Annotated in this window: 42 protein-coding genes and 1 pseudogene; 34 read left to right on the forward strand and 9 right to left on the reverse strand. The window is 42.2% G+C overall.

The genetic code is table 11. From position 1 onward, the window contains the following. Positions 1-572 (forward strand): LPXTG cell wall anchor domain-containing protein (locus WJ238_RS05360; protein WP_337606349.1); only part of this gene is annotated, 572 nt, incomplete at its 5' end. 514 nt (positions 573-1086) lie between these two features. Here WJ238_RS05360 and WJ238_RS05365 read toward each other — a convergent pair. From WJ238_RS05365 to WJ238_RS05395, 7 genes are all read right to left on the reverse strand, one after another. Next, positions 1087-1386 carry a DUF6262 family protein gene (locus tag WJ238_RS05365; protein WP_311136023.1) on the reverse strand — a complete coding sequence of 100 codons (300 nt, stop codon included), beginning with the start codon at positions 1384-1386 and terminating at the stop codon, positions 1087-1089. Further along, complete coding sequence (locus tag WJ238_RS05370; protein WP_337606350.1) at positions 1349-1999, reverse strand: site-specific integrase; 651 nt, start codon at positions 1997-1999, stop codon at positions 1349-1351. Before WJ238_RS05370 ends, WJ238_RS05365 begins: the two co-directional genes overlap by 38 nt. A 1045-nt stretch (positions 2000-3044) precedes the next feature. Then, on the reverse strand, positions 3045-3458 hold the full coding sequence (locus tag WJ238_RS05375) for a dUTP diphosphatase (RefSeq protein ID WP_089705374.1): 414 nt from the start codon (positions 3456-3458) through the stop codon (positions 3045-3047). After that, complete coding sequence (locus WJ238_RS05380) at positions 3455-4222, reverse strand: FAD-dependent thymidylate synthase (RefSeq protein WP_337606351.1); 768 nt, start codon at positions 4220-4222, stop codon at positions 3455-3457. The genes WJ238_RS05375 and WJ238_RS05380 overlap by 4 nt, the downstream gene beginning before the upstream one ends. Next, positions 4209-4535, reverse strand: a complete 327-nt coding sequence (locus WJ238_RS05385) for a hypothetical protein (RefSeq protein WP_089705367.1) — start codon at positions 4533-4535, stop codon at positions 4209-4211. The genes WJ238_RS05380 and WJ238_RS05385 overlap by 14 nt, the downstream gene beginning before the upstream one ends. Continuing rightward, entirely contained in the window at positions 4532-6187 is a 1656-nt protein-coding gene (locus tag WJ238_RS05390; protein WP_226395540.1) for a relaxase/mobilization nuclease domain-containing protein, read from the reverse strand. The genes WJ238_RS05385 and WJ238_RS05390 overlap by 4 nt, the downstream gene beginning before the upstream one ends. Further along, entirely contained in the window at positions 6165-6551 is a 387-nt protein-coding gene (locus WJ238_RS05395) for a plasmid mobilization protein (RefSeq protein ID WP_204713203.1), read from the reverse strand. The genes WJ238_RS05390 and WJ238_RS05395 overlap by 23 nt, the downstream gene beginning before the upstream one ends. Positions 6552-6704: 153 nt before the next feature. On the opposite strand from WJ238_RS05395, the gene WJ238_RS05400 reads away from it, so the two are divergent. From WJ238_RS05400 to WJ238_RS05470, 15 genes are all read left to right on the forward strand, one after another. After that, the gene (locus tag WJ238_RS05400; RefSeq protein WP_337606353.1) at positions 6705-6836 is read left to right on the forward strand and encodes a hypothetical protein; all 132 of its coding nucleotides are present in this window, start codon (positions 6705-6707) and stop codon (positions 6834-6836) included. A gap of 228 nt (positions 6837-7064) precedes the next feature. Continuing rightward, a complete protein-coding gene (locus WJ238_RS05405; RefSeq protein ID WP_204713204.1) occupies positions 7065-7247 on the forward strand; it encodes a helix-turn-helix domain-containing protein in 183 nt (60 codons plus the stop codon). Between the two features lie 72 nt (positions 7248-7319). After that, the gene (locus tag WJ238_RS05410) at positions 7320-8309 is read left to right on the forward strand and encodes a helix-turn-helix domain-containing protein (protein ID WP_204713205.1); all 990 of its coding nucleotides are present in this window, start codon (positions 7320-7322) and stop codon (positions 8307-8309) included. Next, positions 8281-9672 carry a tyrosine-type recombinase/integrase gene (locus tag WJ238_RS05415; protein ID WP_256195523.1) on the forward strand — a complete coding sequence of 464 codons (1392 nt, stop codon included), beginning with the start codon at positions 8281-8283 and terminating at the stop codon, positions 9670-9672. The genes WJ238_RS05410 and WJ238_RS05415 overlap by 29 nt, the downstream gene beginning before the upstream one ends. 104 nt (positions 9673-9776) lie before the next feature. Next, positions 9777-10370, forward strand: a complete 594-nt coding sequence (locus WJ238_RS05420) for a type IV toxin-antitoxin system AbiEi family antitoxin domain-containing protein (RefSeq protein WP_191432671.1) — start codon at positions 9777-9779, stop codon at positions 10368-10370. Between the two features lie 690 nt (positions 10371-11060). Further along, complete coding sequence (locus tag WJ238_RS05425; protein WP_337606354.1) at positions 11061-12077, forward strand: LacI family DNA-binding transcriptional regulator; 1017 nt, start codon at positions 11061-11063, stop codon at positions 12075-12077. 113 nt (positions 12078-12190) lie between these two features. Further along, complete coding sequence (locus WJ238_RS05430; protein ID WP_337606355.1) at positions 12191-13588, forward strand: ABC transporter substrate-binding protein; 1398 nt, start codon at positions 12191-12193, stop codon at positions 13586-13588. Between the two features lie 66 nt (positions 13589-13654). Further along, positions 13655-14530 (forward strand): carbohydrate ABC transporter permease, encoded by an 876-nt coding sequence (locus WJ238_RS05435; RefSeq protein WP_256196158.1) that lies wholly within the window; start codon positions 13655-13657, stop codon positions 14528-14530. 12 nt (positions 14531-14542) lie between these two features. Then, a complete protein-coding gene (locus WJ238_RS05440; protein WP_337606356.1) occupies positions 14543-15409 on the forward strand; it encodes a carbohydrate ABC transporter permease in 867 nt (288 codons plus the stop codon). A gap of 19 nt (positions 15410-15428) precedes the next feature. After that, positions 15429-16496 carry a Gfo/Idh/MocA family protein gene (locus tag WJ238_RS05445; protein ID WP_337606357.1) on the forward strand — a complete coding sequence of 356 codons (1068 nt, stop codon included), beginning with the start codon at positions 15429-15431 and terminating at the stop codon, positions 16494-16496. Next, positions 16490-17377 (forward strand): amidohydrolase family protein, encoded by an 888-nt coding sequence (locus WJ238_RS05450; RefSeq protein ID WP_337606358.1) that lies wholly within the window; start codon positions 16490-16492, stop codon positions 17375-17377. Before WJ238_RS05445 ends, WJ238_RS05450 begins: the two co-directional genes overlap by 7 nt. Beyond that, positions 17368-18723: a hypothetical protein gene (locus WJ238_RS05455; protein ID WP_337606359.1), complete on the forward strand. Its 1356-nt coding sequence runs from the start codon at positions 17368-17370 to the stop codon at positions 18721-18723. The genes WJ238_RS05450 and WJ238_RS05455 overlap by 10 nt, the downstream gene beginning before the upstream one ends. Before the next feature lie 54 nt (positions 18724-18777). Beyond that, positions 18778-19740 (forward strand): sugar kinase, encoded by a 963-nt coding sequence (locus WJ238_RS05460; RefSeq protein ID WP_337606360.1) that lies wholly within the window; start codon positions 18778-18780, stop codon positions 19738-19740. A gap of 46 nt (positions 19741-19786) precedes the next feature. Continuing rightward, a complete protein-coding gene (locus WJ238_RS05465; RefSeq protein WP_256196170.1) occupies positions 19787-20518 on the forward strand; it encodes an RraA family protein in 732 nt (243 codons plus the stop codon). A 2-nt stretch (positions 20519-20520) separates the two neighbouring features. Beyond that, positions 20521-21168 carry a bifunctional 4-hydroxy-2-oxoglutarate aldolase/2-dehydro-3-deoxy-phosphogluconate aldolase gene (locus WJ238_RS05470; protein ID WP_256196172.1) on the forward strand — a complete coding sequence of 216 codons (648 nt, stop codon included), beginning with the start codon at positions 20521-20523 and terminating at the stop codon, positions 21166-21168. A 73-nt stretch (positions 21169-21241) separates the two neighbouring features. Here WJ238_RS05470 and WJ238_RS05475 read toward each other — a convergent pair whose 3' ends face one another. Next, on the reverse strand, positions 21242-21886 hold the full coding sequence (locus WJ238_RS05475; RefSeq protein WP_337606361.1) for a GntR family transcriptional regulator: 645 nt from the start codon (positions 21884-21886) through the stop codon (positions 21242-21244). Positions 21887-21973: 87 nt separating this feature from the next. On the opposite strand from WJ238_RS05475, the gene WJ238_RS05480 reads away from it, so the two are divergent. The 10 genes and pseudogenes from WJ238_RS05480 (at position 21974) to WJ238_RS05530 (ending at position 33274) form a co-directional block, all read left to right on the forward strand. Then, the gene (locus tag WJ238_RS05480) at positions 21974-22996 is read left to right on the forward strand and encodes an NAD(P)-binding domain-containing protein (protein WP_337606362.1); all 1023 of its coding nucleotides are present in this window, start codon (positions 21974-21976) and stop codon (positions 22994-22996) included. A 34-nt stretch (positions 22997-23030) separates the two neighbouring features. Next, on the forward strand, positions 23031-24455 hold the full coding sequence (locus tag WJ238_RS05485) for a four-carbon acid sugar kinase family protein (RefSeq protein ID WP_337606363.1): 1425 nt from the start codon (positions 23031-23033) through the stop codon (positions 24453-24455). A 307-nt stretch (positions 24456-24762) separates the two neighbouring features. Continuing rightward, a pseudogene (locus tag WJ238_RS05495) lies at positions 24763-26068 on the forward strand (four-carbon acid sugar kinase family protein). Between the two features lie 18 nt (positions 26069-26086). After that, on the forward strand, positions 26087-27085 hold the full coding sequence (gene pdxA / locus WJ238_RS05500; protein WP_230107437.1) for a 4-hydroxythreonine-4-phosphate dehydrogenase PdxA: 999 nt from the start codon (positions 26087-26089) through the stop codon (positions 27083-27085). Positions 27086-27131: 46 nt separating this feature from the next. Next, complete coding sequence (locus WJ238_RS05505) at positions 27132-28535, forward strand: GntP family permease (protein WP_230107436.1); 1404 nt, start codon at positions 27132-27134, stop codon at positions 28533-28535. A gap of 32 nt (positions 28536-28567) precedes the next feature. Then, the gene (locus WJ238_RS05510) at positions 28568-29314 is read left to right on the forward strand and encodes a DeoR/GlpR family DNA-binding transcription regulator (RefSeq protein ID WP_316267877.1); all 747 of its coding nucleotides are present in this window, start codon (positions 28568-28570) and stop codon (positions 29312-29314) included. Positions 29315-29445: 131 nt separating this feature from the next. Then, complete coding sequence (locus tag WJ238_RS05515) at positions 29446-30099, forward strand: TetR/AcrR family transcriptional regulator (protein WP_337606368.1); 654 nt, start codon at positions 29446-29448, stop codon at positions 30097-30099. A 117-nt stretch (positions 30100-30216) separates the two neighbouring features. After that, the gene (locus WJ238_RS05520) at positions 30217-31455 is read left to right on the forward strand and encodes an MFS transporter (protein WP_337606369.1); all 1239 of its coding nucleotides are present in this window, start codon (positions 30217-30219) and stop codon (positions 31453-31455) included. A 339-nt stretch (positions 31456-31794) separates the two neighbouring features. Beyond that, positions 31795-32784, forward strand: coding sequence for a helix-turn-helix transcriptional regulator (locus WJ238_RS05525; RefSeq protein ID WP_337606370.1), 990 nt, complete (start codon positions 31795-31797; stop codon positions 32782-32784). A gap of 25 nt (positions 32785-32809) precedes the next feature. Beyond that, the gene (locus tag WJ238_RS05530) at positions 32810-33274 is read left to right on the forward strand and encodes a GNAT family N-acetyltransferase (RefSeq protein ID WP_337606372.1); all 465 of its coding nucleotides are present in this window, start codon (positions 32810-32812) and stop codon (positions 33272-33274) included. Here the strand turns inward: WJ238_RS05530 and WJ238_RS05535 are convergent. Then, positions 33259-33939 carry a Crp/Fnr family transcriptional regulator gene (locus WJ238_RS05535; protein WP_337606373.1) on the reverse strand — a complete coding sequence of 227 codons (681 nt, stop codon included), beginning with the start codon at positions 33937-33939 and terminating at the stop codon, positions 33259-33261. The genes WJ238_RS05530 and WJ238_RS05535 overlap by 16 nt on opposite strands. A gap of 202 nt (positions 33940-34141) precedes the next feature. On the opposite strand from WJ238_RS05535, the gene WJ238_RS05540 reads away from it, so the two are divergent. The 8 genes from WJ238_RS05540 to WJ238_RS05575 form a co-directional block, all read left to right on the forward strand. Then, the gene (locus WJ238_RS05540) at positions 34142-35032 is read left to right on the forward strand and encodes a DUF3100 domain-containing protein (protein ID WP_337606374.1); all 891 of its coding nucleotides are present in this window, start codon (positions 34142-34144) and stop codon (positions 35030-35032) included. Continuing rightward, positions 35033-35479: a hypothetical protein gene (locus WJ238_RS05545; protein ID WP_230107428.1), complete on the forward strand. Its 447-nt coding sequence runs from the start codon at positions 35033-35035 to the stop codon at positions 35477-35479. Positions 35480-35495: 16 nt separating this feature from the next. Beyond that, positions 35496-36821, forward strand: a complete 1326-nt coding sequence (locus WJ238_RS05550; RefSeq protein WP_337606375.1) for an amidohydrolase family protein — start codon at positions 35496-35498, stop codon at positions 36819-36821. After that, positions 36818-37564 carry a sulfite exporter TauE/SafE family protein gene (locus WJ238_RS05555; RefSeq protein WP_316265991.1) on the forward strand — a complete coding sequence of 249 codons (747 nt, stop codon included), beginning with the start codon at positions 36818-36820 and terminating at the stop codon, positions 37562-37564. The genes WJ238_RS05550 and WJ238_RS05555 overlap by 4 nt, the downstream gene beginning before the upstream one ends. Positions 37565-37703: 139 nt before the next feature. Further along, on the forward strand, positions 37704-39083 hold the full coding sequence (locus WJ238_RS05560; protein ID WP_316267883.1) for a D-alanyl-D-alanine carboxypeptidase family protein: 1380 nt from the start codon (positions 37704-37706) through the stop codon (positions 39081-39083). A 463-nt stretch (positions 39084-39546) separates the two neighbouring features. After that, the gene (gene ileS / locus WJ238_RS05565; RefSeq protein WP_230107425.1) at positions 39547-42693 is read left to right on the forward strand and encodes an isoleucine--tRNA ligase; all 3147 of its coding nucleotides are present in this window, start codon (positions 39547-39549) and stop codon (positions 42691-42693) included. Positions 42694-42716: 23 nt separating this feature from the next. Beyond that, positions 42717-45182, forward strand: a complete 2466-nt coding sequence (locus WJ238_RS05570) for a glycogen/starch/alpha-glucan phosphorylase (RefSeq protein ID WP_337606376.1) — start codon at positions 42717-42719, stop codon at positions 45180-45182. Positions 45183-45253: 71 nt separating this feature from the next. Then, on the forward strand, positions 45254-46058 hold an 805-nt coding region (locus WJ238_RS05575), incomplete at its 3' end, for a SpoIID/LytB domain-containing protein (protein ID WP_337606377.1).

Below are 46058 nucleotides of genomic sequence, written 5' to 3' on the forward strand. Positions count from 1 at the left end.
TGGGAAACCGTCCGGAACTGAAAGAGGAGCTGCCGGGCCTGCTGTCCATTTACGACATCAGCGTCCGCCAGAATGGGGAAACCCTTGAAATCAAGGACAATCCCATGACGGTGAAAATCCCGCTGAACGACCACCTGAAAGGCTACAAATACTATCAGGCGGTGTATCTGGGCGACCCATTGGAACGCTTTGACGCGGTGGTGGAAGGAGACTTCCTCGTGTTTGAAACCGACCATTTGAGCCAGTACGCAATCCTTGGTTCTAACACGCCGTTTGAAACCAGCGAAAAGCCGACCGACCCCACCGACCCAACTGACCCCACTACTCCAACAGATCCCACCGATCCGGCTGGGCCGACTGACCCGACCACCCCGACAGACCCCGCTGACCCGGCTGACCCAACCGACCCAGCCAAACCCGAACAGCAGGGCAAGCCTTCTGAGCAAATAGAAAGCCCCCAGACCGGGGACAGCAGCAATATGATGCTGTGGATTGGTCTAATGTTGGCCTCCTGCGGCGGTGTTATAGGTATGGCGGTTTACAGCAAAAGAAAAAAACTGCATGCTAAATAACAGATGATTGAGATTTCATCTCATTGACAACATCAGTTACAGGCGGTGACGGCTTAAAAACCGCCACCGTCTTTTTTGTGCTAATTTAAGCGATGGAACTATTAACAATGAAAAAAATTATAATTGTGGCGGTATGCCTGATAATTGCGGCTTTATCTATTTATAAAATTTCAGGGTATTTGCTGGAAATGCTGGAAAGCCAAAATTTGAACGATTCACTTACGAAGGAAGTAGTAATGAAACTTCCACAGGACGCTGAAAGCAACCAGTCGGAACAAGAATCTGTACAGGAAACTGCGCCGATCATAGTAGATTTTGAGGTTTTACAGACAGAAAACAAGGACATCATCGCATGGCTGCACTGCCCCGATACCAAGATAAACTATCCGGTGGCGCAGAGCGAGGATAACAGCTACTACCTTCGTCGCCTGCTGGACGGCTCTTGGAACACGGCAGGGACCATTTTTATGGACTACCGCAACAGCGCAGATTTTTCAGACCGGCATACTGTGATTTACGGACATAATATGAAGAATGATACAACGATTTCGTTGTCCATCGCCATATCGAGAATGTTCTTTCGGGGATCAGTCATTCCGACCTGCTGTTCAAGTGCCTTGTCCAGTGTGCTTCGTACAATGGGGTTCTTGTAAAAAAATCCTCTCGACAATCCTGTCTTAGCAATCAGCTTCGGAATCGTTATTTTCTCTCCCTCATCCAGCATTTTAAAGATTGTCTTTTTAGCAAGTTCAATCTTGTCCGCACTGCTCTTTCGGTTACAGGCGACCATCTTTTCGTATTTGCTCATATTCATCCTCCCATCCGTCTAAGTTGTTTAATATTATCGCCGAGAGCTTGCCCTGTATGTAGTAGGCGTTGCCCTTTAAGGTGCATACCTCGCTGATGCGCAGGCCGACTCCCCAAAGGTGCAGGTACATGATCCTTATCGTTTCGGGGAAACAGCAGAGCTTTTCGAGAATTTCATCCGCGGCCTCTTGAGCTACACTCCGGTCAAGATGCCGTGGGATTATTTTCTTCAGACAGCATTCTGCATCGAAGGGTATCCGTTCAATGTACTGCCGAACCTTGAGAAAATTGAAGAAGTGCTGTATGCACATGACATTCTTATTGTAGGTTTCAGCTTGTACCGACCGCTGTCGCTGTTTTTTGAAGTAGTCATCCATCTGTGCCGGAGTCACCGAGCATACATCCTCATTTTCATCTTGGCATATATCGTTCAGAAAATTTCGGATAGCAGAATGTTCTCCGCGAATCACACTCACCGACAGGTTGGTGATGCCAAGTCCGTATCGGATGTATTTTTTCAGTAATTCCCGGTTTTTCTTATGCGTAACTTCTGTGAAGGAGATTGAGGATACCGGACTTGCCGCATCCAGCCTTTCTGGCTGTATCTGAAAACGTTCCATGTACCAGACATGGGCATTCCAGTTAATCTTTTCGGTCTGCATGAACAGTGCTTTTCGGCAAATCCTGACTTGGCAAAACAACGCCAACAATATGTTATTCAACAGATGGTGAGATATGGTTACATAAGCGAGGACGAGGGAAAAGAACTGTCGCAGTAAGGAGGATGAAATAAGAATGAAAAAATACTTGTTGTAGATGATGACTTAGATTACTTAGCGTTTTTAGTTACTGTTTTGGGAAAAGAATTTGAAATTTATGTAGCATCTGGTGTTAAAGAAGCCTTACAGGTGTTGGGAAATATCGAAATTGATGAAATTTGCTCCGATTATAGCGAAGGATGGCACCGGCTTAGACTTGCTTAGAGAAATACGTCAAAAGGATTTGACAACACCATTCCTGCTTATGTCTGGTGGTGATGATAAGAGGCTCGAAAAAGAGGCTAAGCAGTATAGCGGGGGATTTTGTTGTAAAACCGATTATGACTTCTTGTCGAAGGTGCGGGAATTAGTAAATATTGAAACATGATATTTCTATCATCTGCCAAGCGACAGTAAAAGAAAACCCCATCATGCATAGAGAAAAAATGAGAAAGTGTCTGCGGGAGTTCGTATTATTATGGTGAATAGCAAGTTTAGGGGAAACGAATGAAAATCATTATCGAAAAACTGAAAATTGCTACTAAAATTCTAATCATGTGTATTTTTTTCATTACTGCATGTATTTTTTTCATATTCTTAAGTGTATGTGAAATATTGACAAGCGCTTTTATAGAATGGACAGACGGAGACTCAAATCTTTAGCTGGAGGAGGAATGAATTGAAAGACGAATTTGTAGAATCTTTTTTTGCAGAAAGTAATACGAATATCAGCACAGCTTTCAGAAAAGCCTATTAATATACCAAGTTGTTTCTGTGTAAGATGATTTTTCTTTCTTAAATGCTTTAGTTTTTCTCCGAATGTAATCATAGTGATGTTTTCCCTTTGTCTACTGATTTTAATGATCTGGGTGCCGGTAATAAGCCGGCACCTGTTATAAATCTTTTTCTATTCTCCTGTACTTCCAAAAGCATGGGTTCCCCGCTTGTTACCGAGATTAAATACAAAGTCTGCAATGATCACGGGTGTGATGACAAGCTGCCCGATCCGCATGTCCTTTGAGATTGACTGTCTGAAATTACTGATATTGCTGATGATCGCATGGATCTCTCCGCGATATCCGGAGTCTATAGGAGGCAGCTCACAGACCAGTCCTTTTACTGCCATGCTGCTTCTCGGAAATACAAAGCCGGCATATCCGTCAGGAAGTTCCAAACCAAATCCAAGAGGCACTTTTATAATCTCCCCGGGTTTTAAAGTACAGTCAAAGGGAATATATACATCTGCACCTGCATCATTTGCGTGCAGCCTGAGGGGAGAATGTTCCGGAACCAATCCGAAGTCAATCAGCTTTATTTTCATTCTGTTTCACCTCCGGTCAGATATGGATAATCCTGATGAAGGATCTCATGAGGAAGGAGAAGTCTGCTGATCGGATGACCGCAGGATATTTTTCCTTCCAGGCATTTATCCCGCTGACAGTATGGACCTGTCAGAGCCGGGGCAAACAGAGGATTGCTGTATTCATAAAGCTCCTTCCAGACACGGAGCATGACAATCCGCGTTTCGTCTGTGTTTCTTCTGCATGAGCGCTGACCGATCATGTGCTTCCACTGATAAGGTGTGGCGCTGATGATCAGGATATTTCTTAATCCCTGAGGCGTGGCATAGCCTGCGGCGTCGTGCCCGATCCCTGCTCTGCACAGCCGGCCATAGCAGTCGAGGTCTGACCGGCAGCTGTCTTCATAAAGCATCTGTATCTCTGGGGAAGCTGTCAGTATTTCATAAGGAACTGCAAATTCTGCTTCGCCGGAATAATTGCTGTACTGCAGGGAGGCACTCATAAATTTTACTTCATTCTGATGCCGGGTGATCTGTGAGAGAAATCTCCGGCTGGCGCCGACCACAGCGACAGTAATGACAGTAAATTTCTGGATTGCAGGATGAGGAAGCTGACCGAGAGTTTTAACAGTTTCGTCCAAAAAGGATTTTTCGTACAGCTTCACTAAATCATCCATCGAATGGATCATATGTCCCCGCTGTGTAAGCCTTGCTGCAAAGACCATGTTTTTTTCCGCTTCCCTGACAGCGGAGCAGTTCAGGATTTTAGTTTCAATTTTGTTCATAGGGTGCCTCCTCTCTGATAATTGCTGCTAATAAGAAAAGATAATTCAGGCTGTCGGTAATCTTTTCTTCCCACATTTCTTTTTTAAATGATTCGTTTTTGGCATAACACATATCATACAGAGATACGATATGTTTTGCCATCATTCCCACCAGAGCGCGCTGGGGCGTGCAGCCCTGTAAGGAGGCGGCAATTTTAAATGCGGAGAGCCTGTCCAGGTTATCGCCGGTATACTCTTTTCTTTTGTTATTTAAAGTGGTCTCACATTTCATTACCTGATTGGCAAAGATCAGCTTAAATTCTGATTGTGTCATAATGCTTCTTCTTTCCTTTCTTTCTGTGATTTTTGATGTTCTGTTGTTCTTGGATGAATTATTTCTGTTTCCATAGCCTGGCGCCTGAGGATAGCGTCCACGTTGGCAGAAACGGTTTCTAATTCTTTACAATGGTTCTTATAGTTATGAATAACTGTTTTCTGGCTGTCGATGGTTTCCTGCAGTTTCTGCTTCCTCTTTTTTAGTGATTTCAGTGAAAGCATTTTCCCGTCAGGATAGAAATCTTTCAGCCAGTCCCGGGCTTCTTCATAAGCCGTGATCTCAGATACATGCTCGTTTCTGAAATTCTTCTTGTTTCCGGATTTTAAAAATTCTGCATAGATGCTTTTGGAAGCGAAGTATTGTCCGGTGTAGTGGATCTGCGAGTTGAGCACTTTCATTTTTTCAGTGAGCTCCCGCTTTTTGTCGTAAGCCTCTGTCAGCCTTTCCTGCGCCTTCGAAGTGACTGCACTCAGATCTTTTCTGGTATTGTAGCCATGCTCCTGTATGTAGATCAGGGTGTTTGCCATTTGCTGGAGATTGGTGATCTTTACTCTCTGCGCATATGCTTCGCTTTGCATAGCTTTTACATTTGTCTGCAGATCAACTACCAGACGAAGCTGTGTGCGATAATAGAAGATTGCAAGCGGATCTCTCCGATAATCAGTTTCCGGAGAATGATATGCTGTTGCTTTTTTCTCTGCACGTATCCCTTTTACATTCCGGGAGAAAAGTTCTTCCAGATGATCCCGTCCATAGTCCGTACCCAGAGCTTTTTCAGTGATACGCTGGCTGCGGTCCGGATGAAGATAGCGGTACCTGCCTCTCTGTGAGATCACCGAGATATTGTAATTCTCCAAAAGAAGGGATTGGAATTCTTCAAAATTTTTTGCTTCCCGGGAGCAATCTTTTATTGCCTTCCGCAGGAAATCTTTTTGCGTCTGGAATGTCGTTGCAGATGGCTTGAGCCCCTCAGCAGTAATCTTTTTATTGATCTTTTCCATCTTTTCCTGACCGCGTGACTTCGCACGGAACTCAGCCTCCGTTACTTTTTCGGGAGCGGGCGAGAGCAGATCGATCTGATGTAACCCTTCCCGTTCACACATAGCCATGACCTCTTTTTTGAAGTGTTCCATAAATTTGTTCGTAGATCTGTGCTTTCCTCCCGCTTTATAGTCACTTGCCTGAGTCATATAATCTTCTTTTTCCGTTTCGTTTGCTCTTACGCTGTTGATCACGATATGTGTATGTATGTTTCCGGAATGATTTTCGCCGTCAGTATGTGTAACCACAAGAGCCTGATGTCCCGGAAACATTTTTTGAGCTACCTCTAAAGATAACTCCTGAGCCTTTTCCCCGGTAAGACCGCAATCTGATGCATCCCTGGGATCGTAACTGATGATATAATGATGGCTTTTGATTTCGCCTGGCCGTCTGTTCTTATTGAATGTTCTATTAGTCCCGGAACAGTCAAGATCAAAAGTTTCAGGAGTACAGTTTAATCCATCTGCATAGAATTCTTCTCTGAGCATAGGCTGTCCATATTCGTTAAGGAGCAGTGTTTTTGTTTTTTCATCGTGCTGATAGAAGAGATAATTTATGGCATCTGTGTAGTTGGCATTTTTGCTTTTAATATGCTTTACGATTGCCATTCAGATCACCTGCCAATTTCAAAATTTCTTTTTTCAGAGAAAAAAGATCTGCCAGGCAGTGATGAATTTCTTCTTCCATCGCCATAGACCTTTCACCACCTGTATTAAAATATTTTGCAATCTGATTGAGGTTAGAACCGATTTTCCCGTACTGCATCAGAAGTTCACGAATGTCGTCACTGTTGATTACAATCTGATATTTTGCTGTCATTTTTTTATTCAGAATGAGACCGCGGATATATTCAGAACGAGATAAGCGTACTCCGTCAGCATGTTGATCGAGAATTGAAAGTTCGATATCGGTAAGTTTTACACACACAATATTTTTTCGTTTTTCGCTTTCTTTTTTTTCTCTGGGTGCCATTCTTCCTCCTTCCTTCTAAAGTCACAGGCTTCCGCAAAACTGAACCTCCACTACATCTGGCTGTCCCTTCCAGATATAGTGATGCGTACAACTTATGTTGGAAGCCAATTTGAATTTCATAGCAACTATCAATGAGAAGTCACAGGAGTTGCTGTGAAATTTCCGAGGGTATGGGGAAACGGAATCCCCATCAAGATCGCTACTAAGAGCAATACAGAGAAGTCAAGAATGACGATACTGTATTACTTAGTGGATCTTGCTCTTGTTATCCCGAATTCGGGATAACGCTATAAAAATCTAAAAACCCTCTCACTTAAACAAATGGAAAAACAGGAATATACAATCGTCCTTCAAAAATTCTTTAAAAAAATGTAAAAGAAATGGTGAAGGCAATCTCTGTCAAAAGAAAATAAAAAAAGTAAAATCGGGAGTTGTAAAGCCCCCTTTGAGCATTTGTTTAATATGAAGAGATTTTTTTCATTCAAAATAATTTACAGAAAGAGGTTGTGCGTTATGGCAGAGAAAAGATGTTACACGGTGCGCGAATTACAGGAAATACTGGGGATCAGCCGTCCGACAGTTTATAACCTTTTGAAAAAAAATGAGTTTCGCTGGATCCGGCTGGATGGCGGAAAGTACCGTATCTCCAAAAAAAGTTTTGACGACTGGCTTGATAATCAGCCGCCGGAACAGTAAAAATAATCCGTCGATATAGTAACGGTTTATGAAAATATCCGTTATCCTTTCTGTAAGAAGGGAGAGATTCTGATGAATAGAAAAACAGACATGACAGAAGAAGAATATCAGGAACTGGTCAGAAATATTGAAGAACACAGCCAGTACCAAATGAAACCTTCTTTGCCAAAGAAATGGATGACTGTTACCGAAATGGGAGATCTGTTGGGATTAAAGAAAACGGATCGTTACTGGCTTGTCCATAAAAATGTATTTGAATCAAAGAAGATTGCCGGAAAGATGCGGGTTAATATCGGCAGCTTTGAAAAATGGTACGCCAATCAGGTGAAGTACAGGAAAATTACCGGAGAGGAGCCGGGGCAGGAATTAAATGAATGGTCTTTTTCTGCCCGTGATATTGCTCATCTGTTGGGAATTACTGAAGCTGTGGCATATGACCTGATCAAGCGTGAGAAAATCGATACGGTTAAGGTCGATTATTGGAACAGGATACCTAAGGAAGTTTTCTGGAACTGGTACAATAATCAGTCGAGATATCAGACCGTTGAAGACCGAAAAGCGAAGAAAGACTTGTATGCGGCTACCATCAGTATGCCGGAAATAGCAAAGTTGCTGGGAATTAGCAGAAAAGCTGTTTATACGATCCTTAAAAGCAGGAAATACGGGAAATTATTTGAAACTGTGGTGATTGCTGATCAGAAGCGGATCACAAAAGAGAGTTTTCAGAAATTCCTAAATGAGCAGGATGAGTATCAGCTGGATCCTTCCAATGATTATGAGGAACTTTCCAAGGAAGAAAATATTGCTCTGGCAACTTTCCGCAGAAAGAAGCTTCTTGAAACAGGGAACCGCAGGAGCAATGGCAATCTAAATTATCTGACACCGGAGGAAGCGGCGATGATGGCGAAGGTTTCAAGATCGACAGTTGTAAACTGGTACCAACAGGAAGAGTTTCCGATCATATATGTTGGTAATCGAATACGTATCAGGCGACGGGAGTTTGAAAAATGGCTGAAAGAAAGGAACAGGGTAAATGGCATCCATAGTAGAAAGAAATCATAAGTTTAAGGTAGTTTATTATTATAAGAATGATGCGGGAAAAAGAATACAAAAATGGGAAACCTATGACACAAAAGCAGAAGCCCGCAAACGGAAAAAGGAAATTGAATATAAGCAGGAGCTGGGAACTTTTGTGGCCCCTAAATGTACTTATCTGTCTGAACTTCTTGATGAATATGTAATAATATACGGAACAAAGGCATGGGTAATGTCTACATATCAGGGGAAAGTCGGCCTGATAAAAAACTATATCAAGCCGATGATCGGTAAAGCGAAGCTTTCCGACCTGAATACGCATTTCATTGAGAAATATTATCAGACTCTTTTGAATACACCTGCTGTAGTCAATCCGATGACCGGGAAGGCAAAGAATGAATTCGTAGGGACGGGTACTATCAGGGAAATCCATAAATTGCTGAGAAATTGTTTTGAGCAGGCGATCAAATGGGAGCTGATGGAAAAAAATCCATGTCAGCGGGCGACTGTTCCAAAACATACGCCGATGAAACGAGAGATCTGGGGAGCGGATACCATGATGCATGCAATGGATGTATGTAAGGATGAGAAAGTTGTGATCGCATGCAATCTCATTTTTGCCTGTACATTGCGCCCCGGTGAGGTTACAGGGCTCACATGGGACTGCATGGACATATCGCCTGAAGCGATTGAAGAAGACAGAGCTTATATCATTATAAATAAAGAATTGCAGAGAGTGACAAAGGAGGCTCTAAAAGCATTGGATGGAAAAGATGTTCTTCTGGTGTTTCCGGAAACAAAGAAATCAAATAAAACGGTACGTATACTGAAAAAGCCCAAGACAGAGGATAGCGAAAGGAAAATCTTCCTCCCGAAGACAGTCGCTCTTATGCTCGTGGAATGGAAGAAAAAGCAGGAGCAGGAAAAGGAAGTACTGGGAGAAGAATACATGGACTTTAATCTTGTCCTCGCAACGGCTTACGGACTTCCGGTCGGAGAGGCGGTCATATTGAAGGGCTTGAAAAAACTGATCGCGGATAATAATCTTCCATCTGTTGTCACACACAGCCTCCGGCATACCAGCGTTACTTATAAGCTGAAGCTGAACGGCGGCGATATCAAAGCTACCCAGGGAGATTCCGGGCATTCTCAGGCGAATATGATACTGAATGTTTATTCTCATATCCTGGATGATGACAGAAGAAAAAATGCAGAACTGTTTGAAAAAGCATTCTATGAAAAGAAAGAACTCAATCCGGATATCCATCGGCAAATGCCGGAGAATATGTTACAGGTACCTGAAGGAGTGAATGCGGAACTGCTGGAGAAAGTACTGGCTAATCCGGAGATGGCGGCGCTGCTGGCGTCTATGGCGAAAACGTTGGAATAAGCAAGAAAGACAGTAGTGTCATTACAAGAAAAATGGCATACAATACTTTACATTTATGCTTAAAAATAATAAAATATAAGAAAAACTGTAAAGAAGAGATATGTATGACTAAAAGAATGATTTTAGAACAATTAGTTAAAAAAAACCATGGGTATCTCCTTACTTCTCTGGCAGAAAAAAACCAGATTTCCAGGACATATGTAATGGAATATGTGAAGGAGCATGCTATGGAGAAAGTTGCCCGGGGGATTTATATCACTGATGATGTTTGGCCGGATGAATTATTTATCCTTCAGACCAAAAATCCTACTGTTATTTTTTCCGGTGAAACTGCCCTTTATCTGCATGGATTGATTGACAGAGAATATACAGAAGTCTGTATTACAGTACCGAATGGATATAACGCTACTCGTTTGAAAAGTGCTAATGTCAGGGTGAAATATGTGACAAAAGAAATTCACGGTATGGGAGTCTGCAGCGTGCCTTCCATCAGTGGAAATACCGTAAGAGCTTACGATCAAGAAAGATGTATCTGTGAATTGATCAAAGACAGAAAAAAATATGAAGTACAGAATTTTCAGACAGCAGTAAAAGAGTATATGGCAGGGAAAGGGAAAAATTTATCCAGATTGGTGGAATATGCAGAAAAACTGAAAATCAGGGACGAAGTAATGAAATATGTGGAGGTACTGGTATGATTCATACATCAAAACAGTTGAAAGATAAAGTCCGTAACCTTTCAAATCTGGAAAGGTTATACAAAATATACACGAGCTCGTAGTCGAAAAATCGTAGACAAACCGGCCATTACACGGTATAGTATAGATAGTAAATCTGGTCAATTGAATATTGTTATCATTCCTGCAGGGACAGGTATGGTAGCCGATCCTATGTGCAGATGCTGACAGTAATACAAACACCTTTTATTAGCTGCAGCCAATATCCGGCTAATATTCACAGGTTATTTGGGTTTTACAGAGGCTGACAGCAATTGACCGGAAACGATTTGAACAATTGGAGAATAGTGATAAATTCTTATCTTGCGGGTTCTGAACTTGTCAGTGATTGACAGTGGGGAGCAGACCTCCTAAGCTCTAGATGTGGGTTCGATTCCCGCAGGAAACGGTATATAAAGAGTAAAGAGCGGGAATTGTTAGCAGAAATGCATGAACAGTTCCTGCTTTTTCTCTTATTTTTTGTCAGCAGGAAGAGTGTCGATTATAATCTGGAGCAAAACGTGGTCAAACAGAAAGCTTCTTAATATGCATTTTATATAAAAATGTGCGGTGAATTGTGGTAAGAATGCTTAAAATGATATTTGAGATTGACAAATAAAATGTAGAATGGTATTTTATATATATAGAACCGGTCCCATAATGGAGAGAAAGATGTTAAATATAAGAGAAATTGCGAAACTTGCTGGAGTCGGAAAATCAACAGTTTCAAGAGTAATTAATAATACTGGATATGTAAGTGAAGATACAAGAAAAAGAATTGAAAAGGTTATGAAGGAAAATGGATATCATCCTTCGGCAGTTGCTCGGAGTCTGTCAAGGCAACAGACGAATTCTATTGGCATTATTATTCCACAGGCCAATAATCTGTTTTTTAATGAGATTATTACAGGTGTTGAAAATGTTGTAGATGAAAATGGATATGTATTAAGTTTCAGCAATACAAACAATGATCCGGATAAAGAAAATAACGCAGTTTTAGCTTTTATTGAACAAAGAGTAAGCGGTATTATTTTACAGCCGACATTTTCATATGAAGACGCAATATATCAGGAACACTTGTGTAAAACCTTATCACGGTTACAGGCGCCAATTGTCCTTGTAGACCGTCCGCTAAAGCATTCCGTGTGGGACGGGGTATTTTTTGATGGATATCTCGCATCATATCAGGCAACAGCTGCCCTCATTGAGAGCGGAAACAGAACAATAGGAATCATTACAGGAAATCTTGATATGCAATTAGCGAGAGAACGCTTTGAGGGATATATACAGGCAATGAAAGAGCATAATATTCCTGTTCAGGAAAAATATGTTCTCAGAGGCGATTTTACGATGGAAACAGCATATAAATTGGTGAAAGAATGCCTGAAGGAAGGGACTGTTCCGGATGCCTTCTTTACAACAAACAATTTTGCTACCATCGGATTTTTAAAAGCAATTATTGAAAATAATATGACTATAGGAAGGGATATTGCATGTATTTCTTTTGACTATATAGACTTTGCAGATGTTTTAGGAATGAATCTTAGCTATGTGGGAAGGCATAATAACATGGGCGAACTGGCAGGCAAACTGCTTATAGATAGAATTTCCAATAATGAACTTCCGCAAAGGATAGAAAACGTTCAACCGCGTTTAGTGCTCAATGGATCTGAAAAAAAAGTCAGATAATATATTTTTACCAAAAAAGGGACCGGTCCCACAAACGGATGGGAGGTGAATTTTATCAAAAGTGGGAATAATGGAAAATAAAAATTTGGAAAAAGAAAGATTGAGGTGAATGTATGAAAAAGAAAAATTTGGTATTTGGATTGGTTTTATGTATGGCCGTATTGGTATCTGGATGTGGCAGCGAAAGTACAAATTCCGAAGAGGACATGCCAGAAGATGAAAAGGTCGAGTTAACGATATGGCAGCATGAACCTACAGAGCAGAGGGTGACAGCGTGGAATACGGTAATTGAAAAATTTCAGGAGGAGAATCCTAATATTACTGTCAATATGGAAGTTGTACTCTGGGACGATGCCCAAGCAAAGATGTTGAACGCGATTCAAAGTAATACGATGCCGGATATGAACGTTGTATCGGATACAAGCTGGTCATCTGCATATCTTGCAGGAGGGATTGTTGAAGTTGATGACATAGTCGAGGCTATAGATGATGAATACGGCTTTATTGACTCAACGTTATCGAGTTATACAGCAGACGGGCACTATTGGGCTGTACCGATTGACAGTATTTGTTACTCATTAATGTATCGTCCCAGTGCTTTGGAAGCGGCCGGATTTACAGAACCGCCGAAGACATGGTCTGAATTGAAAGAATATGCAGAAAAACTGACGATAGATGAAAACGGGGACGGAGAAATCGACCAGTATGGAATAGGAATTACCTGTTCCAGAGACGCCTTGGCGACAGATACATTTGCGGCATTTATGGCATCGGCCGGAACAGATATATTTAATGAAGACGGAACCATCGGTTTTGATAATGATGCAACTGTCAATGCTCTCGAATTTTATGATGAACTATATCAATATGCGCCACCGGCGGCTTCAGGGTGGTCCTGGGGAGAGATTGAATCTAACTGGGCGGCGAAAACTTTTGCTATGATGCCATATCATTCTCCAAATCTGGCAGCATTTTTTGAAAATGATGATCTTGATATTGCCTGCGCGCCATTCCCCACGCCAGAGGGTGCGGAAGAAAGCTATAAATCAAGTTTTAATCATGCGGTTACAGTGACAAAAGGCGCACAGGAAAATGGACATTATGAAGCATGTAAAAAATTTATAGAATTTCTTGAAAAGCCAGAAATCAGTTGGATAATTACGGTTTGCCAAGAACCGGGATTTTATATTCCGACAACAGAAGCTGGTGCAGAACTCGTTTCTTCAGACTATTTTGACGAAGAAAATTTCCCGATTAAAGATAACTTTGATACGGAAAAAGGTTCTGAAAGCAGACAAATTTTGGACAATTTTTTGAACGTAGCGCTGGAATCCTCCAAGGAGGCATATGCTTTGGGAAATAAATATGGGGCAGTGAATTTGAATACTGCAGAAATTTATAATTCATATATTATATCCGATATGATTCAGAAAGTTTTGCTGACTGGCGAGGATGTTGAGGAAGCCGTAAATTGGGCAACAACCGAAATGAATAAAGTTAATGACCAGTAAGCGAAATAGAAAAGAGCAGGCATATCTGAATTTTTTTCAGATATGCCTGCGGAAAGGGACGCTGCTATGAAGAAGACAAATCAAAAAATCGGATATCTTTTTTTAGCTCCGTTAGCATTGATAGTTATTGTTTTTTTGCTGTACCCGTTTATAAAAGGATTTATATTATCGTTTTTTGAAACGAAATATGGCTTTGGCAATATGCAGTTTGTTGCTTTTGAAAATTATTTTTCTGTTATCAAAGATAAAAGTTTTTTATTAGCAATTAAAAATTCATTGATTTGGGTGCTTGCGGGTCTTGTGTTGAATACAGTTTTTCCCATGTTGATAGCAATATTGATCAACCGTAACTTTATAGGGAAGCAGTTAACTATGGGAATTATGTTGATTTCATGGATGACGCCGGTGGTAGGTTTTTCCATGATGTGGAAATGGCTTTTGGAGCCGCAGCTTGGTATTGTAAATGAGTTTTTGAAATATACCGGAGTTATTGATACGAGCATTAATTTTTTAGGCGATAGCAATTGGGCATTTGGAATTTGTATTTTTTTAAATTTTTTACAGTTTTTCCCGTTTGGAGTTTTGCTGATGCTGTCTGCGCTTAGTGTCATTCCTAATGAGTTATATGATGCAATGAGGATAGATGGGGCAACTCAAATTAAAATTTTTACGAACCTTATCCTTCCGGTAGCAGGTTCTATGATAAGTTTTCTGGCCTTTTTAGGGATTGTATGGACGTTCAGCAATTATTCATTGATTTATGTTTTGACAAAAGGCGGGCCTAATTATTCTACTTATACAGTTCCTATTATGATTTATGAGAAGGCTTTTTCTGAATTTCAAGTAGGACAATCCCTTGCACTGGCAAGTATAGTGGCGGTAGTTTTAATTTTGATAGGCATACTATTTGGAAAAAGCTTTTTTAAGAAAGTGGAAATATAGGAGGGACGTAATATGAAACTGAGTAGATATCGTATACAGCCTTTCCCAAAAAAGAGCCATACAATTTTATTTTATATTGGAATATTTTTGTTTGTATTGGCTCTTGCTTTGCCCTTTATTTATGTGATAGACGCTTCTTTTCAAAACGAGTGGGCAATAAAAACCGGTGATGTTAAATTATTTCCGTCTTCGGTAACCTTACAAAATTATAAAGATTTATTGCTTGAATCGGTGGGCGTAACTGCATTTCGTCAAAACCTGCTTAACAGTCTTAAGATCAGTACCGGAGTTACGTTTTTGTCAATTATTTTAGGAGTGCTTGGCGCATACGGATTATCGAGATACAAATTCAAAGGACGTGATGTTATTGCGAAATGTATGCTTTTTATGTATGTATTTCCAACGATTTTAGCGATATATCCCATATATGATGTACTTGCTAAAATGAATGCCATTGATACACATTTAGGTGTAATACTCGTTCATACAGCATTAGTTGCACCGTTTTGCGCATGGCTTATGAGATCGTTTTTCGATGCAATTCCAAAAGAATTGGAAGAGGCAGCCAAAGTAGACGGGGCAAACAGATTTCAAATTATTACAAAAATTATTCCTTTGGCGGCGGCAGGGATTTTGGCAGCGGGTATGTATGCATTTATATATTCGTGGGGGGAATACATGTTTTCCTCTATTTTAATTACCAGCGGTACAAAAAAGACAATTCCGCTTGCACTGCAGGCATACATGTCGCATACAGATCAGAAATGGGGTAGATTGTTGGCAGGCTGTTCCTTAAATTTTGTTCCGCTGCTGATATTATTTATCCCACTGATGAAAACATTTTTAAAAGGATTTATAGAAGGCGGAGTAAAGCAGTAACACGACATAAGGAGAAAAAATGCAAAAATTAAAAGTTGGAGTAATTGGATGCGGTCAGGTCGCACAGATTATATGGCTTCCATATGTACATGAATTGGATGAATATGAGATAGTAGCGCTGTCAGACATTTCCCAAAAGCTTCTGAATTATTACGGGAACTTATATGGGGTGAAAAAGCTCTATACAGATTGGCATGAGCTTTTGCAGGACAGTGAGATTGAAGCAGTTATTGTTCTGAATAGTAATCACACTGAAGTGTGCATAGAAGCAGCAAAAGCGAAAAAACATATTCTTGTAGAAAAGCCGTTATGTGAGAATGTAGAACAGGCAGAACGGATTGAAAAAGCCGTTACAGAAAATAATGTAATTCTTATGGTAGGAGAAATGAAGCGATATGATTCCGGATACAGGTATGCAAGAAAATTGATTGGAAATATGAAAGGATTAAGGATGATCCGAGCAAGGGATGTATGCGATGGATTATCGGCATCACAACCTGAAATCTATGAGTCAAGAAGAAGAACAGATGTCGAACAAAGAGTAAAAGAAGAATTAAATCAGGCGTTTGAACATGAACTGCGAAAAGTAACAGGAGATATGTCTTCAGATTTATATTATCGTCTTTTGCTTGCGGGAGTACATGATATAGATATCATGCGGGCGGCGTTTGGAGAGCCACAGAAGGTGAATTATTGCGATATCTGGGATGATGGAAATATGCTGATGGCTGAACTGGATTATGGAAAACAGGTGAAAGCCATTCTCGAAGTAGGCTATACAAATCAAAAATGGTTTGACGAAGAGCTGACGGCATATGGAATAGATCAGACAATCACAGTCAAATTTCCGCATCCATATATTCGCAATTGTCCTACTTTAATTAGAATTACAGAAAACAATAATGGAATGATAGTAGACAAAGAAATAAAGGTATCATATGATGAAGCATTTCGAAATGAACTCCGCCATTTTTATGAATGTGTGATAGAAGAAAAAGTACCTGAAACTAGTATTAGCGAAGGTAAAAAGGATATGCAGCTACTGAATGATATTTTTCAATGTTATGTAAGGAGTAAGAAATGTTAGTAATAGATTCACATGCACATCCACCAAGAAAAGGAGTACCGGGAATAGATAACAGAAAAAGGAAAATCCCTAAAAATGAAGAGGATATTGAATCAATTTTTTTGGAAGATATAGATGAAATAATAGCAGAAATGGATGAGCTTCATATCGATAAAAAAGTGTTGATTGCTATGCCTCCAGATATCGAAAGGGAGTTCCATTACGGTGAATATATTCCGGAATATAATATTAGAACACTGACGTCACATGAATGGATCAGTAAAGCTGTAGCTTTATATCCGAGCCGATTCGCAGCATGCGCCTGCTTAAATCCTATAGAGAAGAGTTCAATACAGGCTATTGAAGATCTGGTAAAAAACAAAGGATTTAAAGAGGTCAAGATACATCAAGCACACTACAATTTTGAAGTCAATGACAAACGGGCATATCCATTTTATGAAAAATGTATTGAACTGGATATTCCAGTGGCTTTCCATACAGGATTTTCTCCGGTTCCTTTGATAGATAGGTATATTCCGACAATGCCGCACAATCTTGATGAATTAGCATATGAGTTGCCAGAATTGAAGATTAATATGTGCCACGGGGGCGGAAACTGGTATCAGGATGGTATTATGATAGCACTTCGTAATCGAAATATTGTAATAGATATTGCAGGAATTACAGATCTTTGTGCAAAGCTGGTATATCCGCGGGTGGAAGCAAAGGACCTTATTAAGAGATTCGTTGAAATATTGGGAGCAGACAGAATCCTGTACGGTACAGATAATATGGATAGAGAATTAAATTTAGATATGATGTCAGAGATAGGTCTTACAGACAATGAACTCGAAAAAATCATGGGGAAAAATGCGCAAAGATATTTAAAATTATGGGAATAATATTATTTTTTGATGATTGGAAGATATTAAGTCGTACTGGAATGGAACGAAAGCAGGGAAATCCTTGTATGGAGGAAGATTCTGTTTTTGAGGATGAAAAAACAGAAGGAGCCTGGAATTATCCTGTGGTCTGGAAAGATACTGAAAAAAATAAGTGGCTGGCTATTTATGGGCAAGCGCTTCCCTTTGCTTACGATGAAAAGGCAGGATTTTACATAAAAACAGTGGAATTTTACAGACTCGTCAGTAGTGATGGAATACATTGGAAAAGAAGCAGCCGAACCCCGGTATTTTCAAGAGAGGATGGAGATATTGAAGCCGCTCGAATTGATGGAGGTCCGATATATTATGACTTACAAGAAAGCGATGAAAGCAAAAAGTTGAAACTATTATATCGCCTTTTTGATGCAAACGGAACTCCACAAGAAAGAATAGCATATTCCCAAGATGGGAAGGTATGGACGACTGAAATACTAAAAGGTAAGAACATATTTCATTCGCCGGCATCTATTTTCTACAATAGAGAAGAAAAAAAGTATTACATATCAAATTGGTTTCATGTTCATGACAGGCGTATTGCATTTTATGCAACAAAGGATTTTAAAAAGGTAGAAGATCCGATATACGTTTTACAGGCAGATGGTGAAGATGATTGTGCAGCAGAAACATATGCTTTGCTCGTCTTTCCATATGAAAATATTTATATAGGATTGTTGTGGATGTTTCATGGCGATACTAAAGAAATTAAAGTGAACAGACTGAAAGGGTATATGGACTGTCAGTTAGTATACAGCTACAATGGTAAGAATTTCCAAAGAGTATTTCATAAACCGTTCATTGCGAGAAACAGCAGGGGCAAACATGCAGGAGGCAGCGTATTTCCCACATCTATAGTGGTCAACGACGATGAAATATTTATATATGCCAGCGGCTCCAAGGGTGAGATGTTTAAATATCAAGAGGAGTGTGATGCTGCTTTATTCAGATATAACATGCGAAAGGATGGTTTTGCTTACTTGACTTCTTATACAACAGGGGAGGTGTGCACAAAAGCAGTTAAATTTTACGGTGATAAATTTGATTTGAACATATGTGCACCTTATGGAGTTGTAAAAGTGCAGATTTTAAATGAAGACGGCAAAATAATCGAAGGGATGTCTTATGAAGAGTGTACATGTAAATCGATAGATAGCGTCGAATGGAGTCCGACTTGGAATGGAGGGAAAACGATAGCGGATATTAAAAACCAGGTTGTATTTATTGAAATAGAAATCAGCAATGGAGAAATATACGCTATACGAGGAGATTTTGATGTCCTTGGAGCAAATTATATTAAACTGGAGTGACAAAAACTAAGAGGCTGAAGTATCAGATTATATTTTGAAGAAAGGGGGAGAGTAATGAACGAAGATAAAAAGTGGGATGTTTTGACATATGGAGAAACTATGGCTGTTTTTCTCCCAGAGCAAAAACAACGTCTTCGTTATGTAGATACATTCAAAAAAGGAGTAGCAGGAGCGGAAAGTAACGTAGCTATAGGAGTAGCTAAGCTTGGGCATTCAAGCTGCTGGATCAGCAAAGTGGGTGATGATGAATTAGGAGAATACATTTTGAAAGAAATCAGAGGAGAGGGAGTAGATGTTACTGCTGTTACGAAAGAAGACAAAGCGCCTACAGGCTTAATGATAAAGCAATTTGGTCCAATGAATGAAACAAGTGTTTTCTATTACCGTAAAAATTCAGCGGCCAGCACTCTTTCTTCAAAAGATGTCAGAAGCGATCATATTAGAGCAGCCCGAATTGTTCATATTACAGGAGTAACCTCTGCATTAAGCGATAGCTGTGCAGAAATGAACTACGAAATCGCAAGTATAGCGAAAAAAGCAGGAGTTTCTTTGAGCTTTGATCCCAATATCCGATTAAAACTGTGGGATAAAGAAAAAGCAAACAGAGCGTTAATACCGTTACTGGAGTTATGCGACATCGTAGAAATGGGAATTGACGAGGCAGAAATTCTATTGGGGACTGATAGAACAGATGAAATAATCCGGATATTACGGGAAATGAATATAAAAAAAATAGCAATAAAGATGGGAAGCGCAGGAGCAATTGTAGCTGATACAAATTGTGTATATAAAATACCTGCATATAAAGTTTCGGCAGTAGACAATATAGGAGCCGGAGATGCATTTGTAGCAGGATTTCTGTGCGGAATAATTGAAAGAAAAGAGTTAGATATTTGTGGGAAAATGGGAGCATTGATGGGAGCGCAGGCGGTTACCGCTGCGGGAGATATAGAAGGCCTTCCAGATAGGCGAAAGTTGAATATGCTCATGGATGGAATTCAAAGTATACATAGGTAAAAACTGTATTGACAGTTTTTTATATTATTTTAAGGAGGTATTATTAATGGCTGTTGAATGGACAAAAGAGCAAATGAAGTATTTTATTCAGGAGTATAAAAAATTAAATACTCCATTGGTGTGGGATGCGTTATTCGTTCAATATGGATATCGCAATCAAGTGTTAAGAAAAGAAGTAAGACCAATTTTAAGAGATATGAAACTGGCAGGTCCCGCGGTGACTATTAAAGGGACTACTAACGTGACACCATTTGAAGAAGAGTTTGATCATTCGGGATCAGGACCACTTGGCGGCATGTGGATCCGGGTAGGAGAGGTGATTACTGAGGACTGTGTAGTGATTATTGATCCAGGATATACAGAAGTAGCAGTTTTAGGAGATATTTTTGGACAAACATGGCATCATATGGGTATGCAAGGGCTTGTTTGTGATGGTCCCATTCGTGATTCGTTTGGCTTTTTGGAAGATAATATTCCTACTTTTTGTACCGATACTATGTGTATTTGTGCGGAAGGACACTGGAGAATGACAGATAGAAATGTACCGTTATGGTTACATGGTCAATTGGGCGAAGTATTAGTAAATCCTGGTGATTTTATTTTTGCGGATGCGGATGGTGTTCTTGTTATTCCTAATGACATGATAGAAAAAGTTTTGATCAATGCAAAGGAACGAGCTGAGAATGAAATTAAAACAAAAGCTGATATAAAAGCGGGAAAGAAGCCAGAAGAAATGTGGTATGAAAATGGACATAGTGGAGTAATAGAAGGTAATTAAATATGGCAGAGAAGGTATTGCGAACTATTCTGGATGAAAAAATTATAGCAATAATCAGGAATGTGAATTCTAAACAAATTGATCGCGTTGTTGAAGCTCTTTTGGATGGGCATATTAGGTGTATGGAATTTGCCTTTTCAGGGGGGAAAGACTACAATGAAGATGAAATTTTATATTTGATCAACCGAATCAGAGATAAATATGCTGATGAAGTTATTGTAGGTGCGGGTACGGTAATGACAATAGATCAGGTAGAGCGTGCATGCAATATGGGGGCACAGTATATGATATCGCCCAATGTAAATAAAGAAGTAATTAGTAAGACGAAAGAAATGGGATGTGTATCTATACCGGGAGCTTTTACTCCAACTGAGATAACAAAAGCATATGAATATGGAGCAGATATCGTTAAGATTTTTCCATGCAATATAGGAAAGAATTATCTTCGAGATGTTTCTGTACCATTATATATGATTCCGATGATGGCGGTTGGCGGAATCAATCAAAATAATATATACGATATTTTACATTCTGGTGCAGTTGCTGTAGGGGTAGGTGGAAATCTTGTGAGTATTGATTTGATACAAGAGGGAAAGTATTCTGAGTTAACCGCTAGAGCAAGAGAACTATATAATGAAGCAAACCGATAATATAGTCATACTTTTCCATATCGGATGACACTGGGAATTTCTTTTATTGAGCCGGATGGGGCTGTCCTGCACCCTAGAGATCTTCCAGATTAATACCTCTTGGTACATCCATATGCCGCAGAGTAATGTCATAGATATGTGTAATATCTCCCTGCTCCATGGCATTCAGGATAGCAAGATGCTCATCATATGTATCTTTCATTCTTCCCGGATGGGAAAGGGACATTTGGGCCAGCCGCTGCATCCGGTACATAAAGGTATCGAAAATAGCAGAGAATTGCTGGTTCTCAAGGTAGTGAACGATGGAAATATGAAATTGAAAATCGTAAGTACAGAAATCCTGGATGGACTGAGAAACCTCCAGGATTTCTTTCATTTCATCCATAATAAAGTGAAGCTCGCTAAAGAGGCGCTTTGCCTTTTTAGAAGCGAAAGTGCGCGTAATCTCCATGGTACAGTAAGTTTCCAGAGCTGAGCGGACCTGGAATGTTTCTGTCACATCCTGCCGGGTAAGCTGATGAAGGCGAAATCCCTTGCTTGGAATAATATCAATATAGCCTTCCTGCACCAGCCTGTGGATGGCATCGCGGAAAGGAGTGCGGGAAATGCCAAGTTCTCTGGAAAGCTTTGTCTCAGAATAGATTTCGTGATAGGAAAGCTCTCCTTCGGAAATCATTTTCTTTAAATGTTCATAGGCCTGTTCGTTGAGTGTCATCATTGGTAGATGCTCCTTTACTGTGTTTGTCTATATTTTATCAAAAACTATGAGAAAATCCAACAATTTTCTGTGGATTTTGCTCAAAAAATGAGGGGTAAAATTAGCGAAAACGGAGAAAGAGAATTTGAGGGATTGACCGGTATACCGGTATGTAGTAGAGTGAAGACAGGAACAAAAAAGAACACTTTAGAAAGAAAAAAAACAAAAAGGAGAGAAGAAAGTATGAAAACAGGATTTATCGGACTGGGAATCATGGGAAGACCAATGGCAAAAAATCTGCTCAAAGCAGGAGTGGATCTGATCGTAACAGATCTGAACAAAGAGGCGGTAAAAGATGTAGTGGCAGCCGGAGCACAGGAGGGTACATACGAGGAAATCGGAAAGGAATGTGGTGTTGTATTTATTATGGTGCCAAGCGGTGATATTACAAAATCCATCCTTTTCGGAGAAGGCGGAGTGGCATCTTTTATAAAAGAAGGAAGCATTGTATGTGATATGAGCTCTGTTACGCCTGTTGAGTCCAAAGAGTGCTATGAAAGGCTGAAAGAGATCGGCGTTGGTTTTGTAGACGCCCCTGTATCAGGAGGAGAAACAGGAGGCATCAACGGAACACTGGCTATTATGGCGGGAGGAGATCAAAAGGACTTTGATGCCCTGAAAACATATTTTGACATCTTGGGATCTTCCGCTTTGCTGATCGGCGGTCCGGGAAGCGGAAGCGTGACAAAGCTGGCAAATCAGATCATTGTCAATAATACGATCGCTGTTGTATCCGAAGCGTTTGTTATGGCGGCAAAAGCCGGAGCTGACCCGGTTAAGGTATATGAAGCGATCCGGGGCGGACTGGCAGGAAGCGCTGTTCTTGATTCTAAAATCCCTATGATCGTGGAGCGGAATTTCAAACCGGGCGGACCGATCCGCATCAATCATAAAGACATTAAAAATGTGGTAAATACAGCGCATGCGATCGATGTTCCGATTCCATACACGGCACAGCTCTATGAAATTCTCCAGACTCTGAAAATTCATGGACATATGGAGGATGACCACGGCGGAATCGTACAGTATTTTGAAAAGCTGGCAGACGTGGAAGTGAAAAAAGTGGATTAGGGCAGAGAGAGCAGAGGAGAAGGAGGAAACAAAAATGGCGATCAGTACAGATATTTTGACTTCCTATAAAAAAATAGACGAGGCATATATCGATAGTCTCTTAGAAAAAGAGATTAAAAAGAACCATAAAAAAATTGTTGTGCTGGACGATGATCCTACAGGAGTACAGACGGTTCATGATATTTCTGTATATACAGGATGGGATAAAGACAGCATCCGCCAGGGATTTGAAGAAGAAAACAGCCTTTTCTATGTACTGACTAATTCCAGGGGATTCACGGAAGAACAGACAATAAAAGCTCACCATGAGATTTCCGCAGTGACAGACGAGGCGGCCAAAGTAACAGGAAAAGAGTACATTTACATCAGCAGAAGCGACAGTACGCTTCGGGGACATTATCCTTTAGAGACAGAGCTTTTGAAAGCAGATTATGAAAAATATACAGGGAAAACCGTAGACGGCGAGATCCTTTGCCCTTTCTTTAAAGAAGGCGGAAGATTTACCATTAACAACGTACATTATGTGAAATACGGCGATACTCTTGTACCTGCCAATGAGACAGAATTTTCCAAAGACAAGACATTTGGCTATACAGCTGCTGATCTGCCATCCTATGTAGAGGAGAAAACAAAAGGAGCTTATAAGAAAGAGGATGTCACCTGTATTTCTCTGGAAGATATCCATGATATGGCTGTAGATAGGATAGAGGAGCAGCTTCTGGCAGTAAAAGATTTTAATAAGATTATTGTCAATGCTGTGGATTATGCGGATATCAAAGTATTCTGCGTGGCTTTGTACCGGGCAATGGAAAAGGGAAAGACCTTTATGATGCGTACGGCGGCCGCTATTGTAAAAGTTATGGGCGGTGTGACGAGTCAGCCGCTTCTTACAAGAGAAAAGATGGTCGTAAAAGAGACAGACAACGGCGGTATCATTGTGGTAGGGTCTCACACTGACAAGACAACCCGCCAGCTGGAGGCACTGAAAGAGCTGGATGATATCGAATTTATTGAGTTGAATGCAGCTCTTGTGAAGGATGACGCGGCGTTTGAGGAAGAAGTAAAACGCTGTCTGGAAAAAGAGGAAGAATGTATCCGCGCCGGAAAGACCGTATGCTGCAGTACGACCCGCACACTTATTACAGCAGATACAGGAGATAAGGAAGATGAACTTCGCCTTTCTGTAAAAATCTCAGATGCAGTGCAGTCCCTGGTGGGGCGTCTTACCGTTACGCCTGCCTTTGTGATTGCAAAAGGCGGCATTACATCCAGTGATGTGGGAACAAAGGCGCTGGCAGTAAAAAAGGCAAATGTGCTTGGGCAGATCAAACCGGGTATTCCGGTGTGGCAGACAGGGGAGGAAAGTAGGTTTCCTTCTGTTCCATACGTAATCTTTCCCGGCAATGTAGGCGATGACAGCACGCTGAAAGAAGCGGTAGAAATCTTATTGAAGAAATAGATGGATCATTTAACATTTACAGGCAGACAGGGGCTGACTTTTACAGCCCCGACGGCCGTACTATTCTAATCATGTCTTTAAAATAAAGTTGGTTCTTAATATCTTCTTTGCCAAATTCTTACAGTTTAAATCAAATGTTTTGAAACAAAAAGTAAACAAAATTAAAGATGAAAAATGACAAAAACAAACATAATAATTGTAAAAAACTTCTAAAAACATTGATAAAAAATAGATTAAATTGACAAAAATAAACATTAGGAGTAATATATAAACATAAAAGAACATTGAGGCGAAGGAGGAATGAGAAATGCCACAGTGTGTAGTGATTGCGGATGATCTGACAGGAGCAAATGCCACAGGTGTGCTCCTGAAAAAGATGAACTACACTGCCTATACGGTCATGAACACAGAGCGGATTGAACTAAGTACGCTGAAGGACTGCGATTGTGTATTGTATCCTACAGACAGCCGGGGGGGTAGATCCCGGGATTGCTTACAATCGGGTATATAATGTCTGTGATCTGTTAAAGAATGATGAGGTTAAGGTATATTCTAAAAGGATTGACAGTACATTGAGAGGAAATCTCGGCAGTGAGACAGATGCCATGCTGGATTGTCTTGGAGAAGATTATGTGGCTGTTGTTGCACCGTGCTTTCCCTCTTCGGGACGTATCGTGATCGGAGGTTACATGCTGGTAAACGGGCTGCCTTTACATAAAACAGATATCGCCATTGATCCGAAAACACCTGTTAAGATCTCGGAAGACGCCGTTCTTTTTGCAGAGCAGAGCAAATACAAAGTAGCGTCTATCCTTATGAAAGATCTGATGCACGGAAAGCATTATCTGGCGGATCTGATGAAGAAACATGTGGAAGAAGGCTGCAGGATCCTGGTCGTTGATTGCGTGACTCAGGAAGATCTGGACCTGATCGCGGACGCAGTGATCACCAGCAAATTGAAGATAGTTGCAGTAGATCCGGGCGTATTTACGGCAACTCTTTCAAGAAAGCTGATCACACCTTCCGAGAAGAAGGAGAAGAGCCGCATTCTGGCGGTAGTAGGAAGCGTCCATCCTAATACAAGGAAGCAGATGGAGGAATTGTGGCTGTCCCAGAGAACTCACAACGTGTTTGTCAATACAAAGGAACTTCTGGAGGATGAAACAAGAAGGGAAAAGGAAATTTCCAGAGTGACAGAGGAAATCCTAAGGGAGTGCAAGTTGAATATGGTATCCACTGTGACCGGGGACGGTATTTATCCGGAAAACCGTATAGATTTTAAACCCTACATGGAGAAATATCATTGCTCCATGGATGAAGTGACAGAGCGGATCAATTCGGGATTTGCAGAGATCACCTACCGCATTTTCAAGGCTGAGCCGGAGTTTAAGGGGCTTTACACAAGCGGCGGGGATATTACGGTATCAGTGTGCGCCAGATTTAATACCGCAGGATTAAGCCTTATGGATGAAGTGCTTCCGCTGGCAGCTTACGGACAGTTCTTAAAGGGAGAATTTGAAGGTGTACACATCATTACAAAGGGCGGAAGCCAGGGACAAAATGATGCGATCAACCGCTGTATTACTTATCTGAAAGAGAAACTTTATATTTAAGACAGGGAGGAATGAAAGATGAAAAAACCATTGATTGCAGTAACGATGGGAGATCCGGCCGGTGTAGGTCCGGAGATCGTGGCAATGTCGCTTGCATCTGCAGAGGTCACAGATGTGGCGGACTGCATTATTGTAGGAGACAAAAAATGCATGGAAAACGCAATTGACATCACAGGTGTGAAGCTGGAAGTCAATGTAGTGGAAAAGCCGGCGGATGGAAGATACGAAAAAGGCGTACTCAATCTGATCGATCTTGACAATATCAATATGGATGAGTTTGCTTTTGGAAAAGTCAGCGGCATGTGCGGAAAAGCGGCATATGAGTATATTGCAAAAAGCATTGAGCTGGCAAATGCAGGAGAAGTAGACGCAGTATCTACAACGCCGATCAACAAGGAAGCCCTGAAGGCAGGAAATGTAAACTTTATCGGCCATACCGAGATTTTCGGCGCTTTAACCGGGACGGAAGATCCTCTGACTATGTTCGAGACAAATGGTATGAGAGTATTTTTCCTGACAAGGCATGTTTCCCTGCGGCAGATGCTTGATATGATCAAGAAAGACCGGATCATCGACTATGTAGTGCGGTGCACGGAGGCTTTAAAAAGGCTGGGAGTCAATGAAGGAACAATGGCGATCGCAGGACTTAATCCGCACAGTGGAGAGCATGGACTCTTTGGCTGGGAAGAAGTGGAAGAGATTATTCCGGCTATCGAAGAACTGAAGAAAATGGGCTATGATGTGGCGGGGCCTGTAGGAGCGGATTCTGTATTCCATCAGGCAGCCATTGGAAAATACAACAGCGTTCTTTCCCTGTATCATGACCAGGGACATATCGCGACAAAGACGCTGGATTTTGAAAAAACAATCGCAATAACAAATGGAATGCCGATTCTTAGAACTTCTGTAGATCACGGCACTGCATTTGATATAGCGGGCACCGGAAAGGTAAGTGCCGTGAGCATGATCGAAGCCATCCGGCTGGCCGCAAAATACGCACCTCATTTTGTAAAGTAAAAGAGAAAAGTAAAGAGAGAAAACTTATCTAAAGGAGGGTTCTATTATGGTAGGAGGACTTGACGGCAACAGAATGCTGCTGGGTCTTGCAGTAGGCATCATTATTCTTATTGTCCTGGTATTAAAAACAAAGGTGCAGGCGTTTCTTGCCCTTATCATATGTACCGTTATCGTGGGAGTTGTAGGCGGTATGCCTCTGGCAAACACCACATTGGAGGACGGTACTACACTTGGAATTATTAACTCTATCACCGGAGGATTTGGAAGCACACTTGGAAGTATCGGTATCATCATCGGATTTGGTGTTATGATGGGACAGATCTTTGAAGTGACGGGAGCTGCAAAGAGGATGGCGCATACATTCTTAAAGCTCTTTGGGAAGAAAAGAGAAGAGGAGGCTCTTTGCCTGACAGGTTTCCTTGTATCTATTCCGATCTTCTGTGACTCTGGTTTTGTGGTTCTTTCACCTATCGCAAAGGCGATCTCAAGAGCAACGAAGAAGTCCGTCATCGGTCTTGGCGTTGCGCTGGCAGCAGGGCTTGTTATCACACACTCCCTCGTCCCGCCAACTCCGGGCCCCTTAGGCGTATGCGGTATCTTTGGAATTGATGTAGGTACATTTATTTTAATGACACTGGTTCTTGCTATCCCAATGGCAATTGCCTGTATCGTTTATGCAAAGAAGATTCTGCCGAAGAAATTTTACCGTATTCCAAACGATGACGGTGAAATCGTAGAGATGCCTTACCGTGAACCGGATTATGAGAATGCGTTCCATATGGGTGATGAGAACATGCCGGGCACATTTGAATCTTTTGCACCGCTGTTTCTCCCTATTATTCTTATCCTGATCAATACAGTAGCCACTGCTATGGGAGCGACAACAGGAGTATGGGAAGTACTTATCTTCCTCGGACAGCCGATCATCGCGGTAGGTCTTGGACTGCTTCTTGCTATCTTTACACTTGGAAGGAATCTTGACAGACATACTGCTCTGACAGAAATGGAAAAAGGAATGCAGTCTGCCGGTATTATCATGCTTGTAACCGGCGGAGGCGGAGCTCTCGGACAGATCATCAAAGATTCCGGTCTTGGTACCTATATGGCAGAGGGACTGGCACAGACAGCGATTCCGATCATTGTGCTGCCGCTTATCATTTCCACTTTAATGCGTTTTATCCAGGGATCAGGAACTGTTGCTATGACAACAGCAGCAAGTATTTCTGCTCCGATCATTGTAGCAGCGGGCGTAAATCCGACACTTGGCGCGATCGCATGCTGTGTTGGTTCCCTGTTCTTCGGATACTTTAATGACAGTTATTTCTGGGTAGTAAACAGAACGCTGGGTGTTACAGAAGCAAAAGACCAGCTGCAGGTATGGTCAGTGACATCCACAATCGCATGGGCTGTCGGTGTTGTTGAAGTTCTCGTATTGAGTATTTTCATGTAATCGTGTACAATGACCAGTAAGAGGTGATTTGTATGCTGGCGGCAGAGAGACAGGCTAAAATAGTGGAAATTATCAGAAGGCAGGGGAGCGCACAGGTAGAAGATCTGGCGCAGAACCTGCAGGTAAGCACTATGACAATAAGAAGGGATCTGGAAAAACTGCAGGAGGACAATTTACTGGAGCGGTGCCATGGAGGTGCGGTGGCAAAGCAGGAGGTAGCCTATGCAGAAAAATGTACCAGCCATAAAGAAGGGAAGCGGAAACTGGCAGCGGCCTGCCGCTCCCTTGTATCAGACGGAGATAATATCTATCTGGATGCGGGGACAACTACATATGAAATCGCAAAAGTGATTCAGGATGTATCGGATATTATGGTTGTGACAAACGATCTTGAAATAGCAGGACTTCTGAAAAACAGCCCGGCAGAGATTCTGCTCTGCGGAGGGGTGGTACAGAAAAGTACAGGAAGTATGCTTGGATATTATGCAACTCAAATGCTGGAAAATTTCAGATTTGATGTGGGATTTTTCGGCGCTGCTTCCATTAATGAAGAGTTAGAGGTTTCGACGCCGACGGTAGACAAGGCATTTTTAAAAAGAATGGCTCTGGAACGATGCAGCCGGGGATATCTGGTAGTAGATGAATCAAAGTTTGGCAAACAGGCCATGGCAAAGGTCAGTCATCTGGCAGATTACACGGCGGTTATTACAGACAGGAATTTCACGGAAGAGGAAAAGGAAGAAGCGAAAAAATCCGGAGTCAGGATTATACGTGTTTAATTAAAACGGAGGTATAAACAGCCTCCGTTTTTTGATGAAAAATATTTTTGGAAAGAGAAACCAATTGACAAACATACTGACGGTATGATACTGTATACATACTAAGAGTATGTATTTGGGAGGCGGATAAAATGGCAAGAAATAAACATCCCGAAGAGACAGTCAATCTCATATTAGATGTTGCTTTCCGGCTGTTCATGGAGAAAGGGTATGAGCATACCTCTATTCAGGATATTATTGATAATTTGGGAGGACTTAGCAAAGGAGCCATCTATCATCATTTTAAATCAAAAGAAGAGATCTTAATGGCAGTGACGGATCGTATGACGGAGGAATCCAACCGGACTTTGATGGAAATTCGAGACCGGCAGGATCTTAACGGAAAAGAAAAGTTAAAGACAATTTTCAAAGCATCGATCTGCCGTCCTGTGCAGAATGATATTTTTACAGTTGCTCCGAATTTCAGTAATAATCCAAAACTTCTCTTTTCGCTGGTAAGTGACACGATAGAAGAAGTGGCGCCAAACTATATTCTTCCCATCATTGAGCAGGGCATTCTCGATGGAAGTATCCGGACAGAATATCCAAAGCAGCTGGCGGAGCTGATCATACTCGTGGCTAACATTTGGATAAATCCTATGATATTCGGAAATACAGAAGAGGAAACCTATTCCAAATTTATGGTATTCAGTGAGATGATGAGAGGCTTCGGACTGGATATCATGGACGAGGAAATGATCGAGAGGATACAGGAGCTGACAACGATTTATCAGAAAAACAAATAAAAGGAGCTGTCCGGCAAAATAAGCAGATTATTGATATGCTCCAATTTACCGGACAGTTCTCTTTTTTTAAAAATTATACATACCAACGTGCGGTATTAAAAGGAGGAATTTATCTAAATGAAGAAAAAATTGTTCACGAAAGATTTTACACTGGTTGTTATCGGGCAGATTATTTCCTTATTCGGAAATGCGGCAGTAAGATTTGCATTGCCTCTGTATCTGCTGAATCTGACAGGTTCGTCTGCACTTTATGGAACAGTCACAGCATGTGCATTTATTCCATCTATTCTCTTATCTCCTGTAGGAGGAATGATCGCAGACAGAGTGAATAAAAGAAACATTATGGTAGTCCTGGATTTTCTGACCAGTGCATTGATTTTAGGATTTTTGTTTTTTATGCAGGAAATAAACATTGTCCTTTTGATTACGGTCACATTAATGCTTTTGTATGGAATTGCGGGGACGTATCAGCCGTCTGTTCAGGCAAGTATCCCGGATCTTACTGACCAGGAGAATTTCATGGCGGCAAATTCGGTTATTAATACGGTCAACTCTTTTTCTTCCTTGACGGGACCTGTGATTGGAGGGATCTTATACAGCGCCTATGGGTTAGAAGCGGTATTATTGATCTGCGGAATCTGCTTTTTCCTGTCAGCGGTCATGGAAATTTTTATAAAAATACCATTTCAGAAACAGATTTCCGGAGGAAATATATGGGAAACTGTGAAAAAGGATTTTACCAAAAGCGTTTATTTTATTCGCAGAGAAAAGCCGGTTGTGGGCAAATGTCTCCTTATGATCAGCGGAATTAATTTGTTTTTATCTGCTATGATCGTGGTTGCACTGCCGTATTTGATAACAGAAGTCTTGAGTTTTGAAGAAACCCGGGCAAATACACTTTACGGTTTCGCGCAAGGAGCTCTTGCTGGAGGAGGACTGGCAGGAGCCATGTGTGCAGGTATATTCAGAGAAAAGCTGACGATCAAAAGAGCAGGCAATCTGCTGACCGCCTGCGCCTTATCTGTATTTCCCATGAGTTTCACTTTACTGCTGACTCCATCTGAAACGATAAATTATATGATTATTGTATTATGCTGTTTTGCGGTTATGGTGTTTTCCACTGTTTTTTCTGTACAGATGATGTCATTTATACAGACGGAGACGCCGAAAAATTTAGTAGGAAAGGTGATTGCGGTCATGATCACTGTTTCTACATGCGCCCAGCCATTAGGCAATGCACTTTACGGTATTTTGTTTGAATTGGGAAAAGGGGCGGAATTTGCCGTCATTTTATTCTCCGGAATTGTCTCTTTGTCTATTGCTATGAAAACAAAGAACATATTTGCCCGACTTTAATTATCTGTAAGATATTCGTTTCGCTCTCTATGTGAAAAAGTAAGATTTTTTGAAATTTTTAATAGGTGTCGTTTTTATACGACACCTATTGCTGTATCTTATGATTAAACAAGTTGATTGGAACAAAAAAGGAGAGTGGAACGATGAAAGGTTACAATACAGAAAACGGTTATATGGGATATGTTGACGGAGAATATCAGTTGTTTGCAAGTGAAGCGGATTATGCAGAGTGGATGGAAGAGTAAAAGAAAAAAGCCTGCGTTCTTCTTTTGGTGTACAATAATTTTACCAGCTATGTTATACTTATGATACATACCCTGTAAAGAGAGGGAAGAAGACATGCCAAAAGGAAGCAACCAGAAATTAAAGTTATACCATCTTGCGCAGATCATGCTGGAAAATACAGATGATAACCACTATATTACAATGCCGGAGATCATGAGCGCGCTTGAAGCATATGAGGTTACTGCTGACCGGAGAACAATCTATGCAGATTTAAAAGATCTGGAAGCACTGGGGATCGAGGTAGAAGGAGAGCCTGTCGGCGGCGGATACCGGTATCATGTTGTGGAAAGACCTTTTGAGCTGCCGGAATTAAAGCTTTTGGTGGATGCGATCCAGTCGTCAAAATTTATTACCGAGCGGAAGACAAATGCTCTGATCCGAAAGCTGGAGAAGCTGGTCAGCAAATACGAAGCCATGAAGCTCCAGCGGCAGGTATATGTTTCCGGGCGGATCAAAACAATGAATGAAAGTATTTATTATACAGTAGATACGATCCACAATGCGATTTCCGAAAACCGTAAGATCCGCTTCCAGTATTTTCAGTGGAATGTGAAAAAAGAGATGGAACTGCGTCATGACGGCGCCTATTACCATATCAGCCCGTGGGGACTTTCCTGGGACGCTGAAAATTATTATCTGATCGGGTACGATTCCGAGGCCGGGAAAATTAAACACTATCGTGTAGATAAGATGCTGCGGCTTCAGATGTCTGATGAGAAGCGGGAAGGAAAGGAACATTTTAAGAAGCTGGATATGGCAGATTATGCGAAGAAGAGCTTTGGCATGTTTGGCGGAAGGGAAGAGAAGGTGAAGCTCCTGGTGGAAAATACTCTGGCAGGCGTGATCATTGATAGGTTTGGAAAGGATATCATGCTGATTCCGGCGGACCAGGAGCATTTTACAGTTAATGTGGATGTCCATGTCAGCAAACAGTTTTTCGGGTGGATCATTTCCCTTGGAGAGAGGGTGAAGATTCTCGGGCCGGAGGAAGTCGTGGCTCAGATGAAGGAGGAAATCCAAAGACTGGCGCGGCAGTACAGTTAAAATTTGAGAAAGGACAGACAAAAAGATGATCAGAAAATTTAAACCGGAAGACATACATCAGGTGATGCAGATATGGCTTGATGGCAATGTGGAAGCCCATGATTTTATAGATGCGTCTTATTGGAAATCTCACTATGACTCGGTACAGGAACAGCTTCCGGAGGCAGAGATTTACGTATATGAGGAAGAAACTGAAAAGAAAGATGAAATGCAGACTCCGGCCATCCGGGGATTCGTCGGTATGGCGGGAGACTATCTTGCCGGAATTTTTGTGGATCGCCGGTCCCGGTCTATGGGAATCGGAAAAGCTCTGCTTGACTATGTGAAGGGAAAGCATGACAGTTTTTCTTTAAATGTTTATCAGAAAAATGAGGCTGCAGTCCGTTTCTATCTGCGGGAAGGTCTGACGATTTCTGCTGAAGGAACAGATGAGGAGACAAAAGAGCCTGACTATACGATGACATGGTGCGGGAATCAGGGTGTCTTTTGAGCAAGGTACTCCCTGACCGCCCGGATCTGCTCCTGAGTAAAGGAGACTTTTCCTCTCGTAATGCCGATCAGTCCGGCTTCTTTTAAAGCATGTATGGTGCGGTTCAATGTCTTGACGGAGATGCCTGTTTCCTCGTGCATTTCCTCCCGCGTGCGGCGGATGACGAAAGTTTGATATTCGTCCGCATATTGAAGAAAATATTTTAAAAGCAGGTGCTGCGGGGGATAAAAGAGGCGGTTTCCTCTATTATAAGAAGAACGGTACAGTTTATAGGCCACCTTCTGAGAAACTAATCTTAGGAGGTGGATATCTTTTGCGATCCAGTCTTCAAAATCTTTTCTGGAAAAATAGAGGACTGTACATTCTGTCAGCGTTTCGATCGTGACAGAGGTTCGTTCTTTTCCGGCCAGTATAGTGACCTCACCGACAAAATCGATGGGATCATTTCTTTCGATCATAAAGACATTTCCATTTTCAAATTCATTGATAACCCGGTGATAACCCTCACACACAATGCCGAAATAATCCAAAAGCTCATCCTTTTGATGGATGATTGTTTTTGGTGCATAAGTTTTGATCGTGTACCGGCTTTTCAACTCTTCCGGCATATAGCGAATGTAATTTTCCAGTTCAGGAACCTTCAAAAGAAGCTCTTCCAGTGTCATTTCATTTCCCCCACATTTTCTTTTCCTATAGTATACTACAAATTTCGACATAATTTTATGGAAATGTGTCAAAAATATCCCATTTGTCCTTTTTTAAATGAAGAGATTCTTATATAATACTCGCGTGTTATAAGTGAAAATAATAGATAAAAGACAAGTATGGAAGAGAAATGGGAGGGTATCTATAAAAAAGGAAATTTACATGTATCCGTCGACAAAAGCGAGATTTCAGGCAGAATATAAGATCTTTCTTCTGGCTTTTGTTTTTATTGTAATTGCCGATTCCATCGGACAGATCAAAGTTCCTCTTGGTCCGGGGACACTGATCTTATTTCCTATTTTTTACTCGCTTCTTCTGGGAATTATTTCCGGTCCTGAAGTGTTGAAGATTTTTAAGAAAAAAGAAGTAAAAGCAGCTTCCAAGCTGGTTATTGTGGCAATCTGCCCTTTTATTGCAAAGCTTGGGATCAATGCGGGGGCAAGCCTGGAAACAGTGCTCTCGGCCGGACCGGCTCTTTTGTTCCAGGAAGTGGGAAATTTGGGAACGATATTTTTTGCATTGCCGGTAGCGCTTCTTCTTGGATTGAAGAGAGAGGCTATCGGGGCAACTCATTCTATCAACAGAGAGTCTAATCTGGCGCTGATCACAGATATGTTCGGACCGGATTCGCCGGAAACAAGAGGAAGTCTTTCAATTTATGTTGTAGGCGGTATGGTTGGAACGATTTATTTCGGATTTCTGGCAACGATGATCGCCTCTTTGAACGTGTTTCATCCCTATGCACTGGGAATGGCGTCCGGTGTGGGAGCCGGTATCCTGATGGCAAGTTCTGTGGCAAGTCTTACGCTGGTATATCCTGATATGGCAACCCAGATATCGGCGCTTGCAAGTACAAGCGAGACGTTATCGGGACTGACAGGAATTTACGTGGCAATTTTTGTGGGAATCCCGCTGACCCAGAAGCTTTATGAACTGCTGGAGCCGCCTATTGCAAGGCTTAGAAAGGAGCCGAGCGAGGTGCTGACAAGAAAGAAGCAGGAAGCGGAAGATGCAAAGAAAACAATAGAAGAAATTACTGTGGAGGAAGAATAAATGAGATATGCAGAGTGGGGACTTTTGTTGATTATATCCGGGCTGGGAATTGCCCTTGCAAATTTTGTGGGATTTGAGGTCGGATTCATGGATTCTCTTCCGGGAATCCTCATTCTACTTGCGATTTCCGCTGTGGCTGTGGTGATCAGTAAAGTAGTGCCCCTGAAACTTCCGATCATTGCATATTGTTCTATTATCGGACTTCTTGTGGCAAGCCCAATTTGTCCGGCAAGAGAGTTCATCATTGCATCTGCCGACAAGATCAATTTCACAGCGCCTCTTACATTAGTGGGAGCGTATGCGGGGATTTCTATCAGTGATCAGATTAAATCCTTTGTAAAGCAGGGCTGGAAGATGATCATTATCGGCGTCCTTGTTATGACAGGAACTTTTCTGGGATCGGCATGTATTGCCCAGCTTGTACTTGGCTTAACAAACGCAATTTAACCGGGAGGATAGGAAGATGAAAATGCAGGCAGATCTGATGATCCGGGATGGTGACTTTTTAAATGAGGAATTTGAACTGGAAAAAGGAAAGAGTATCCTGATCCGGGACGGAAAGATTTTGGATATTAATACGGCAGAAGAGCTGGAAAAGAAGTATCAGTGGACGGAGGAAATAGACGGAAGCAGATGCATTTATATGCCGGGGCTTGTAGACGCCCATATGCACACGGGACAGCAGCTTCTTCGGGGCAGAGTTCTGGACGAAATGCCTATGATCTGGACAAGGATCATGCTTCCCTATGAAAGTACTCTGACAAAAGAAAAAATGCGCTTAAGTGCCCAGGCGGCAGCGGTTGAGATGATCCGGTCCGGGACATGCGGATTTATCGATGCGGGAAGCTATTACATGGAGGAGGCGGCAGCAGTTTATGAAGAAAGCGGCCTTAGAGGAGCGATTTCCTATTCGACCATGGATCAGAAAGGACTTCCCCGGTCCATAGCCATGGATGCAGAAGAGGCTGTAAAAAGGACGGATGAGCTGTATGACGGCTTCCATGGAAAAGGAAATCTGAAGGTCTATTATTCTCTGCGCTCTTTGATCTCCTGCTCCAGGGAGCTGATACTGGCAGCAGCGCAGAGGGCCAAGGAGCGCGGAACTATGCTGCAGGCTCATATGAATGAATATCCGGGAGAAATTAATTTTTATATGGAACGTTTTCAAATGCGTCCCTATGAATATTTGGAAAAACTTGGCGTGCTGAATGAAAATTTTCTGGGCGCTCACAGTCTTCTCCTTTCGGAAAACGAGAAAGAGATCCTGGAAAAGAGAGGGATAAAAGTATGTCACTGTCCTTTCAGCAATTGTGGAAAAGCAGCGCCTCACACGCCGGAATTGTTGAAAAAAGGTATTACAGCTGCGCTTGGGACGGATGGGGCAGCTCACGGAGGATTAAGTCTCTTTAATGAAATGAAGATTTTCCGTTCGGTAATGAATCTGACCTGGGGCGTGCCTCTAAGCGAGCCTGCCATTATGCCGGCAAAAACGATCCTTTCCATGGCAACAGAAAAAGGACAGCAGTGTCTGGGAGGGCAGGACGGCGTAGACGGCTTTCTGAAAAAGGGAGCAAGAGCTGATATCGTCGGCATTGACAGAAACCGCATTTATATGGCAGAATACGGAAAGATTTCCAACACGATCATGGAGAGCGTGAATGCGGGAGATATCAGGGATTCTGTCAGCGGCGGCAGGATTTTGATGAAAGATTACGAGATACAGACACTGGATGAAGAAAGAATCCTGCATGATCTGAGAAGTTATCAGGAAAGGGCGGAAAGCAATTGATAGAGTATCTGATTATTATAGCGGCAAATATAATAATAGGGGGAATGATCGGCCTGACAGGGATTGCCGGATTTCTCCTCCCTATGCTGTACAGCGGATTTATGGGAATGCCGGCAGCCCAGGGGATGGCTCTTAGCTTTTTTGCTTTTCTGATTTCCGGGATTTTGGGATCCCGGAATTACTATAAGTCCGATAACTTAGATGTGAAACTTGCTGTTACTATCAGTATCGGAAGTATCATTGGGGCAATTGCCGGGGTGTGGATGAATCTTCTTATTGATGAAAGTATTGTGAAACGGATTCTCTATCTGGTAGTGCTGCTCTCCGGAATTTCCATACTGGTGCGTAAGGATAAAGAGAGGGAAGAAGCAGGGAAACGGAAGATCCCGGCTGCGGCGGCCATCTTATTCGGTCTGGCGACAGGGTGTATCTGTGCTCTTTCCGGAGCAGGGGGCCCTATTCTTGTAATGCCGCTTCTTGTGACGTTCGGCGTACAGGTCAAAACGGCAGTGGGAGTGGCTCTGTTTAATTCTATCTTTATTGCGATCCCTTCCTGCATAGGTTATAGTATGCAGTGTGATGCGTCCTCTATGGCGCTGTTGCTTGTGGTTTCTATGATCAGCCATGGCGCGGGCGTCTGGATCGGGAGCCGCAACGCGGATATGATAAAGCCGCAGCCGCTGAAAAAAGGAGTGGCGATATTTTCTATTTTGATTGCAATATTTAAATTGATTACCGGCTAAAAAGCAGGCGCTGACAGGGTATTTGGCGGGGTATAATAAGATTCGGCTTGTATATACAGGCCGAATCATTTATAATAGTGCATAATTAGAGCGTAAATTAAGGCATAAATGTTATGATATAGCAGGGAGAATATCAGGAATGAAGAAATATATACGGGCAGCTGCCGCCGCGCTTATTGCTGTAAATATTTTCACAGCAGCGGCGCCAAAACTCTATGCCGCCCCGGAGTCAGGCAGTACAGATACAGTACAGCAGGAGGGAGCAGTTGATGGTACACAGGAGGAGATAGATCCGTACCAAAAAGAACTGGAGAATACCTACAAGGAAAAGGTTCAGACCAATGAGCTGGACGGATGGGCCAAAGGCCCGGGCATTTATGGCGATGCAGGAATAGTAATGGACGCGGAAACCGGAGCAGTTCTCTATGGAAAAAACATAGATAAAAAGGAGTACCCGGCAAGTATTACGAAGATATTGACAGCACTGCTGGCGCTGGAGTATGCGGAGATGACAGATGAGGTGCAGATCACGGCGGAGAGTCTTACCTGTCTGGGGTCAGGATATGCTTCTATCGGAATGAAAGAAGGAAATGTCATTACAATGGAACAGGCGCTGTATGCCATGCTTCTTGCATCATCCAACGAAGTGGCTTATGCAGTGGCAGAAACGGTAGCAAAAGGGCAGGGCGAAGACTACCAGTGGTTTTTGGATCAGATGAATCAGAAAGCCAGGGATCTGGGCGGTTCCAATTCTAACTTTGTCAATGCAAATGGAGTGCAGGACGAACAGCATTATACCTGTGCAAAAGATATGGCTTTGATTGCCTGTGAATTATTTGAATATCCGGAATTTTTACAGATTTGCCAGACGGCAAGTTATACAATTCCGGCGTCAAGTACAACGGAGGAACATATCTTTCAGCAGAAGCATGAAATGCTGCTTGAGGGAAATTCCGAGTATTACAACTATGCGGTGGCCGGCAAGACCGGATATACAACAGAGGCAAACAATACATTGGTGACTCTGGCGGATAACGGAGAAATGAAGTTGGTATGTGTTACATTGAAGACTTATCCCGGCCACGTGTATTCTGATACAAAAGCACTTCTGGAATATGGATTTAACAATTTTAAAAAAGTGAAGATTTCCGGGCAGAATGACAGTGAAAAGATAACATCTATTCCCGACGATGCCTGTGTAACACTTCCTGAAAATGTGAAATTTTCTGATCTGGACAGTGAGATCAGCCGTATGAAAAACGGCGAAGAAGGTCTGTTAAGTTACACTTATCAAGATAACCCGGTAGGAGAGGCAGTTGTGAAGCTTTCAGGGGATAAAGCGTTTAAAGATATTTCCGGAGAGGAAAAAATAGAAGAAAGTAAAATGCCGGTGTGGCAGCTTCTTCTGATATGCCTTCTCATTATTATCGTTTTACTGGCAGTTTGGCTTGTGATAGCAGCACAGCGCCGATCGAGAAGAAGGCGGCGCAGACGGCGCCGGAATCGTCGGGGAAGATAAACGCAGTCGGGGAAGATAAACGCAGGCACTTGACTTGTCGAGGGTTTCCGTTTATAATTTTAAAGACGTAAAAACAGAAGAATTGACCATGCGTAAAAGACTATGACGAAGACAGTAGGATATATGGGAACGTTCAAGCGAGCCGGCGATGGTGGAAGGCCGGTGCAAGTAGCATATATCTGAATATCACTTTAGAGTCGCAGTTTCCGAAAGGGCAGCATAAAATTCTTAGTAGGAACTGACGGGATCCGCCGTTACCGGAAGGCATATGTTGGTATGTTAGGTGGTTTATAAATGAAGGAATGCAAGCTTTCATCCTAATACACAGGATGGAAGCTTTTTTATTCAATACAATTTTACACAGGGTAATTCGCAGTTTTACACATGGCAAATTGTAATTTGGCACGTAGTAAACCTTAAAAGTGTTACGTGTCCTGTCAAAATAATAACAAGGAGGAAAAACATGTACAAGAAAGTTTCAACTGATCTGAAATTTGTTGACCGCGAAAAAGAAGTAGAAAAGTTCTGGGAAGAGAATCACATTTTTGAAAAAAGTATGGAAAACCGCAAAGAAGGCGAGACATACACCTTCTATGACGGCCCTCCGACTGCAAACGGAAAGCCGCACATCGGCCACGTCCTGACCCGTGTTATTAAGGACATGATTCCAAGATACCGCACCATGAAGGGATATATGGTTCCAAGAAAAGCAGGCTGGGATACGCACGGTCTTCCGGTAGAGCTGGAAGTTGAGAAATTACTCGGTCTTGATGGAAAGGATCAGATTGAGGAATATGGTCTGGAACCCTTTATTAATAAGTGTAAAGAAAGTGTTTGGAAATACAAAGGGATGTGGGAAGATTTCTCCGGAACCGTAGGTTTCTGGGCAGATATGGATAATCCCTATGTTACGTACCACAATGATTTTATCGAATCCGAGTGGTGGGCGCTGAAACAGATCTGGGATAAAGGACTTTTGTACAAGGGATTTAAGATCGTTCCCTACTGTCCCCGCTGTGGAACCCCGCTTTCAGCCCAGGAAGTGGCGCAGGGCTATAAGGATGTAAAAGAGCGCTCAGCTATCGTCCGTTTTAAGGTAAAGGATGAGGATGCTTATATTCTGGCATGGACCACAACTCCGTGGACTTTGCCGTCCAATATCGGTCTTTGTGTGAATCCGGAAGAAGATTATGCGAAAGTAAAGGCAGCAGACGGCTATGTATATTACATGGCGCAGGCTCTTTTGGATACAGTTCTTGGAAAACTGGCAGAAGAAGGAAAACCGGCCTATGAAGTTCTGGAGACTTACAAAGGACAGGAACTGGAATATAAAGAATATGAGCCGTTGTATCAGTGCGCTTATGACTGTGCAGCAAAACAGAATAAAAAAGCGTTTTTCATAACATGCGACGGCTATGTTACCCTGACAGACGGTACAGGTGTTGTTCATATTGCACCGGCCTTTGGTGAAGATGATGCCAAGGTAGGACGCAAATATGATATGCCGTTTGTACAGCTGGTAGATGAAAAAGGAAACATGGGAGAGACAACGCCATTTGCCGGCCTGTTTGTAAAGAAAGCGGATCCGGAGGTGCTGAAGGATCTGGAGGCGAGAGGGCTGCTCTTTGACGCGCCGAAATTCGAGCACAGTTATCCCCACTGCTGGAGATGTGATACACCGCTTATCTACTATGCGCGTGAGTCCTGGTTTATCAAAATGACAGCGGTAAAAGACGACCTGATCGCAAATAACAATACCATTAACTGGATCCCGGAAAGTATCGGAAAGGGACGTTTCGGCGACTGGCTGGAAAATGTTCAGGACTGGGGAATCAGCCGAAACCGTTACTGGGGAACTCCTTTAAATATCTGGGAGTGTGAATGCGGACATCAGCATTCCATTGGAAGCATTGAGGAATTGAAATCCATGTCTGACAACTGTCCGGATGATATTGAACTGCACCGTCCTTATATTGACGATGTAACTATCAAATGTCCGAAGTGCGGCGGGGAAATGCACCGCGTGCCGGAAGTGATCGACTGCTGGTTTGATTCCGGTTCCATGCCGTTTGCCCAGCATCATTATCCATTTGAAAATAAGGAGCTGTTTGAGCAGCAGTTCCCGGCGGACTTTATTTCCGAGGCAGTGGATCAGACAAGAGGATGGTTCTATTCTCTGCTTGCTATTTCCACTCTGATCTTCAACAAGGCTCCTTATAAGAATGTTATTGTTCTTGGGCATGTGCAGGATGAGAATGGTCAGAAGATGAGTAAGTCCAAAGGAAATGCGGTAGATCCTTTTGACGCTCTGGAGACATACGGCGCAGATGCGATCCGCTGGTATTTCTATGTAAACAGTGCGCCATGGCTTCCGAACCGTTTCCACGGAAAAGCGGTTGTAGAAGGACAGCGCAAATTCATGGGAACATTGTGGAATACGTATGCATTTTTTGTTCTCTATGCGAATATTGATGAATTTGACGCATCAAAATATGAACTGGAATATGACAAACTGCCGGTTATGGATAAATGGCTTCTGTCCAAGATGAATACACTGATCAAGGAAGTGGATGACCACCTTGGAAATTACCGGATCCCGGAAGCAGCAAGAGCGCTGCAGGATTTTGTAGATGACATGAGCAACTGGTATGTCAGAAGAAGCAGGGAGCGTTTCTGGGCAAAAGGAATGCCGCAGGATAAGATTAACGCGTACATGACTCTTTATACGGCGCTTGTGACTCTCTGCAAGGTGGCAGCTCCTATGATTCCTTTCATGACAGAGGAAATTTATCAGAACCTGGTAAGAAGCATTGACAAGTCTGCTCCGGAGAGTATTCATCTGTGCGACTTCCCGACAGCAGACGAGGCATTTATTGACAAAGAACTTGAGGCTAATATGGATGAGGTTCTGAAGATTGTCGTTATGGGTCGTGCCTGCAGAAATACGGCCAATATCAAAAACCGTCAGCCGATCGGACAGATGTTTGTCAAGACAGGAACACAGCTTCCTGAATTTTACCAGGATATTATAAAAGAAGAGCTGAATGTAAAGAATTTAACATTTACACAGGATGTACGTTCCTTTACTTCATATACATTTAAACCGCAGTTAAAGACAGTAGGACCAAAATATGGTAAAATGTTGGGTGGAATCAAAGCTGCTTTGTCATCACTGGACGGAAATGCAGCAATGGATGAAGTCAATGAAACAGGAGCTTTGAAACTCAATGTAAATGGACAGGAAATCACGTTGTTTAAAGAAGATCTTCTTATCGATACAGCACAGATGGAGGGATATGTATCAGAGGATAATAATGGAATTACAGTTGTTCTTGATACAAACCTGACACCGGAACTTCTTGAAGAAGGTTTTGTGCGTGAGATCATAAGTAAGGTACAGACAATGAGAAAAGAAGCGGATTTTGAAGTGACAGACAAGATTCACATCCGTTACGAAGGAAGCGAAAAGGCCGAAAAAGTATTTGCAGATCATGCTTCAGAAATCAGCAGTGAAACACTTGCACTTTCTGTTGAAAAATCCACTCCGGCAGGCTATGTGAAGGAATGGAATATCAACGGAGAAAAAGTGACGATTGGTGTCGAAAGATAAGGGTCTGAAGAAGGAGGATAATCATGTATAATCCGAGATTTGAAAAGGAAACTTTTAAAAAAGAGGTAAAGCATAATGTAAAGACTCTTTACCGCAAAACAATAGAGGAGGCGACTCCGCAGCAGCTTTTTCAGGCTGTGTCCTATGCGGTAAAAGAGGTTATTATTGATGACTGGATCGCAACACAGAATCAGTTTAAAAAGGATGATCCAAAAACAGTATATTATATGTCCATGGAATTTCTCATGGGAAGAGCGCTTGGAAATAACCTGATCAATATGACTGCTTACAAAGAAGTGAAAGCGGCGCTGGATGAAATGGGAATCGATCTGAACGTGATTGAGGATGAGGAGCCGGATCCGGCGCTTGGAAACGGCGGTCTTGGACGTCTGGCTGCCTGCTTCCTTGATTCTCTTGCAACACTTGGATATGCGGCATACGGATGCGGTATCCGCTACCGCTATGGTATGTTCAAACAAAAGATCGAAAACGGATATCAGGTAGAGACTCCGGATAACTGGCTGAAAGAGGGGAATCCATTTGAGCTTCGCCGGGAAGAATATGCCAAGGAAGTGCGTTTTGGCGGAAATATCCGCGTAGAATATGATGATTCTACAAACCGGACGAAATTTGTACAGGAAAATTATGAATCTGTACTTGCCATTCCTTATGATATGCCGATCGTGGGCTATGGAAACCACCATGTCAATACGTTAAGAATCTGGGATGCCAAGGCGATTACTGATTTCCAGCTGGATTCCTTTGACAGAGGAGATTACCACAAGGCAGTAGAGCAGGAAAATCTTGCAAAGACCATTGTTGAGGTGCTCTATCCCAACGATAATCACTATGCAGGAAAAGAGCTTCGCTTGAAACAGCAGTATTTCTTTATTTCAGCAAGCATACAGGCTGCCATTACAAAATATAAAAAGACACATGATGATATTCATAAACTTCCGGAGAAAGTCATCTTCCAGATGAATGATACCCATCCGACGGTGGCAGTGGCTGAACTTATGAGGATCCTTCTCGATGAAGAGGAGCTCGGCTGGAATGAGGCCTGGGATATTACGACAAAGACATGCGCTTACACAAACCATACGATCATGGCAGAGGCATTGGAAAAATGGCCCATCGACCTTTTCTCCAGACTGCTTCCCCGTGTTTACCAGATCATCCAGGAGATCGACCGCCGCTTCCTTATTCAGGTAAGAGAAAGATACCCGGGCAATGAGGAGAAAGTCCGCAAGATGGCGATCCTCTACAATGGGCAGGTGAGAATGGCTCATCTTGCCATTGTTGCCGGTTTTTCTGTCAATGGTGTGGCAAGACTGCATACAGAGATCTTGAAAAATCAGGAGCTTCGAGACTTCTACGAAATGATGCCGCAGAAATTTAATAACAAGACAAACGGAATCACACAGAGAAGATTCCTGATGCATGGAAACCCTCTCCTTGCAGACTGGGTAACAGAAAAAATAGGTACAAAAGACTGGATCACAGATCTGTCTCTTATGTCCGGGCTGAAAAAATATGCAGACGATTCCAAAGCGCTGGCAGAATTTATGGATATTAAATATAAAAATAAAGTCCGTCTGGCAGAATATATCAGGAAGCATAACGGAATTGAAGTGGATCCGAGATCTATCTTTGATGTACAGGTAAAGAGGCTGCATGAGTACAAGAGACAGCTTCTCAACATTCTTCATGTTATGTACCTGTATAATCAGATCAAGGAGCATCCGGAGATGTCCTTCTTCCCGAGAACCTTTATTTTCGGAGCAAAGGCATCCGCAGGATATATCAGGGCAAAAGAGATCATCAAGCTGATCAATTCTGTGGCTGATGTAGTCAACAATGACCGCAGCATTAACGGAAAACTGAAAGTAGTATTTATTGAAGATTACCGTGTCTCCAATGCAGAGATCATCTTTGCGGCAGCAGATGTCAGTGAACAGATTTCCACTGCATCGAAAGAAGCTTCCGGAACAGGAAATATGAAATTTATGCTGAATGGAGCGCCTACACTTGGAACTATGGACGGAGCCAATGTAGAGATTGTGGAAGAAGTCGGAATGGAGAATGCCTTTATTTTCGGATTAAGCTCTGAAGAAGTCATCAATTATGAAAATAACGGCGGTTACCATCCGCAGGATATTTACAACAGCGATCCGGATATCCGCAAAGTGGTAGATCAGCTGATCAATGGAACTTACTCCAACGGAGATCACGAGATGTACCGGGATCTTTATAATTCTCTTCTCTGTCCGAAAGACGGATCAAAGGCAGATATGTATTTTATCCTGAAAGATTTCCGCGCTTATGCCGAGGCACAGAAGAAAGTAGAAGAGGCGTATAAGGATAAAGAAAGATGGGCGAAAATGGCTCTTCTTAATACAGCATGCTGCGGTAAGTTTACCTCTGACCGTACGATTCAGGAATACGTGGATGATATCTGGCATCTGGATAAGGTGACAGTGGAGATTTAAAAGGTCAGGAATCCTGAAGGGTATAAAAGAGATAACCCTCTCATACATTAAGGTATGGGAGGGTTTATTTTATGCGGCAGAAGTTGAAAAAAATGGGATGCTATATCATTATTATTGTTTTGCTCCCTTATGTAGTGACCGTTTTCCTAAACGGGCCATCAATAGAAACAGCGGCTCCGGCAGACGAAATGGAGGTTATGGTAAAGCAGGGGGAAAAAGAAATACAGCTTCCTCTGGATGAATACGGAATTGGCAGGATGGCAAAGGAGATTCCGGCATCCTACGAAGAGGAGGCCATCAAAGTCCAGGCAATACTTGTCCGGACTGCCGTATACAAGCAATTGAAGGAAGAAGGCAGCGAGGCAGTTCTTGCAGACGATTTCTGGACAGAAAAAGAAATGAAAGAAGAGTGGGGGAGCAGGAAATTTTCCGAATATTACCGAAAAATAGAAAATGCCTGGCAGGAGACAGAGGGACAAGTTGTAATGTACGGCGAAGAACTGGCAAACACACCTTTTACCAGGCTGACAAACGGCAGTACAAGGGATGGGAAAGAAGTGCTGGGCAGCGAGGATTATCCTTATTTGAAAATCAAAGAATGTCCCCTCGATATTGAATCAAAAGACCAGATCAGGACAGTCACAACAGAGGACATGGACGCAGAAATAAAAGAAACGGATACGGCGGGCTATGTCACCAGTGTCCGAGTGGGAGAGGAGACTATGAGCGGCGAGGAATTTCGGGAGAAATATAAATTGGATTCCAGCTGCTTTATTCTCCAGAAGTATGATGGGAAAATGCGCATTACAACCCGGGGCATCGGCCATGGTCTTGGACTTAGCCAGTATACGGCAAATGAGATGGCGAAAGAGGAAA

The organism is Claveliimonas sp. (assembly GCF_037273965.1).
Taxonomy (GTDB): Bacteria; Bacillota; Clostridia; order Lachnospirales; family Lachnospiraceae; genus Claveliimonas; species Claveliimonas bilis.

Coding starts and splice junctions, on each gene's coding strand:
- WJ238_RS05545 (WP_230107428.1), top strand. CDS start 35,033: ATGAGATATGCAGAGTGGGGACTTTTGTTGATTATATCCGGGCTGGGA.
- ileS (WP_230107425.1), top strand. CDS start 39,547: ATGTACAAGAAAGTTTCAACTGATCTGAAATTTGTTGACCGCGAAAAA.
- WJ238_RS05365 (WP_311136023.1), bottom strand. CDS start 1,386: ATGAATATGAGCAAATACGAAAAGATGGTCGCCTGTAACCGAAAGAGC.
- WJ238_RS05525 (WP_337606370.1), top strand. CDS start 31,795: ATGCCAAAAGGAAGCAACCAGAAATTAAAGTTATACCATCTTGCGCAG.
- WJ238_RS05560 (WP_316267883.1), top strand. CDS start 37,704: ATGAAGAAATATATACGGGCAGCTGCCGCCGCGCTTATTGCTGTAAAT.
- WJ238_RS05445 (WP_337606357.1), top strand. CDS start 15,429: ATGCAAAAATTAAAAGTTGGAGTAATTGGATGCGGTCAGGTCGCACAG.
- WJ238_RS05420 (WP_191432671.1), top strand. CDS start 9,777: ATGACTAAAAGAATGATTTTAGAACAATTAGTTAAAAAAAACCATGGG.
- WJ238_RS05430 (WP_337606355.1), top strand. CDS start 12,191: ATGAAAAAGAAAAATTTGGTATTTGGATTGGTTTTATGTATGGCCGTA.
- WJ238_RS05380 (WP_337606351.1), bottom strand. CDS start 4,222: ATGAACAAAATTGAAACTAAAATCCTGAACTGCTCCGCTGTCAGGGAA.
- WJ238_RS05535 (WP_337606373.1), bottom strand. CDS start 33,939: ATGACACTGGAAGAGCTTCTTTTGAAGGTTCCTGAACTGGAAAATTAC.
- WJ238_RS05465 (WP_256196170.1), top strand. CDS start 19,787: ATGGCTGTTGAATGGACAAAAGAGCAAATGAAGTATTTTATTCAGGAG.
- WJ238_RS05455 (WP_337606359.1), top strand. CDS start 17,368: ATGGGAATAATATTATTTTTTGATGATTGGAAGATATTAAGTCGTACT.
- WJ238_RS05570 (WP_337606376.1), top strand. CDS start 42,717: ATGTATAATCCGAGATTTGAAAAGGAAACTTTTAAAAAAGAGGTAAAG.
- WJ238_RS05460 (WP_337606360.1), top strand. CDS start 18,778: ATGAACGAAGATAAAAAGTGGGATGTTTTGACATATGGAGAAACTATG.
- WJ238_RS05450 (WP_337606358.1), top strand. CDS start 16,490: ATGTTAGTAATAGATTCACATGCACATCCACCAAGAAAAGGAGTACCG.
- WJ238_RS05485 (WP_337606363.1), top strand. CDS start 23,031: ATGGCGATCAGTACAGATATTTTGACTTCCTATAAAAAAATAGACGAG.
- pdxA (WP_230107437.1), top strand. CDS start 26,087: ATGAAAAAACCATTGATTGCAGTAACGATGGGAGATCCGGCCGGTGTA.
- WJ238_RS05390 (WP_226395540.1), bottom strand. CDS start 6,187: ATGGCAATCGTAAAGCATATTAAAAGCAAAAATGCCAACTACACAGAT.
- WJ238_RS05540 (WP_337606374.1), top strand. CDS start 34,142: ATGTATCCGTCGACAAAAGCGAGATTTCAGGCAGAATATAAGATCTTT.
- WJ238_RS05410 (WP_204713205.1), top strand. CDS start 7,320: ATGAATAGAAAAACAGACATGACAGAAGAAGAATATCAGGAACTGGTC.
- WJ238_RS05415 (WP_256195523.1), top strand. CDS start 8,281: ATGGCATCCATAGTAGAAAGAAATCATAAGTTTAAGGTAGTTTATTAT.
- WJ238_RS05405 (WP_204713204.1), top strand. CDS start 7,065: ATGGCAGAGAAAAGATGTTACACGGTGCGCGAATTACAGGAAATACTG.
- WJ238_RS05480 (WP_337606362.1), top strand. CDS start 21,974: ATGAGGGGTAAAATTAGCGAAAACGGAGAAAGAGAATTTGAGGGATTG.
- WJ238_RS05435 (WP_256196158.1), top strand. CDS start 13,655: ATGAAGAAGACAAATCAAAAAATCGGATATCTTTTTTTAGCTCCGTTA.
- WJ238_RS05375 (WP_089705374.1), bottom strand. CDS start 3,458: ATGAAAATAAAGCTGATTGACTTCGGATTGGTTCCGGAACATTCTCCC.
- WJ238_RS05370 (WP_337606350.1), bottom strand. CDS start 1,999: ATGGAACGTTTTCAGATACAGCCAGAAAGGCTGGATGCGGCAAGTCCG.
- WJ238_RS05510 (WP_316267877.1), top strand. CDS start 28,568: ATGCTGGCGGCAGAGAGACAGGCTAAAATAGTGGAAATTATCAGAAGG.
- WJ238_RS05520 (WP_337606369.1), top strand. CDS start 30,217: ATGAAGAAAAAATTGTTCACGAAAGATTTTACACTGGTTGTTATCGGG.
- WJ238_RS05385 (WP_089705367.1), bottom strand. CDS start 4,535: ATGACACAATCAGAATTTAAGCTGATCTTTGCCAATCAGGTAATGAAA.
- WJ238_RS05440 (WP_337606356.1), top strand. CDS start 14,543: ATGAAACTGAGTAGATATCGTATACAGCCTTTCCCAAAAAAGAGCCAT.
- WJ238_RS05530 (WP_337606372.1), top strand. CDS start 32,810: ATGATCAGAAAATTTAAACCGGAAGACATACATCAGGTGATGCAGATA.
- WJ238_RS05550 (WP_337606375.1), top strand. CDS start 35,496: ATGAAAATGCAGGCAGATCTGATGATCCGGGATGGTGACTTTTTAAAT.
- WJ238_RS05515 (WP_337606368.1), top strand. CDS start 29,446: ATGGCAAGAAATAAACATCCCGAAGAGACAGTCAATCTCATATTAGAT.
- WJ238_RS05425 (WP_337606354.1), top strand. CDS start 11,061: ATGTTAAATATAAGAGAAATTGCGAAACTTGCTGGAGTCGGAAAATCA.
- WJ238_RS05505 (WP_230107436.1), top strand. CDS start 27,132: ATGGTAGGAGGACTTGACGGCAACAGAATGCTGCTGGGTCTTGCAGTA.
- WJ238_RS05475 (WP_337606361.1), bottom strand. CDS start 21,886: ATGATGACACTCAACGAACAGGCCTATGAACATTTAAAGAAAATGATT.
- WJ238_RS05395 (WP_204713203.1), bottom strand. CDS start 6,551: ATGGCACCCAGAGAAAAAAAAGAAAGCGAAAAACGAAAAAATATTGTG.
- WJ238_RS05470 (WP_256196172.1), top strand. CDS start 20,521: ATGGCAGAGAAGGTATTGCGAACTATTCTGGATGAAAAAATTATAGCA.